Here is a 56,411-nt window from a genome sequence, read left to right as displayed (position 1 = left end):
AGCGCGACGCCGAATGCGGCGATCTGCGCCGACGTGGCGTTGTCGGACATGATCTCGTCCATCGCCCAGGCGGTGTCGGCGGCGGCGAGGTCGTGCCGGTCGGCAAGTGCGCCGAGCACCTGCGGCCAGGTGCGCTCGGTCCCGTCCGGTGTCGTGTTCATCGGTTCGCCTCGATGTCCGCCCTGATCACCCGTGCAGCTTAGCCAGCACGATCTGCGCCCGGCTGTGCCGGATTGGTGCCGTTCTCATCCGGCTGCGCCGGAGCCGGGCTGCAGCGCATCCCACCCAGTGACATCGCCGCCGTGGCGCTGCGCCAGACCCGCCATCCGCGAGCGCTCCTGGCTGCAATGCAGCGCGTCGAGCAGCTGCACGCGGTAGAGGTCGACCTGCACCGGATCCTGGTCTGCGGTGATGATCCTGGCCAGGTAGCCGTCCTGGCCGGCAATCGCGGTCACGGTGTCGACCGCGCCGGCGGGCACACGCAGGTGATGCCGCAGCACCGCCTGCTCGTCCGGGCGCCACGCCGGAGCGCCGTCCGCGCCCCGCTCAAGGGCGGTCGAACAAGCCTCCGCATCCTCGGTGCAATCGACCACCACAACCAGGTCGCCGCGGTCCGGATCGAGTGGAACTTCGGTCCGCTTGCGACGCAGCAGCCGACCGAGCCACCCGGGTGCGGAACCTTTCGCCGCTCCCCTTCGTTGACCCGTCATCACCTGAGCCTCGCACGCCGAAACCACGGGCCCGTGACCGGCCACAATTGCCGCGAGACACGACACCCGACAGCGACTTTCGCACCCGGCTTCGCCTTCGGTACTACGACGGGTCATACTTTCCGTGTGACGACGGCAGTAGGGACTCCAGGATCGGCAATCACCCAGCGCGTGCACTCGCTGAACCGACCCAACATGGTCAGTGTCGGGACCATCGTCTGGCTGTCGAGCGAGCTGATGTTCTTCGCGGGTTTGTTCGCGATGTACTTCACCGCTCGCGCCCAGGCGGACGGCAATTGGCCGCCGGAGCCGACCGAGCTGAACATGAAGCTCGCGGTGCCCGTGACGGCCGTGCTGATCGCCTCCTCGTTCACCTGCCAGATGGGTGTGTTCGCCGCCGAGAAGGGTGATGTCTTCGGCCTGCGCCGCTGGTACGTGATCACCCTCATCATGGGCGCGATGTTCGTGGCCGGTCAGGGCTACGAGTACAAGAACCTCGTGCACGAGGGCACCTCGATCTCGAGCAGTGTGTACGGCTCGGTGTTCTACATCACCACCGGGTTCCACGGCCTGCACGTCATCGGCGGTCTGATCGCCTTCATCTTCCTGCTCGTGCGCACCAAGCTCAGCAAGTTCACTCCGGCACAGGCCACCGCGGCGATCGTCGTCTCGTACTACTGGCACTTCGTCGACATCGTGTGGATCGCCCTGTTCGGAACGATCTACTTCGTCCGCTAGCCCCACGGTTGGTCCCAGATCAGAGTCGGTCCTAACAAAGAGGGATACAGATGAGTTCATCTCCCCCATCCGCATCCGCGAGCCGGTCGCGTCGCCAGCGGAAAATCCGCCGCCGCATCGCCGGCGCGCTTGCGCTCATGGTGGGCTTGGTCGGTGCCGGACTGCTGGCGTCGGCGCTGACGCCGACCCCGCAGGTTGCGACCGCGAGCAATGACGATGCGGCGCTGATCCGCCAAGGCCAGCAGCTCTACGACACGTCGTGCATCACGTGCCACGGCGCGAATCTGCAGGGCGTGCAGGATCGCGGCCCGAGCCTGATCGGCGTCGGCGAAGCGGCGGTGTACTTCCAGGTGTCCACCGGGCGTATGCCCGCGGTGCGCAACGAGGCCCAGGCCGAGCGCAAGGACCCCAAATTCAACGGGGAGCAGATCGACGCGCTCGGCGCCTACGTGCAGGCCAACGGTGGCGGCCCGGTGGTCGTGCGGGAAGAGAACGGCGAGATCGCACAGGAATCGCTGCGCGGCGAAGACGTCGGCCGCGGCAGCGAACTGTTCCGGCTCAACTGCGCCTCGTGCCACAACTTCACCGGCAAGGGCGGCGCGCTCTCGTCCGGCAAGTACGCACCGGCGCTGACCGAGTCGAACGAGCAGCAGATCCTCGCCGCGATGTTGACCGGCCCGCAGAACATGCCCAAGTTCTCCGATCGGCAGCTGTCACCCGAGGAGAAGAGCGACATCATCGCCTACGTGAAGTCCGCGACCGAAACCAAGTCGCAAGGCGGCTGGGGGCTCGGCGGCTTCGGCCCGGCCACCGAGGGCCTGGTCATTTGGGCAATCGGCATCGTCGCCGTCGTCGGCGCGGCCATGTGGATCGGAGCGAGGTCATGAGCGGCGGGGACACCCCGAAGAAGGACTACACCGAGGCCGAACTCGACGCGATGAGTCGTGCCGAGCTCGTCAAGCTCGGTACCGAACTCGACGGCGTCGATATCGCGTTCCGCCGCCACCGCTGGTCGGTGCCCGGCACACGCGCGGAGAAGCGCGCCGAGCGCACGGTGGCGTTCTGGCTCGCACTGGGCGGCGTATCGGCACTCGCTTTCATCGCGATCTACCTGTTCTGGCCGTGGGAGTACAAGGGCGAAGGCGACGACGGCAACTTCGCCTACACGATCGCGACGCCCCTCTACGGTCTGACCCTCGGCCTTGCGATCCTGTCGTTCGGCATCGGTCTGGTGCATTTGACCAAGAAGTTCATCCCCGAGGAGCTGTCCATCCAGGACCGCCACGACGGGCAGTCCTCCGAGGTTGATCGCCGCACCATGGTCGCGTTGCTCGGCGACGCGGGAGAGACTTCCACGCTCGGCCGCCGCAAGCTGATCACCCGCACCGCCGGAGTGGGCGTCGGCCTGCTCGGTGTCGGCGCGCTGCTGCCGTTCGTCGGCGGCATGATCAAGAACCCGTGGGCCAAGGGCGACAAGTCGCCGCTGTGGGTGTCGGGCTGGACCCCGAACTACCCCGGCGAGACGATTTACATCCGCCGCGACACCGGCCGGCCCGAGGACATCGTGCTGGTGCGTCCGGAGGATCTCGACGCCGGCGCGATGGAGACCGTCTTCCCGTTCCGCGAGTCGGAGCGCGGTGACGAGGAAGCCCTGTTCGAGGCACTGCGTGGCGTGCGCAACGCCGTCATGCTGATCCGCCTGCGCACCGAGGACACCGCCAAGGTCATCAAGCGCAAGGGTCAGGAGAGCTTCAACTACGGCGACTACTTCGCCTACTCGAAGATCTGCACCCACCTCGGCTGCCCGACTTCGCTCTACGAGCAGCAGACCAACCGGATTCTGTGCCCGTGCCACCAGTCGCAGTTCGACGCGCTCGAGTACTGCAAGCCGCTGTTCGGTCCCGCTGCTCGCGCATTGCCACAGTTGCCGATTACAGTGAACGAAGAGGGTTTCCTGGTCGCCAATGGTGACTTCATCGAACCCCTCGGCCCGGCATTTTGGGAGCGCCGCTCATGAGCATGATCCAGAACGTCGCCGCCGGCCAAGCGCAGGCGATGGACTCGCGCTACCACCTGGCCGCGGGTATGAAACGCCAGATCAACAAGGTCTTCCCGACGCATTGGTCCTTCATGCTCGGCGAGATCGCGTTGTACTCGTTCATCATCCTGCTGCTTTCGGGTGTGTATCTGACGCTGTTCTTCGACCCCTCCATGCAGGAGGTCGTCTACGACGGCGCGTACCAGCCGCTGCGCGGTGTGCACATGTCGCAGGCGTACGCCACGACGCTGAACATCTCGTTCGAGGTACGCGGCGGTCTGTTCGTCCGTCAGATCCACCACTGGGCGGCCCTGCTGTTCGCCTGCTCGATCATCGTGCACCTGCTGCGCATCTTCTTCACCGGCGCGTTCCGACGGCCGCGCGAGGCGAACTGGGTGATCGGCTGCCTGCTGCTCATCCTGGCGATGTTCGAAGGCTTCTTCGGTTACTCGCTCCCGGACGACCTGCTCTCCGGCACCGGTTTGCGGGCCGCGTTCGGCGGTATCACGATGAGCATCCCGATTATCGGCACCTGGATGCACTGGCTGATCTTCGGCGGTGACTTCCCGGGCGACATCATCATTCCGCGCCTCTACGTCGCCCATATCCTGCTGTTCCCGGGCATCATCCTGGCGCTCATCGCGGCCCACCTCGCGCTGGTGTGGTACCAGAAGCACACCCAGTTCCCCGGCCCCGGCCGCACCGAGCAGAACGTCGTGGGCATCCGGATCATGCCGGTGTTCGCGGCCAAGGGCGGCGCGTTCTTCGCGATGGTCACCGGTCTGATCGCCCTGATGGGTGGTCTGCTGCAGATCAACCCGGTGTGGAACCTGGGCCCGTACAACCCCTCGCAGGTGTCGGCGGGTTCGCAGCCGGACTTCTACATGATGTGGACCGACGGCATGGCGCGTCTCATGCCGGCCTGGGAGCTCTACCTGGGCCGCTACACCGTGCCTGCGGTGTTCTGGGTCGCGATGATCATGGGCTTGGTGTTCGCGGTGCTGATCGCCTACCCGTGGATCGAAAAGCGGCTGACCAAGGACGACGCGCACCACAACCTGCTGCAGCGTCCGCGCGACGCACCGGTCCGGACCGCGATCGGCGCCATGGCCGTCGCGTTCTACCTGGTGCTCACGCTCTCGTGCGTCAACGACATCATCGCGCTGAAGTTCGATATCTCGCTGAACGCGACGACGTGGATGGGCCGCATCGGTCTGCTGATCGCTCCGCCGATCGCGTACTACGTGACCTACCGCTTCTGCCTGGGTCTGCAGCGGGCGGATCGGGCGGTGCTCGATCACGGCATCGAGACCGGTGTCATCAAGCGTCTGCCGCACGGCGAGTACATCGAGGTGCACCAGCCGCTCGGACCGGTCGACGGTCACGGTCACCCGCTCCCGCTCGAGTACCAGGGCGCTGCGATCCCGAAGAAGATGAACGCGCTGGGTTCGGCCGGCCAACCCGGCTCCGGCAGCTTCTTCACACCGGACCCGGTCAGCGAGAGCGAAGCCCTCGCGGCGGCCGACCACGAGGCCGAGCACACACAGCTCGCGGTGCTGCGCGCCTACCAGGACCGGGTGCACGGATTCGATACGTCCGGCAACGGCCAGTCGGGTAACGGGCAGTCGGGTAACGGCGAGTCCGGACACGCGCCCGACGAGCACTGACGGTTCGCTCGAAAGGCTCCGAGTCGCTTGCGACTCGGAGCCTTTCGCATATGCAGGTCAGGTGCTACGTCCCGCGTTGATCTCCGCCTCGGTCAACTCGACCGCGATCTCATCGCCGAGCGTGAACCCGTCCGCGAGCGGCAGATGGTCACCGCTCCAGAACTTTCCCGGGTCGTACCAGTTGGGTCGGCGCTGCTTGCGCATCAGGCCCATCGCCTCGTAGGTCGCACCGACTACCTCGGCGCAGTAGGCGACCTCGAGGTCCGGGTTCGGTTCCCGCCGCTTGGGTCTCGGCACGCGGCCCGCGAACCACCGCCCGGTCACGCGCGCCGTGGACGGGAACGGCGTGCCGTCGAGCCGGGCGATCGTGCGCAGCAGCGCGTCCTCCTGCTCGGCCGATACCTTCGGGCTCAGCTGCCGAACCCAGCCGCGCTGCTCGTACCTGCCGTACCAGACCTGCACGGACTGGCGCAGGTCGTGCAGCTGCACACCACGCTGGAATTTGCCGGTCCACATGTCCTGCAGCGACTTTCCCAACTCGGCGTGCCACATCAGCGGCGGCAGGTCGTCGAGGACCACCGCCATCCCGACGTGGTTGACCGGGCTGTTGGTCAGGGCCCGGATCGCGCGATCCGGGCCGGACTTACCGCGAAAGATCCAGATGTCGCCGGTGCGGGCGTTGTCCACAGCGGCATCGAGGCGGACCGATGAGCTCGACATGCCCTCAGCCTAAGGGTGATGTGTCACTCTGAAGGGCATGCGATTCACGCGTTCTCATGCATGGAAGCTGGCCGGCATCGCCGGGCTGGTCGGTGTTGCGGCGACCGGTGTGCTGGTGGCCCGGTCCGAGCGGCAGCGCCGTGCGTACACCCCCGACGAGGTGCGCGAACGGCTGCACGCCCGCTACGCCCGGGTCGACCGCGGCTGAGCCGCGATACTCAGGTCAACGCGGCCCGTGTCGCCGCCGCCAGCTCGGCGACCTGCTCGTCGGTCATCACGAACGCGGGTGAAAACTGCAGTGCCCCATTGCCGACGGCACGACCGGAGACACCGTGCTCGCGCAGCCGTCGCACCGCCGGTGCGGCGTCCGCCGCGTCGGCCAGTTGCACGGCGGCGACAGCACCGAGACCGCTGCGCACCTCCGTGACCGCCGGCAAATCCGCCAGCGGCGCCAACTCTGCGTGCAACGTCGATTCGAGCCGCTTCGCCTCGGTCAGCAGGCCCTCGCGCTCGATGATGTCGAGGTTCGCCATCGCCGCGGCCGCCGCACCGGCGTGCCCGCCGTAGGTGTAGCCGTGTCGCCACCAGGTACCGCCGGCATAGAACGGTGCAGCGATCGCCGGTGCGATGAACACCGCCCCCATCGGGACATACCCCGAGGTGAGCCCCTTCGCGGTGGTCATCAGGTCCGGTTCGAGCCCGAGCCGCGTTGCGGCGAACCAACTTCCACCGATGCGACCGAACCCGGTCACCACTTCGTCGACGACGAACAGGATCTCGTGATCGCGACAGATCTGGCGCACCTCCCCGAGATAGCCCTCGGGCGGCGAGTACACCCCGCCGGCGCCGATGACCGGCTCGCAGAAGAACGCCGCGATCGTGTCCGCGCCGACCTCCTCGATCAGCGTGAGCAGACTCTTCGCGTCGTCCCACGCGACTGTTCGTGCGTCGGCCATCAGTTCGCCGTACCCCTCGCGATTGGGCGGCAGGCCTGAGATCGCCGTCCCCGCGACATGCATGCCGTGGTAGGCCTTCTGCCGCCCCACGATGATCCGCTTGTTCGGGCGGCCGAGTTCGTGCCAGTACCGGCGCGCGAGTTTCGCCGCGGTGTCCACCGAGTCGGACCCGCCCGAGGTGAAGAACACCTTGCTGCCCGGCACCGGCGCGATCGCGGCCAGCCGCTCGGCCAGCTCGACGGTGACGGTCGAGGCGAAGTCGCCGAAGTTCGAGTAGTGCGCCAACTCGGCGAGTTGCGACCCGACTGCGTCGGCAATCTCCCGGCGGCCGTGCCCGACGTTGGTGAACCACAGCCCGGCGGTTGCGTCGAGGTAGCGGTTTCCTGCGGCATCCCAGATGTAGGCGCCCTCCCCGCGCGCGATCACGAACGCTCCGTCGCGCTCGACGGCGCCCATGTCTGCGAACCCATGCCACAACGAACCCATGTGTGCTCCTGTTCGGCGATCTCGGCCCCCAACGCCAATCGTAGGTGCGCGAACCCGCACGCTAGGCTTGGAAATCGAGATGTCCAGTTCCCCCGCGGCGCCGACCGGCCCGAACCGCCGCGCCCTCAAATCAGCGCTTGCGGAGTTGTCCCTGCGCGATGAACACCGGCTGCGCCGCCGTCTCGAACGCGCCCGCGACGACGGCGCACTGACTGCGATCGCGGCCGACATCGATCGTGCCCGCGATCGACTGACGGCGCGCGCGGCAAGTGTGCCCGCGATCGTCTACCCCGAGACGTTGCCCGTCTCCGCCCGGCGAGACGACATCGCCGCCGCGATCGCGGCGAACCAGGTGGTGATCGTCGCGGGCGAGACCGGGTCGGGCAAAACCACCCAGATCCCGAAGATCTGTCTCGAACTCGGCCGCGGCATCCGCGGTATGATCGGGCACACCCAGCCGCGCCGCCTCGCCGCGCGCACCGTCGCCGAACGAATCGCCGAGGAGCTGGGCACCGAACTCGGCGACGTCGTCGGCTACACGGTCCGGTTCACCGATCAGGCCTCGCCGAACACACTGGTCAAGCTGATGACCGACGGCATCCTGCTCGCCGAGATTCAGCGCGACCGGCTGTTGCGCAGCTACGACACGATCATCATCGACGAGGCGCACGAGCGCAGCCTCAACATCGACTTCCTCCTCGGGTACTTGCGCGAGCTGCTCCCCCGCCGCCCCGATCTGAAGGTGATCATCACCTCGGCGACCATCGACCCGGAATTGTTCGCGCGACACTTTTCACGCGGGGATCGCGCGGCACCGATCGTTGAGGTCTCCGGTCGTTCCTATCCGGTCGAGGTGCGCTACCAACCGCTCACGGTGGAAGTTGGCGACCAGCTGATCGACCGGGACCCGGTGGACGCGGTCGGCGAGGCGGTGCTCGAACTGTGCACCGAGGGCGATGGCGACATCCTGGTGTTCCTCTCCGGTGAGCGCGAGATCCGCGATACCGCGGACGCGTTGCGCGACCTGAAGCTGCCGCGCACCGAGATCGTCCCGCTGTATGCGCGGCTCTCTGCCGCCGAGCAGCACAAGGTTTTCGAGTCGCACACCGGGCGACGAGTGGTGTTGTCCACCAACGTCGCCGAGACTTCGCTGACGGTGCCGGGTATTCGGTACGTGGTCGATCCCGGCACGGCCCGCATCTCGCGCTATTCGGTGCGCACGAAGGTGCAGCGGCTGCCGATCGAACCCATCTCGCAGGCCTCCGCGCGCCAGCGCGCCGGTCGGTGCGGCCGCGTCGCCGACGGCATCTGCATCCGGCTGTACTCCGAGGAGGATTTCGAGGCGCGGCCCGTCTTCACCGAACCCGAGATTCTCCGCACGAATCTCGCCGCGGTGATCCTGCAGATGACCGCCCTCGGTCTCGGCGATATCGAGAGCTTCCCGTTCGTGGAACCGCCCGACCGGCGCAGTATCCGCGACGGTATCGCGCTGCTCGAGGAACTCGGCGCCATTACGACCGTCGGTGGGCAGACCACGCCGACGCTGACGCCGACCGGCCGCGAACTCGCCCAACTACCGGTCGATCCGCGGATGGCGCGGATGCTGGTCGAGGGGCATCGCGGCGGGTGTCTGCAGGAGACCCTGGTGATCGTCGCGGCACTGTCCATCCAGGATGTGCGCGAGCGGCCGGTCGACCAGCAGCAGGCCGCCGATGCCTCGCACGCCCGCTTCAACGTCCCCGGCTCGGATTTCCTGGCTTTCGCAAAGCTATGGGAGTACCTGGGCGAGCAGCGGAAGTCATTGTCGTCCAACCAGTTCCGCAAAATGTGCCGAGCCGAGTTCCTGCACTGGTTACGGATCAGGGAATGGCAGGATCTGCACGGGCAGCTGCGCACCATCACCCGCGGCATGGGCTGGACGCTCAATTCCGCGCCCGCGGAGGAGAACTCGGTGCATCGGGCACTGCTGGCGGGCATGCTGTCGCATATCGGTCAGCTCGACGAGCGTGGCAGTACCGGCCCGAAACAGGGCGACGCCAAGAAGAGCGATCCGAAGAGGAGCGAGCGGCCGCGCGGTGGCCGCGAATACCTCGGTGCGCGTGGGGCGAAGTTCGCGATCTTCCCCGGCTCGTCGCTGGCCCGCAAACCACCGAGTTGGGTGATGGCCGCCGAACTGGTGGAGACCTCGCGGCTGTGGGGCCGCATGGTGGGCCGGATCGAACCGGAGTGGGCCGAGACGCTCGCGCCGCATTTGGTCAAGCGCACCTACTCCGAGCCGCATTGGTCGGCGAAGCGCGGGGCGGCGATGGCCTACGAGCGGGTCACCTTGTACGGGGTACCACTGGTGGCGCGGCGCCTGGTGCCCTACGCCGGGATCGACCCCGACCAGTCCCGTGAGCTGTTCATTCGGCATGCGCTGGTGCACGGCGAGTGGCAGACCAATCACCGCTTCTTCCAGCGCAATCGGGAGCTGATCGACGACGTCGCCGAGTTGGAGAGCCGGGCCCGGCGCCGTGACATCCTCGTCGACGACGAGACCCTGTTCGAGTTCTACGACGAGCGGGTCGGCCCGGAAGTGGTGTCGGCCCGGCATTTCGACACCTGGTGGAAACAGGCACGCCGCAAGCAGCCCGATCTGCTCGACTTCACCCCGGACACGCTGGTCAATCGGGACGCCGTGGCCGTGCTCGGCGGCGAGTATCCGGACGCGTGGCGGCAAGGCGAATTGCAGTTCGCGCTCCGCTACAACTTCGAGCCCGGTGCCGACGACGACGGTGTCACGGTGCGCATCCCGGTCGCGCAACTCGCGCATGTCCGCGATGTCGGATTCGACTGGCTGGTCCCCGGATTGCGCGAGGAACTGGCTGCGGCGCTGGTGAAGTCGCTGCCGAAGCAACTGCGCCGCAACGTGGTTCCCGCACCGGATTTCGCGCGCGCCGCGCTGGCCACGCTGACCCCGCGGGCCGAACCGTTACACACCGGGCTGGCCCGTGAGCTGTCCCGGCTCGGCGCAACCCCAATCTCGGCCGGCGACTTCGACCCGTCGGCGCTACCCGATCATCTGCGCATGACATTCGCCGCGGTCGGGCCGGACGGCGAGGCGCTCGGCACCAGCAGGGCGCTCGCGGAACTGAAGGCGCGGTTCGCAACCCAGACCAACGCGGCCGTCGCGGCGGCGACCGCCGCGGCCGAACGTGCGCCGGCCACGGTGTGGACCAGCGAAACCCTCGGCACGCTCGAGCCGACGGTGACCCAGCGAATCGGCGGGCAGTCGGTCACCGGTTACCCGGCGCTCGTGCCCGAAACCGGTGGTGTGGCGGTGCGGGTACTCAGCACGGCACGCGAGCAGTCCGCGGCGATGCGTACCGGTGTGCGCGAACTGATCCTGCGGGCGGTGAGCACGCCGGCGAAATCCGCGCTCGCCGGACTCGGCGCGGCGGACCGGCTCGTGCTGAGCCAGAGCCCCTACGTCTCGCTCGACGCCCTTGTTGCAGACTGCCGGGTGTGCGCGGTGGACGAATTCGTCTCCGCCGCGGGCGATGTGCGCACGCCCGAGGATTTCGATGCGCTGCTGGCGACGGTGCGGCCCCGACTCGCCGCTCGCGTCGCCGAGATCGTGCGATTGGTCTTGCCGGTGTTGCGGGGGGCGACGCAGGTCCGCGCTGAAATCGGGAGCGCGCCGGACGATATTGCCGAGGACGTTCGCGATCAGCTCGCCAACCTCGTCTTCGACGGGTTCGTGGCCGATCTGGGCGCCGCGCGGCTGCGCGAGCTACCGCGCTACCTGGAAGGCGCGTTGGTGCGGTTGCAAGCGTTGCCGTCGAGCGCGGCACGTGACCGCGCAGGCATGACCGTTCTCGACCGGGTCTACGCCCATTACGAACGCTTGCTCGCGTCGCTGCCGTCCGAACGCGCGGCCGCGCCGGATGTCCTTGCGATCTCCTGGCTGATCGAGGAACTGCGGATCAGCCTGTTCGCGCAGCGGGTCGGCACCCCGATCCCGGTGTCGGAGAAGCGCATCGAGAGGGCAATTACCGCAGCGAGCCGCTAGTGCGACACCGCGGCGAGCCGCTAGTTCTACACCGCGGCCTGCCGCTGGACCGGCCTACTCCGCGGCCGCGGCTTCGGCGCGGCGGGCGCGCATATCCTCGATTTCGCGCTCGAAGTCTTCCGCGGAGCTGAACGAGCGGTAGACCGAGGCGAAACGTAGGTACGCCACCTCGTCGAGGTCGCGCAGGGGCTGCAGGATCGCCAGGCCCACTTCGTGACTCGGCACCTCCGCCGACCCCGAGGAGCGGACCGAGTCTTCCACCTGCTGGGCGAGCAGGTTCAAGGCATCGTTGTCGACCTCACGGCCCTGACAGGCGCGACGGACACCTCGGATGACCTTCTCGCGGCTGAACGGCTCGGTGACACCACTGCGTTTGACGACCGCAAGGACCGCCGTCTCGACGGTAGTGAATCGGCGACCGCATTCCGGACAGGACCGGCGCCGCCGGATGGCCGTACCCTCGTCCGCCTCGCGCGAATCGACAACGCGAGAGTCGGGATGCCGGCAGAACGGGCAGTGCATGTGTGATCCTTCGTCGGTGCCGAGCGGTCTGCGGCCGACTCGCACATCCGACGCCCACCCGATCGGACGAGCACCGCGTGTGGGTAGCGCGAGATCGACACGGCCGCTTGGCGAGGTATCGCCAACCGAATCCGAGGATACCTGCCGTGCAATGGCGCACAGCACCAGTGGAATGAACGCCGGACCGGCGGTGGGAATCAACGCCGGACCGGCGGTGGGAATCAACGCCGGATATGCGGGCCACCGTGCCGCGCCCCGCGCGGGAGTCATCGCTCGAAGGCGGGAACGACCAGCAACTGACCCGACCGGACACCGGCACCGGACATGCCGTTGAGCGTGATGATCCGGTCGACGGTCGCCCCGACCCCGGCGTCGGGTGCGATCCGCCGCGCGATGTCGGACAGCGACTCACCGTCGCGCACCGCGACCACTGCCGTGTCGGCGGGTGCGGTCGCGGCCGGGGTGGCACGCAGGTGCGCGAGACCGAGAATCGCGGCCACCACGAGTGCGGTCATCAACCCGGCGACGACCATCCCGGCAAAGCCGACATCCCGCGGTTGGCCGAGGCGTCGGGGGTCCGGGCCCAGCGGGTGGCGGCCGCGCTGCGAGGTCGCCTGCCGGGAGGCGTAGGACCGCTCCCGGTACGGGAGCGGGGCGCCGGGCGGCCGGCGGCGACGCGATCCGGCGACGTGGGCCGGGCGAGGGACGGTGGCGATTCTTGCCTCGGCGGGGGCCTGGCCGGGGCGGCTTGCGGCTGCCGAACCGGGCCGCTGGGCGGCCGTGTACCTCATCGTCGTGGTGCTCATGGACTTCTCCCTCTCTGCTGCGGGCTGTCGCACGGCGTTCGATCACGCGTTCGATGCACTGATGTTCGAAGTTCTATCACGGCCCTCCGACAAATTCGCGACATGCTCGAACAAATGTTTGAAAGAACGTGCTCGCGGCGCTAAGTTCGATGCCGAAGCATTTGATCGGTCGAGGTCTGGAGGGGTGTGCGATGGAGGGTGTTCGGTCATGAAGGCAGCCAGGTCATGAAAGACGCGAGCAGCAACGGTCCGGATATCGCCGCGGGACTCACCGAACGCCAGCGCAGCGTGCTCGAGGTCATCCGCGCCTCGGTCGTCGAACGCGGCTATCCGCCGAGCATCCGTGAGATCGGTGATGCGGTCGGTCTGACCTCGACGTCCTCGGTCGCACACCAGTTGCGCACCCTCGAGCGCAAGGGCTACCTACGTCGCGATCCGAACCGGCCGCGCGCCGTGGACGTCCGCGGTCTCGATGAAATCTCCGCGGCCACCTCTGCCGCGGCGGAGCCGTCGATGCGCCCCGATGAGCAGCTTCCCGCGGCTGCCTACGTCCCGGTGCTCGGCCGGATTGCCGCAGGTGGCCCAATTCTCGCCGAACAGGCCGTGGAAGATGTCTTTCCGCTGCCCCGCGAACTCGTCGGCGAAGGGTCGTTGTTCCTGCTCAAGGTGGTCGGCGAGTCAATGGTCGATGCCGCGATCTGCGACGGCGACTGGGTCGTCGTGCGCCAGCAGAACGTCGCCGACAATGGCGACATCGTGGCGGCGATGATCGATAACGAGGCGACCGTGAAGACCTTCAAGCGCACCGGTTCGAAGATCTGGCTGCTCCCGCACAATCCGTTGTTCGAACCGATCCCGGGCAACGACGCGGCGATTCTCGGCAAGGTCGTGACCGTAATCCGCAAGATCTGACGGGCGCACTGCCGCGACAGACGAAAATCCCGGGATGGCGCACCGCCATCCCGGGATTTCTTCGCTTGCATCAGGCCGGGTTCAGACCTCCCGGCCGTCAGGACAAATTCAGCCCTCGACCGATGATCTCCTTCATGATCTCGGTGGTGCCACCGAAGATCGTGGTGATGCGGGCGTCCATGTACGCCTTCGCGATCGGGTATTCCTTCATGTAGCCGTAACCGCCGTGCAGCTGCAGGCACCGGTTGATCAGGTCGAGCTGCTCCTCGGTGGACCACCACTTGGCCATGGCGGCTTCCTGCACGGACAGCTTGTCCTCGTTGAGCAACTCGATGCACTTGTCCACGAACACCCGCACCGCGGTCGTCTTGGTGGCGAGCTCGGCCAGCACGAACCGGGTGTTCTGCAGGGCGCCGATGGGCTTGCCGAAGGCCTGCCGATCGCGGACGTACTGCTTGGTCATGTCGAGACAACGCTCCATACCGGCGGCCGCACCGACCGCGATGGACAGGCGCTCCTGCGGCAGGTTCTGCATCAGGTGGATGAAGCCCATGCCCTCCTGGCCGAGCAGGTTCTCGGCGGGGATGCGCACGTTGTCGAAGTTCAGCTCTGCGGTGTCCTGGGCAGGCATGCCGATCTTGTCCAGGTTGCGGCCGCGCTCGAAGCCCTTCATGCCGCGCTCGACAACCAGCAGGCTGAAGCCCTGCGCGCCCTTCTCGGGGTCGGTCTGCGCGACCACGATCACCAGGTCGGAGTTGATGCCGTTCGTGATAAAGGTCTTGTTGCCGTTGAGCACCCAGTCGCTGCCGTCGCGGACGGCGCGGGTCTTGATGCCCTGCAGGTCGCTACCGGTGCCGGGCTCGGTCATGGCGATCGCGGTGATGAGCTCGCCCGAACAGAAGCCGGGCAGCCAGCGCTGCTTCTGCTCCTCGGTCGCGAGCTCGTTCAGGTAGGGCGAGATGACATCGTTCTGCAGGACGAATCCGAGCCCGCTGTAACCGCCGGCGGTGGATTCTTCGGTAACGACCGCGTTGTAGCGGAAGTCCTTCACTCCGCCGCCGCCGTACTCCTCCGCGACATCGGTTCCGAGGAATCCCTGCTTACCTGCCTCGAGCCAGACGTCACGGTCGACGATGTGCTGCTCTTCCCACTTGGCGTGGTTCGGCGCGACGTGCTGGTCGAGAAACTTGCGGTAGGACTCCCGAAACAGATCATGCTCGGGCTCGAAAATGGTGCGCTCCACTGGCACTCCTCAATGGTGATCGCTGACACGTGGCGTGTCTCCCACGTTACTCCAAACGCGAATCCCCGTTTACTTCGGTATCGAGCCGCCGTCGGTCCTCAGCGCAGCCGAGCGAGGCGGCGCATGACCGGATAGCCGATCAAAATGCCCAACGAGCCCCACGCGATGCCGCCGAGTTCGACGTTGCCGATGCTGAGTGTGAGGTCGCCGATCCCGGCCACCAGCGCCGCGGCCGCCACCGTGAGATTTACCGGGTCGGTGAAATCGACCCGGGCGTCCATCCAGATCCGGACGCCCAGCAGCCCGATCAGGCCGTACAGCACCAGCGTGGCACCGCCGATCACCCCGTCCGGGATGGTGAAAACCAAGGCGCCGAACTTCGGCGAGAACGACAGCACGATCGCCGTGGCGGCAGCCACCCAGTAGGCCGCCGTCGAATACACCCTGGTCGCGGCCATGACGCCGATGTTTTCCGCGTAGGTCGTCGTTCCCGAGCCGCCACCCGCACCGGCGAGCACGGTGGCGATGCCGTCCGCGAGGATCGCGTTGCCCGCCACGTCGTCCAGCGATCGCCCGGTCATTTCCGCGACGGCCTTCACATGCCCGACGTTCTCGGCAATCAGCACGATCACCACAGGCAGCGCGAGCACGATCACCGAGAGGTCGAACGAGGGCCCGTTCAGGTCCGGCAGGCCCACCCACGCGGCGTCGCGCATCGCGTCCACCCGATCCTGGGCGAGCGCGCCGATCGCCCAGGCGAACAGCCAGCCGGTGACCGCGCCGACCAGAATCGCAAGCCGGCCGAGCAGCCCCGGCCCCAGGACGGTGACGAGCAGGATCACCAGCAGCGTCACCGTCGCGACGAGCGGCTGCGCCTCGTAGGAGGAGACCGCCGCCGGGGCAAGGTTGAGTCCGATCAGCGCGACCACCGCGCCGGTCACGACGGGCGGCATGACCGCGTCCAGCACCCGCGAGCCGGCGATGCGGACGATCACGCCCACCACGACGAGCACGACGCCCACCGAGAAGACCGCGCCGAGTTGGGCGGCCTGGCCGTCGGCGGTCGATGCGGTCAGCGGCGCGATGAACGCGAACGACGAGCCCAGATAGCTCGGCACCCGGCCCGCGGTGAGCAGCAGGAAGATGACGGTGCCGATGCCGGAGAACAGCAGCGTCGTGGTGACCGGGAACCCGGTGATCGTGGGCACCAGCAGCGTGGCACCGAACATCGCAATGACGTGCTGCATGCCGATGCCGACCGTGCGCGGCCAGCTCAGCCGCTCGTCCGGGGCGACCACCGCGCCGTCGGCGATCGTTCGGCCGTCGCCGGCCAGGGTCCAGCGCGGAATTCGGGAGCGAAGCCCGGCACGGCCGCGAGTACTCATACCCCGTTGACTCATGTCTCGGAACGCTAGCCGCGCCCGGCGCCCACCGCCCGCAGTCGCGGTGATCACGAATGAATGGCCCCCGACACGCCGGAGAACGCGGCCATTTGCTCGTGATCACCGCAGCTCAGCGGCCATAACTTCGTGATCGACAAGAATTGGCGACCACCCGTTCGGGCCTCAGCCGAGGACCTTGCGCGCGGCGGCCCGCGCACTCGCCGCGTCGGCGGTCTCCAGGACGGCGGCGGCCGCGGCGCGGCAGTCGCCGAGCGTCACCGAGCCGAGCTTGGCGCCGACTGCCGCGACCGCCGATGCCGCTGCGGACAGCGAGGTGATCCCGAAACCGACGAGGACACAGGCCAGCAGCGGATCCGCGGCGGCCTCACCACACACGCCGACCGGCTTCCCCGCCGCCACGCCCGCCTCGGCCGTGCGGGCCACCAGAGTCAGCACTGCCGGTTGCCAGGGGTCGGTGAGCGACGCGAGATCGGCGGACATCCGATCGGCGGCCATCGTGTACTGCGCGAGGTCGTTGGTCCCGATGGACAGGAACTCGACGTGCGCGAGCACCTTGTCGGCGAGTAGCGCCGCAGCGGGAACCTCGATCATCACACCCGGGACGAGGTCGCGGCTGCGCACCTTCGCGGCGAACGCCGCGGCCTCGGCGGGGGTGGAGATCATCGGGGCCATCACCCAGGGCCGCCGCTCCGTGTCGGTGGCGGCCGCGGCGATGGCGTCGAGCTGCCGGTCGAGCAGGCTCGGGTTGCCTGCCGCGATCCGGATACCGCGTACGCCGAGCGCCGGATTCGCCTCGTCGGGGTGATCGGCGAATTTGAGCGGCTTGTCCGAGCCCGCGTCGAGCGTGCGCACGACCACCTTCGCGCCGGGGTACGCGTCGAGCACTTCGCGATAGATGCGGGTCTGCTCCTCGACCGAGGGTTCGGTCTCCCGGTTGAGGAAGCAGAGTTCGGTGCGGAACAACCCGATTCCCTCGGCGGGCGTCTGTGCCGCCGTGCGGGCACCTGCGCCGTCCTGGACGTTGGCCAGCACATCGACGGCATGCCCGTCCGACGTCGCACCGGGACCACGCCAGGAAGCCGTGCGCTCGGCATGTTTCCGATATTCGGCCACGGCGGCAGCGGCAAGATCCCGATCGGGCGCGACCCGGACCTCACCGGCCGTGCCGTCGAGCAGCACGAACACGCCGTCATCGATGTTCTCGAGCCCACTCACCGCCACGATCGCCGGAATGCCGAGCTGCCGCGCGATGATCGCGGTGTGGCTGGTCGGCCCGCCGAGCGTGGTGGCCAGGCCGACGATCAGCGCGGGATCGAGACCCGCGGTGTCGGCGGGTGCGAGATCCTCGGCGAGCAGCACGGACGGTACGTCCGGCGTCGGCACACCTGGTTCCGGCACGCCGAGCAAGTCCGCGACGACCCGATCCCGGACGTCGTGCAGATCGGTGACACGTTCGGCCATCAACCCGCCGAGCTTGGTGAACATGGCAGCGAATTGTTCGGTGGCCGCGACGGCGGCCGAGACCGCCCCGCTCCCGCTTCCGATCAGCTTCTCCACCGCAGAGCGCCAGCCACGATCCTCGGCCATTGCCGCGTTCGCGGCGAGGACCTCGGCCGCCGCGCCGGAGGCGCTGCCTGCCCGGTCACGCAGCCGATGCGCGACGGCGTCGGCTGCCCGGCGGAACGCGTCGCGCTCGGCGTCCCTGGCGTCCTCGGCGATCTCGGTGGTGTCGATGGCCGGCCGTAACCGGGCACCTGGCCGGATCACGGGTGCCGCGACCACCCCCGGAACCACTGGGGTGCCTTGCAGCACCAATTTCGCCATCGGAACCCGTACTGAACTCGACATCTGCCCTCCTCCGGGCGATTGCGCGATGAGTGATGTGCATCGCTCACGTCTGTAGCTGTGATGAATATTACCCAAAAAGCTTGACAAAGCAACACACACGGGCATAAAACAACATGAACCAACAAACTATGAGGGACGGCAGATGTACGCAGAGGAGCGCCAGCAAGCGATCGCCGCGCTGATTGCGCAACGCGGTCGGATGGCAGTCGCACAGCTTTCCGATCTGTACGGGGTGACCACGGAGACGGTCCGCCGTGATCTCGCGGTACTGGAGAAGGCCGGGTTGATCCGCAGGGTGCACGGCGGTGCTATTCCCGCCGGAACGCTGACCATCGAGCTCGGCACGGCGGAACGCGAACACAGCCGCGCCGAGGAGAAGGACCGAATCGGCAAAGCGGCCCTCGAGTACCTGCCGGACACCGGCGGAAGCGTGCTGATCGACGCGGGCACCACAACCGACCGCGCCGCGTCCTATCTGCCGACCGACCGCGATCTGCTCGTGGTGACGAACTCGATCCCGATCGCCTCCCGCGTCAGCGCGCTCGGCGGCGTTCGATTGCACATGCTCGGCGGGCGCGTACGTGGTGTCACCCTCGCGACCGTCGGCGACGAAGCCCTGCGGGTGCTCGAGACGTTGCGGGTCGACGTCGCGCTGGTGGGCACCAACGGCATCACCGCACGGCACGGGCTGTCCACCCCGGACAACGACGAGGCCGCGGTCAAGCGCGCGATCGTGTCCGCCGCGCGCCGGGTGGTGGTGGTCGCCGATTCCACCAAGGTCGGCCGCGAAGACCTCGTGAGCTTCGCGCCGCTGGACTTGGTCGACACGATCATCACCGACACGGACCTGAACCCGGCCGATCGGGACGAATTGCTCGGCGCCGGCGTCGAGGTGGTGGCGGCATGATCGTCACCCTCACGGCGAATCCGAGCATCGACCGGACCGTCACGCTGACCGACGCACTGCGTCGCGGCGCCGTGCATCGCGCGGAGGCGAGCATCGCGCATCCCGGCGGCAAGGGCGTCAATGTGGCGCGGGTGGTCGCCGCCGCCACGGTCCCGGCGATCGCCGTCCTGCCGGGGAATCCGGGTGATCCGTTGCTGGCCGCGCTGATCGAGGCCGGTATCGAGCATCTGGCCGTCCCCTACCCCGGCGCGGCGCGGACCAACCTCACGATCACCGAACCGGACGGCACCACGACCAAGATCAACGAGCCGGGCGCGCCGCTACCCATCGAATGCCGAGCCGCCCTCACCCGAGCGCTGAGCGAATCCGCCGGGACCGCGTCCTGGATCGCGCTGTCCGGATCGCTGCCGCCGGGCACGCCCGACGACTGGTACGCCGAACTCGTTGCGACGCTGCGCGGCCGGGGCGCCCGGATCGCGGTCGACACCTCCGACGCACCACTGCTCGCGTTGGCCGCCGCGTTCGGTTCGGTCGCCCCCGACCTGATCAAGCCGAACGCCGAGGAACTCGGCCAGCTCACCGGACTCGACGGCGCGGCACTGGAAGACGCGGCCCGCGCGGGCGACCCGGAACCGACCGCGCGCGCCGCCCGGGCGCTGATCGAGCAGGGCGGACCCGCTGCGGTGCTGGCCACTCTCGGTCCGGCGGGCGCCGTGCTCGCCACCGCGGAAGGCGCCTGGTATGCCGCGTCGCCACCGATCACCCCGCGCAGCACCGTGGGCGCGGGCGATTCCGCACTGGCCGGTTACCTGCTCGCCGACCTCGACGGCGCCGATCCGGCCCGCCGGCTGGCCTACGCGGTCGCCTACGGCAGCGCCGCCACGGCGCTCCCCGGCACCGCCCTGCCCAGCCCGCATCACACCGATCCCAATGCCGTGCAGGTCACGGCACTGTCCCCCACCCCGCTGTGAACCCCACCCACCACCACAAGCTCCGGTCGCCGGAAACCTCCGCCGACCGAAACCGGTAAGGAACAAAGGAAACCGCAATGTCGAACGCGACGACCAGACCCGGCGCGACGCCGGCAATTATCAGTCCGGCGACGATCGCTCTCGACGTCGACCTGGGCCACGACAAAGAGGCCGTGATCGCTGCACTCGCGCAGCGACTGGCCGACGACGGCCGTGCCGACGACGTCGAGGCGCTGCGCGAGGCCGCGATGGCCCGCGAGGCGCAGTCGGCGACCGGACTGCCGGGCGGGATCGCAATCCCGCACTGCCGCAACGGTTCGGTGGTCGCGGCGTCGCTCGGCTTCGCACGCCTGGCGCCGAAGGTCGACTTCGGCGCTCCGGACGGACCGGCCGATCTGGTGTTCCTCATCGCCGCACCGGAAGGTGCCGGGGCCGAGCACATGAAGCTGCTCTCCAGCCTCGCGCGTGCACTGGTCCGGCCAGATTTCGTTGCGGCACTGCGGTCGGCGCCGCAGCCGCAGGACGTGGTCGCGCTCGTCGACGGTGTGCTCAACCCGGCCCCGGCCGCACCGAAGCCTGCTGCTGCAGCCCCCGCGTCCGCGGCGGCAGCCACGACCGCCGCGGCAGTTCCGCCAGGCGCCTCGGAGCCGCCCGCGGAGGCCGCGAAGCGGATCGTCGCGGTGACCGCCTGTCCGACCGGTATCGCACATACCTATATGGCCGCCGACGCGCTCACCGCTGCCGGTGAGCGTGCGGGCGTCACCCTGGAAGTCGAGACGCAAGGCTCGAGCGGTGGCAGCAAGCTGTCCCCCGCCACCATCGCCGCTGCGGACGCCGTCATCTTCGCCACCGACGTTGGCGTCAAGGATCGCGATCGGTTCGCCGGCAAGCCCGTCGTGGCTTCCGGCGTGAAGCGGGCGATCAACGAGCCGGACACAATGGTCGCCGACGCGCTGCGCGCCAGCCTCGACCCCAACGCCGCGCGGGTGGGCGGCACCGCGGGTGCGGCCGCTGCAAGCTCCGCCCCGAGCGGCGTCGGCCTCGGTGGCCAGATCCGGCAGGCCTTGATGACCGGTGTCAGCTACATGATTCCGTTCGTCGCGGCGGGTGGCCTGCTCATCGCGCTCGGCTTCCTGCTCGGCGGTTACGAGATCTCCAACACGACACTCGACGCGACGGAGACGTTGAACGATGCCGCGTACATCGCGCTGCACAACAGTCTCTGGGACCTCCCGTCGGGCGGACTGCTGCAATACCTCGGCGCGGTCAGCTTCGCCGTGGGCGCGGCCGCGATGAGCCTCGCCGTCCCGGTGCTCGCCGGATTCATCTCCTTCGCGATCGCCGACCGCCCCGGCATCGCACCCGGCTTCGTCGCGGGTCTCGTCTCACTCGCCGTCGGGGCCAGCTTCATCGGCGCCCTCATCGGCGGACTGGTGGCCGGTGTGGCCTGCCTGTGGATTGCCCGACTCCCATTGCCGCAGTGGGCGCGGGGACTACAGCCGGTCGTCATCATCCCGCTGTTCGGCAGCATGATCGTCGGTGGGCTGCTCTACATCGTCCTCGGCAAGCCGCTGGCCTGGCTCACCGAACAGATGAACAGCGGCCTGGAAAGCATGTCCGGCGGCTCGGCGATCGTGCTCGGCGTCATCCTCGGCCTGATGATGTGCTTCGATCTGGGCGGCCCGGTCAACAAGACCGCCTACCTGTTCGCGACCGCCGGTATCGCCGACATCGCGACGGCCGGCGATGCCCAGTTCCAGATCATGGCCGCGGTCATGTGCGCCGGCATGGTGCCCCCGCTTGCTCTGGCACTGGCCTCGACCGTGCTGCGGCCCAAGCTGTTCGCCGAGCCCGAACGCGAGAACGGCAAGGCCGCCTGGCTACTGGGTGCGTCGTTCATCTCCGAGGGTGCCATCCCGTTCGCCGCGGTCGACCCGTTCCGCGTCATCCCCTCGATGATGGCCGGCGGCGCACTCTCGGGCGCGCTGATCATGGCCTTCGGCGTGGAACTGCGCGCCCCGCACGGCGGCGTCTTCGTCTTCTTCGCGATGAGCAGCTGGCCGCTGTTCCTGGTCGCGCTCGCAGCAGGCACGGCGCTCAGCGCGGCGCTCGTGGTGACGGCCAAGCAGTTCCGCCGCTCGCCAGAGGAGATCGCCGCGGAGGCGGAATTCCAGGCGGTTCACGCCTGACCGCACGTGCTAACCGGCACACCCAACCACATGAATCATCCACGAACACAAGGAGTAGCAATGCCAAGCACCAACGTCATCGTCGGATCGTCCATCGGGCTGCACGCCCGCCCCGCCGCCATCATCGCCGAAGCCGTAGCCGAAGGCGGTGTGCCGGTGACCATTTCGGTCGGTGGTGACGAGCCCGTCGACGCCGGCTCGGCGCTGCTCATCATGACCTTGGGCGCCACCAACGGCACCGAGGTGACGGTGACCGCCGACGATCAGGCCACGTTGGACAAGATCGCCAAGCTGGTCGCCGAGGACCTCGACGCCTGACGCATGGTGGTCAGCGTCGTCGCCACACGACGACGGCGCCCGCCACCACCGCAAGCCCGGCGATGACCGCTCCCCCCGCCCACCACGCGGCGTTGGACCCGGCGGCATCGGCCGGGCTTTCGGCTGTCCCGGTGTCGGTGTCGACCACCGGCGCAACCAGCTCGGTGGCCCCGCGCAGCACCATGATCGGCGGGAGCGGCCGTAGTTCCCCGCCGGACTCCGATCCGATCAGCAGATCGCCCGATTCGGTGAACTCGACCGTCTCGCCCTGTGGCTGGATCGGCGCCGGGATCACCACCGGCGCCTGCGTGGTGATCGCCGCGGCGACATCACCGTCGGACACCGGGAACAGATACACCCGCCCATAGCTGCGCACCGCTGCCACCGAGCCGTCCGCGCTCAGGGCCGCGCCGGTGACGAGTTCACCCGGTACCGGTGCCCCGCCCGCTGTGGCCGGGCCCGAATGCAGCGCACCCACCCGCCGCAACGCCGCGGGCCCCGGGCTCGGCAGCTCCGCCGCGGGCGTGTCGGAATCCGGCACGTACACGCCGGATGTTCCGGCGAACTCCTTGGTGATGATCACCGGCCGCCCGTCCGGTTCGATGATGAGCGCTTCGGCGTCATGGGGCCCGTCGGGGTAGGTCAAGCGGTGCAGTGCACCCGTCCCGGCCGTGGGATCGACGCCGATCAGCGCGACGGTGTCGCGTTGGCGCCGGTTGTCCCCGGTATCGGAGAGCCAAATCGTGCCGTCACGCGCGTCCATGTCCTCGATGTCGTAGGGATCGACGGGCACCGGAATCCAGCGCTGTACAGCGCAATTCGCATCGAGTTCGGCCATGTTCTCGTCGGTGCCACTATCCCCGATGGCGTACAGCGCCCCGTCGGCGAAGGCCATGCCCGACAGCTCGGCGAGGCCGGGGTCGGTTGGCTGGCAATACACCTCGAAGTTCTGCGGAGCCGGCACCGGCGCCGATGGCTGCGCCTGCGCAGCCGTTGCTGCGACCAGCAGTGCGGCGGCGGCCGCCGGCACCGTCGCCCAGACCCGGTGCACGCCTCAGCCGTGCGCGTACTCGAGCAGCGCGGAAGCCAGCGACTTGGGCACCCGGGCCTGCACCATGGTGCCGTCCGCCTCATGCGAGGACTGCAGGATCGTGCCGTCGGAGTGGATGCGCGCGACGAGATCGCCGCGGCTGTACGGCACCAGCACGTTGACCTCGACGTCGAGCCCACCGAGCAGCTCCGCGATCCGATCGCGCAGCTCGGGAATGCCGCGGCCGGTCCGTGCGGACACGAACGACGCATTGCGCAGCGTGCCGCGCAACTGGGTGAGGGTCACCGGGTCGGCGGCGTCGATCTTGTTCACCACGATCAATTCTGGCGGGGCAGGCGCGTTGGTTTCACGCAGCACGTCGGTGATCACCTCGCGTACCGCCTTGATCTGCTCGGTCGGGAACGGGTCCGACCCGTCTACGATGTGCAACAAGAGATCGGCGTCGGTGACCTCCTCCAGCGTCGATCGGAACGCCTCGATGAGCTGGGTCGGCAGATGCCGCACGAATCCAACCGTGTCGGTCAGCACGAAACCTCGCCCATCGGGAAGTTCCGCCCGCCGGGTCGTCGGATCCAGCGTCGCGAACAGCGCATCCTGCACCAGCACACCGGATCCGGTGAGCGCGTTGAGCAGGCTCGACTTGCCCGCGTTCGTGTATCCGACGATAGCCACCGACGGCACCGAATTGCGCAGGCGCCGAGTGCGTTTGGTGTCGCGCGCGGTCTTCATGTCCTTGATCTCGCGGCGCAACTTGGCCATTCGCTCGCGGATGCGGCGCCGGTCGGTCTCGATCTTCGTCTCACCGGGACCACGAAGGCCCACACCGCCGTTGGAGCCGGCTCGACCACCGGCCTGCCGGGACATCGATTCGCCCCAGCCACGCAGCCGCGGCAGCATGTACTCCATCTGCGCAAGCGACACCTGCGCCTTGCCCTCCCGGGAGGTCGCGTGCTGCGCGAAGATGTCCAGGATCAGGGCGGTGCGGTCGATCACCTTGACCTTGACCACCTTTTCCAGCGCGGTCAACTGGGCAGGGGTGAGTTCACCGTCGCAGATCACCGTGTCCGCGCCGGTCGCGAGCACGACCACGCGCAACTCCTCGGCCTTGCCCGAACCGATGTAGGTGGAGGCATCCGGCCGGTCGCGCCGTTGAATCAATCCCTCGAGCACCTCGGAGCCGGCCGTCTCGGCCAGCGCGGCGAGTTCGGCGAGACTGGCCTCGACCTGGGCGGCACTGCCTTCGGTCCAGACCCCGACGAGCACGACGCGTTCGAGTCGCAGCTGCCGGTACTCGACCTCGGTGACGTCGGCGAGTTCGGTGGACAGCCCCGCGACGCGACGCAACGCGCTGCGGTCCTCGAGCTGGAGTTCGCCTGTGGTCGGGTCGGCGCCGGGGCGATCGAGCGACCAGCGGCGCGGTCTGCCGTTGAGCGGCTCGCGCGCCTCGTCCGGGTCTTGTTCATCTGCACCGAACACATCGGCATCATGTGGTTTCGTCATACCCCTCCATGATCCCACGGACCGGCAGGTACTCGCATCGGGTTATCCCGTGCGCGACCTCGGGGATGGTTGGACGTCACCGCAGGTCGCGCCACCAGGCCTCGTCGATCTGTCCGGTGGCCACCAGGACCGACGGGCCGCGAAGAGTCGCACGGTCCGCCTCGAAGCCGATGACGACCTCGCCACCGGGGATTCGCACCGTGACCTCGTTGCCCGCCGGCGCGCCGCCGCCGTAGCGAACCGCGGCGGCCGCAGCGGCCACGGTCCCGGTGCCGCAGGACCTGGTCTCGCCCACCCCGCGCTCGTAGACGCGCATGTCGACCGCTCCGTCGTGCAGCGGCGTCAGCAACTCGATATTGACGCCGTTCGGGAAGATAGCGGGGTCGTAGCCGGGCGCGCCGACGAGGTCCAGGTCCGCGAGTCCGGAGCGGGTGAGCTGCGGCTCCACGCAGGCCAGATGCGGATTGCCCACGTCGATACCGAGGCCGGTGAACACCCGGCCGTTGACCGTTGCCGTCGACGTGCCGAGTTCGCGCACGATGCCCATGTCGACGCTCACGTCGGCATGGAATCCGTCGACGGAGTGCACGGTCACGGGTCGTGCGCCGGCGCGGGAGCCGACCACGAATTCGGTGCGCGACTCGCGCCCGGTCGAGGCGAGATAGTGCGCGAACACCCGCACACCGTTGCCGCACATCTCCGCGACCGAGCCGTCTGCGTTGCGGTAGTCCATGAACCAGTCGTCGGTGTCGGTGCCGTCGGGAAGATCGCTGAGCACGCCGGCATCACGCAGAGCGCCCGCGCGCGCGACGCGGAGCACGCCGTCGGCACCGAGGCCGCGCTGCCGGTCGCACAGCGCGGTGACCGCACCAGGTGTCAGGTCGAGGCGCACGTCCTCGTCGGGCAGCACGACGAAGTCGTTCTGAGTGCCGTGCCCCTTGGCGAAGTCCATGTCTCCGAGTTTAGAGAGCGCCGACGCGGGGCCTCCGCATAGTGGAACTCCACGCCCGCAACCGGTAATACGAATCCACGTCGATCTCACGAATGTCGACCTTCGGTGCAGGGCCAACTTTGAACTGACCGGTGGGTAAGTTAGGTTTTGTCGCTATGCCTGCGCTCACATCGAAACTTCGCCGTGATATCCGCTACCGCCGCAGCCGCGGCACTCTCGCCGGGGCCGCACTGGCGGTGACCGCCGCGTTCCTCGCGGCCGCGCCCGCGACCGCCGCTCCCCCGCCCGCGCCACCCAACACCGTTGGCGTCGGACCTGCGACGAACAACTTCCCCGGAGCGTTCGCGCAGTCGCTGCTCACCCCCGATGCGGCCCCGGTCGGCGCGAACGACTGGAACTGCAAGCCCTCGGCGGACCATCCGCGTCCGGTCGTACTGGTGCACGGCACCTGGGAAAACGCGTACAACAACTTTTCCGGTGTCGCTCCCGTGCTGGCCCGGGCCGGCTACTGCGTGTTCGCACTGAACTACGGGCGCGTCGGCCTGCTCGAGTCCGGCGGCCTGGGGACCGTGCTGCCCAACACGAACGGCGTCGGACCGATCGAAGAGTCGGCCAAGCAACTGGCCGGCTTCGTCGATGCGGTGCTGCGCGAGACGGGCGCCGGCCAGGTCGACATCGTCGGTCACTCGCAGGGTGGCCTGATGGCCCGGCAGTACCTGAAGTTCGAGGGCGGGGCGAACGCTGGCGATCCGAGCAAGAACAAGGTCGCCCACCTCGTCACCCTCGGCGCGACCAATCACGGCACGACGCTCGATGGGATCGGCTCTCTCGACCGCGCCATCCGTAGCCTCGGCCTCGATCTCGACCCGGCGCTGAACTACCTCGTGGGATACGCGCCGATGCAGCAGGTCTTCGACTCCGCGGTGCTGAACCGGCTAAACGCGGGCGGCGACACCATGCCGGGCGTCGACTACACCGTGATCGGCACGATGTTCGACGAGGTCACCACGCCGTTCGACTGGACCTTCCTGAAGTCCGGGCCGGGCGCGACCGTGCGCAACGTCACGCTGCAGGACGGCTGCCCGACAGATATCTCCGATCACCTGAGCATTGCGTACTCCCCGCGGGCGATCGACTGGATCCAGCACGGGCTCGATCCGCAGGGTTTCCCCGAATCGAAGGTGCGCTGCGTCGGCAACGCGCCGATCGGCGGCAGCTCCGACGGTGGTCCGGGCGGCACCGGCTCCGCCGGCTGATGATTCGCTCCGCCGGCTGATGATTCGCTCCGCCGGCTAGTCCATCGCGCGGGCCTCGACGAGCGCGAGCACGTGCTCGACGAGGTCCGCGCGAGCGGCATCCACCCAGTGCACCCTGCGGTCGCGGCGAAACCAGGACCGTTGCCTGCGCACATAGCGCCGCGTGCCAATGAAGGTCCGCTCCCGCGCCTCGGCGAGGTCGTATTCGCCGTCGAGATGGGCCAGCGTCTGGGCGTAGCCGATGGCGCGGCGGGCGGTGAGCCCGTCGCGCAGCCCGTGCCCGAGCAACGCGGTCACCTCGTCGACGAGTCCCGCGTCGAACATCCGGTCGGTCCGCAGCCGAATGCGCTCGTCGAGCAGTCCGGTCTCCCGGTCGGCACCGACGATGACCGTGTCCCAGCGCGGAGTACCGATCTGCGGCGCCGACGCCGCGAACGGGGCGCCGGTGAGCTCGACCACCTCGAGCGCGCGCACCATCCGACGCCCATCGGTGGGCAGGATCGTCGCCGCGGCCTGCGGGTCCACCGCGCGCAACGCCTCGTGCACGGCGCTCACCCCGCCATCGGCAAGCAGCGACTCCCACTTCGCGCGGACCACCGGGTCGGTATCCGGAATCGCCCACTCGTCGAGCAGCGCCTGGATGTACATCATCGAGCCGCCCACGATCACCGGGACCGCGCCGCGCGCCCGGATCGCCTCGACATCGGCGACCGCCGCGGCCTGGTAACGCGCGACCGTCGCCGTCTCGGTCACGTCGAGCACATCGAGCTGGTGGTGCGCAATGTCGCGGCGCTCCCTCGGCGGCAGCTTCGCGGTACCGATGTCCATGCCGCGGTACTGCTGCATCGCGTCGATATTGACGATCTCGCCGCCCAGGCGTTCCGCGAGATCGAGCCCGAGGTCGGACTTGCCGGTGGCGGTCGGACCGACGACCGCGATCGGACGCGTCACGGCCGCCACACGGCCACGTGGTAGCCGACCCCGAACGGCGCGTCCCGGTAGCGGCTCTCGACCCGGCGTGGTGCGACGTCGAAAGCACCGGCGAGCACCTGGAACGCGGCGCGGCCACCGATACCGAGTTCCGCGCATACCACCGGATCCAGTTCGGCCAGGGTGGCGCAATCCCCCGCCGCGATCGCGTCATCGAGTTCGCGCTGCGCCGGTTCGGCGCGCGGGTCGAACGCCCCGGGCGCCTTGGCGGTGAGCGTCGTCGCGCCGTCGGCGACCACCAGGAGGCCATGCGCCGCGCTGTCCGCGTCCATCTCCCTGCGCAACTGCCGGCCCAGTTCGGCGCAGTACACCGGGGAGGTGTCCGCCGCGACGATCCGGGCGGTGGCGACGGCGTGCTGTCCAGCCCGCTCGCGCAGCCAGCCGGCGATCAGCGCCGCGAGCGGAAGTCGAGCGTCCACCTGCCCGTCGGCGCCGTCCGACAGGGCGACGCGCACGTCGGCGCCGAACCCCCGGAACGTGCCGACCGCGCTCGCGGACAGTTCGCACTCGGTTTCCCCGACACCGACCACGGTCCAGCGCGCACCGAGTGTCGCGACCGCGTCCAGCGCTGCCGTGCGCAGTGGCTCGCTCGGACTCGCGTCGGCACCATTGAGTTCGGGGACGACAATCGGGGGTGACGGCACCAGAGCCGCGGCAGTGAACACAAGGTCAACGCTAGTAGCGCTCGACCGACGCACCCACTCCCCGCCCGTCGGAAGCCCCACGGCGCGTCCTTCTGCCCGTTTCGATGGAATGACGGGCGCAGACCAGGTTCAATAGGACCGAGCAGGACCGCAAAAGTCGGAGTCCAGGGCAGCGGTGATCGTTCCCGAGGAGCGAGCGACGTTGTTCACGTCCACGAGCGGACACGCTCCGACCAACGCAGACAGGCAGCCGTGTCGCGCGGCAGAGACGAGGAGCCATGACCGAGAGCAACGGAACCGAGCAGACGGGCACAGCGCCGCAGGCGCCCAATGAGACCGCGCCGCAGGCGCCCAATGAGACAGCGTCGGAGGCGCCGAAACCGTCGGCGCCGAAGCCCGCAGCCCCCGGCCCGGCACCGGCCGCGAACGGCCCTCGTCCAGGCGACAGCGGATCCCCGCGTCCGGCGCCCCCGCGGCCGAGCCCGCCGAGTCCCGCCACCCCCAGTCCCGTCACCCCCGGTCCCGCCACCCCGAGCCCGGGCAACGCACGGCCGGGCACCGCTCGGCTGCCGGCGCCGAAACCGCACCCGGTGCCGCACGCACACGTCCACGATCCCGCGCTCGCCCATCTCCCGGTGGTGAGCGACCCCAGCCAGTTCGGCCGGGTCGATGACGAGGGCATCGCCTGGGTGCGCACCGCCGAGGGCGAACGGCAGGTCGGTTCGTGGCAGGCCGGTGACGCCGCCGAGGGCCTCGCGCATTTCGGCCGTCGGTTCGACGATCTGGCCACCGAGGTCGCGCTGCTCGAGGCCCGGCTGGCCACCCACGTCGGCGATGCCCGCAAGACCAAGGCCGCTGCCGTGGCACTCTCCGAATCGCTGCCGACCGCGGCCGTGATCGGCGATATCGACAGCCTCGCGGTCCGACTGCAGGCGATCATCGAGCACTCCGACGAGGAAGCCGCACACGCCAAGGAGGAGAAGGACAGGCACCGGCACGAGCAGACCGAACGCAAGGAACGACTCGCCGCCGAGGCCGAACAGATCGCCACGGAATCCACCCAGTGGAAGGCCGCGGGCGACCGGCTGCGCGAGATCCTCGAGGAATGGAAGACGATCAAAGGCGTCGACCGCAAGGTGGACGACGCACTGTGGAAGCGCTATTCGAAGGCCCGCGAGGGGTTCAACCGCCGCCGCGGCGCGCACTTCGCCGATCTCGACCGTGAGCGTGCCGCGGCCAAGGTGCGCAAGGAGGAACTCTGCGTCCGCGCGGAGGAGCTGTCCGGGTCAACGGACTGGGTGGTCACCGCCGCCACATTCCGCGAGCTGCTCGGCGAGTGGAAGGCCGCGGGTCGCGCGCCACGCGAGGCCGATGACGCGCTGTGGCGCCGGTTCAAGGGTGCTCAGGACATCTTCTTCGCCGCTCGCAACGCCGCGTCCTCGGAACGCGATGCCGAGTTCGAGCAGAACGCCGATGCCAAGGAAGAACTGCTCAAGGCCGGCGAACGCATCGATCCGTCCCATGACGTCGATGCCGCCCGTGCCGCGCTGCGCGACCTGCAGGAGAAGTGGGAAGCGGTCGGCAAGGTGCCGCGCGAGCGCATGCACGACCTGGAAGGCCGCCTGCGCGCCATCGAGAAGCGCGTCCGCGAGGCCGCCGACTCGCAGTGGCGTCGCTCCGATCCGGAGGCGGTGGCCCGTGCGGCCCAGTTCCGCGAGCGGGTGGCCGCGTTCGAGGAGCAAGCCGCGAAGGCGGAGGCCGCCGGCAACACCCGAGACGCCGAGCAGGCCCGCGAGCAGGCCAAGCAGTGGCGTGAGTGGGCCGAGGCAGCAGAGGGCGCGGTCAGCAATCTCTAAGCCGATCGCACCACCGAGCGAAGTGCCGCGCACCGCACACGGCTGCGGACCTGGGAGGTGTGATCGATGGCGAAAGCCGACGGTGAACTGATCGTCAACGGGACCGGCGACTACGTACGATTCTTCGCCGACGGCCGGGTGAAGGTCTACTCACGCGACCATCGTTGGGACGTGTTGGAGTCGGGCCGTCACAACGCCCTCGGCGAGTTCGTACGCCTCGGCGTCGGCAGCGAACTGCCCTCGGCCGGAACGAAGCAAAAGGGCGAGACACCCAACTTCGTCGTGTCCATCGACCCGGCGCTCGGCATGGCGGCTGCGGCGACCATCGCCGCTGACAACGGGACGTTCGTGGTGTTCAATCACGACGGATCGCTCACGGTGGGCAGCGATGGGCGCGACATCGAAGAAACGCTCAACGGCGTCCGGGAGGGCGTGGAAGGTGGTTCGGCAGCTCGGGGCGCATCGGTGCTGATCAGTTTCGTCGGAACGTACCGGCCCGCAACGATCCGTACGGCCGACTACCTGGTCAAGGTGCCCGAGGACAAGCCTCGCCGACCGAACCGGCTCTACCCCGGCGAGCAGGAGATTCTCGAAGGCAAGCTGTGGCCCAATAGATCGGGCTGACGCGAGCCGATGCAGTCACGCCGCGGGATTCAGCCGCGCTGACGCCACTCCTGCTGGCGCTGTTCTTCCTCGGCCGCGGCGAGGCGGCGCTGTTCCTCGGCGGCCAGTTGCACCGCGGTGCGGCTCCACACCACCCGCAGCCAGTGGAAGGTCAGCAGCAGCACCGCGATCCAGCCGATCACCAGGCCGACGCCGGGACCGGCGCCGTGCAGGTTCGGCGCCAGCGTCTGGCGGGTCCAGATGGCGAGCATGCCGAGCACGCACGCGATGGCGCAACCGGCGAGCGCGATCCAGGCGAACACCCACCGCCGGGTGAGCAGGGCGAGCACGGAGAAACCGACCCCGAACACCAGCGCGAACCAGGCGAACAGGCGGGACGGCAGCTGGATCGATTCCGCGAGTGCGACGTCGTTACCGCTCAGCACGTCGTAGCCGTGCGCGCCGCCGGTATGCGGCAGGGCGAGCGAACCGAGCAGGGCGAACACCAGGATCGCGACGACCACGGCGCGGGCACCCGGATCGATCTCGCCGGCCATTTTCTTTTCCACCGCATCGACGTCGCGGCGGATCTCCTCGTCGAACGGCTGAGACTGGTCTTCGGGCTGCTCGCTCATTCGCAGCACCCAGTCGTGGCGGCGGCGGGCACGGTCACGGGCGCGCCGATGCTGGGCAGTCCCAGGCCGACACCGATCGGTGCGGTTTTGGGCATGATTCCCCGTTTGTGCGCGTCACCCGCGCGGGTACGGCGGTGGCTGTGGACGTGTCCGTCGGCGATCAGGTGGTGCGGCGCCGCGGCGGTGATGTCGACCGTGACCAGATCACCGGGCCGGATACCGGCCTCAGGACCGGGGCGGAAGTGCACGAGCCGCCCGTCGCGTGCACGCCCGCTCATCCGCGCGGTCGCGGCGTTCTTGCGCCCGGCGCCCGCGGCGACGAGAAGTTCGACCTCGGTGCCGATCAGCTTGCGGTTCTCATCGAGCGAGACTTCCTCCTGCAGCGCGATCAGCCGGTCGTAGCGCTCCTGCACGACTCCCTTCGGGATCTGCTCATCGAATTCGGCCGCCGGGGTGCCGGGCCGCTTGGAGTACTGGAACGTGAACGCACTGGAGAAACGAGCTTTGCGCACGACGTCCAGCGTTTCTTGGAAGTCTTCTTCGGTCTCGCCGGGGAAGCCCACGATGATGTCGGTGGTGATCGCGGCGTGCGGCATGGCTTCACGCACCTTGTCGATGATGCCGAGGAAGCGCGCCTTGCGGTACGAACGCCGCATCGCCTTGAGCACCCGATCCGAGCCGGACTGCAGCGGCATGTGCAACTGCGGGCACACGTTCGGGGTGGTCGCCATCGCCTCGATGACATCGTCGGTGAACTCGGCCGGGTGTGGCGAGGTGAACCGGACCCGCTCCAGCCCCTCGATACTGCCGCACGCGGTGAGCAGTTCGGCGAACGCCGACTTGTTGCGTGGCGCGGCGTCGCCGAAGTTGACGCCGTAGGAGTTGACGTTCTGGCCGAGCAACGTCACCTCGAGGACGCCCTCGTCGACGAGTGCCTGCACCTCGGCCAACACGTCCCCCGGTCGCCGGTCGACCTCCTTGCCGCGCAGTGACGGCACGATGCAGAACGTGCAGGTGTTGTTGCAGCCGACCGAGATCGACACCCAGCCGGAGTAGGCCGAGTCCCGCTTGGCGGGCAGCGTGGAGGGAAACGCCTCGAGCGACTCGAGGATCTCCACCTGGGCCTGCTCGTTGTGTCGCGCTCGATCGAGCAGCGCGGGCAGCGAACCGATGTTGTGCGTGCCGAACACGACGTCAACCCAGGGCGCCTTCTTGACAACCGTGGAGCGGTCTTTCTGCGCCAGGCAGCCGCCGACGGCGATCTGCATGCCGGGCGTGGCGGCCTTCACGGGAGCGAGGTGGCTGAGGTTTCCGTAGAGCTTGTTGTCGGCATTCTCGCGGACCGCGCACGTATTGAAGACGACCAGATCGGGGGTCGCGCCAGGCGCCGCCGGCGTGTAGCCGGCGTCCTCGAGCAGTCCGGACAGGCGCTCGGAATCGTGCACGTTCATCTGGCAGCCGTAGGTGCGAACCTCGTAGCTGCGGGTCACCCGGTCGATCGTTTCCACCTGTCCAGGGTACGGCGGTCGGGTGTGCATACCGGAATCGGCGGGTAACCACGTGCCGGAACCGACTCCCGAGGGAAGGAAAGCACATGGCGCAGTACCGAGTCCTCGACCCGAAGGAAGCCGTGATCGACACGAAGGAGTTCGACAACGCCTCGGACGCCTATGACTGGTTCAACAACGTCGAAGTACCGTCGGACAGGCTCGGCTACCGCATGGAGGTACGCCACGACGACGGCGAGTGGCACATGTTCGATCAGACCGACGGCACCCGGTCGAAGAACTGACCCCGATCAGCCGACAACCGGCAGGTTCAGCACCGAGCCTTCGGCGTGCACGGTGACCGGTGTGGCGACGGGCCCGCCGCGGAAACTCTCGTTGCCGCCGGCGATGACGAACCGCACCGCATGCCCCGGTTCGAACCGGTGCACGAATGCGGGCATCGTGACCGGCACGGCTTGTTCGGTGATACGAACCGGCATGGTGAGCCCATTGATGAGGGTGGCAGCGCCGTTCGGCGCCACGTCGTAGATCTGCGCGAACACCAACGGCGCCCCGGCCGCATCGACGCGCAGCGTGGCGGTCGGCGCGCCGACCACGTCCAACGGCGAGGACATCGGCGCCGACGTCCAGGTCGCCTGGGTACCCGGTATCGGCACGTTCGGCAGGTTGGCGTTCGGCAGCAGATCGATCGACTCGATACCGGCCGGCCCTGCGCTCGGCGCGGTTACCACCGTCCGCGCGGCCGGGCGGACGGTGGCCGGATCGTCGACCAGGGCACGGCCCGCGGAGAGGTAGAGCGTGTGCGGCGCGCCGACGTCGATGCGGTCTGCCGATGCGAACGCGGGCGCAGCGTTGCCGGTATAGGGCACCCAGGGCCGGAAGTAGGCGAACTCGGGTCCGGTGCCGACCGCCGACCCGCGCAGGTAGTGGTCGAACCAGTCGAGGATGCGTCCGGTCTCGTACTGCGTGTTCGAATCCGGCGCGGTCTGGCTGAACTCGCCGGGCGCCGGCTCGAGGTGGCTGTGCCCCCACGAGTGCCAGATCATCTTCACCGGGATGTCGCGAGCCTTCAGCGCTTCGTAGGTGGCCCTCGCCTCGTTGAGGTCGAACAGGGCGTCCTGCTGTCCCTGTCCGAGCAGCACCGGAATCCGGATCTCGTCGTAGAACGTTGCGACAGACGAATGCCGCAGGTATTGCTCGATATCCGGGCTGACTTCGCCCGTGGTGTTCGCCAGGGCGATGGCCGTACACATGTCGCGCTGGAAGTTGGGACAGCCGAGGGCACGACTCGGATCGGCCCGATAGCCGTTGACACCGGGGGCGAGGACCCCGTTCGCGAAGAGCAGCGAGGCAAAGTAGATCTTCGCGGCACCGGGCAATGCCGTCGTCACCCCGGTTGTGGTGCCGGTGCCGTTCGGAATGAGCGAGTACGACAGGTCATTCCACGTGATGAGCGGGACGATCGTGTCGATCCGCGGATCGACCGCCGCGGCGGCGAACTGAATACCGCCACCGTAGGAACCACCGACCATGCCTACCCGTGGGTCGTGCACCGACGGCTGACCGCGATGGTCGACGCTGTCGCGGAGCACCGTATCCAGCGAAGGGCGGGGGTTCGTCAGTGCCGAGTCGGTGAACGCTACGCCCTCCGCACCGCCGAGAAAACTCACCAGTTGTGCTGCCGCCCGTCCGTCGTCGTCCCGGTTGTCGAGCGAGATCTTGCACGTGGATCCACCGAAGCCAAGGCCCGAGTAGGTGAGCGCGACGTACCCCTCGCGAGCGAAGAACTCGGCCAACGGAATCTGGTCCCGGTAGGAACCGCTGAATCCGTTGGTGGTCAGGATCGCCGGTGCCGGGTTCGCGGCCGATGCGCCTGCGGGAACGAACAACTCGCCGACGATGTTGCATGGCTGCGCGTCCGGGCCGACCCGGACGGCGAAGTGAAGCAATTCGCTGGTGTACCCGCCGGGATCCGCGATGGCCACTGCGCCCGAGCCGAACACCACTGCGAAGATTCCGCAGAGCGCCACGAGCCATCGTCGTGCCATCGCCCACCGCCTCGGGAGAACCAGGTACGCGAACCCTACGACTCGGATTCGCGCTCCGGGCGGCAAATGCCGCGAATCGGCCTAGAGTCATTGGCTATGACGCCCGTCGACGACGCCGACCACGCGGCCGAACGACCAGCAGGAGCGGAGCCTGCGCAGCGACCAGAGCATCTGGACGCGGAACCTGCGCAGCGACCCGAGCATCTGGGCGCGCAGCCAGCGCAGCGCCCCGAGCATCCGATGATTGCCATGCACGGCGTACAGAAACACTTCGGTGAACTGCACGTGCTGCGCGATATCGAACTCGAAATCCCGCGCGGTCAGGTGGCGATCGTGATCGGTCCGTCCGGGTCGGGTAAATCGACGCTGTGCCGCACCATCAACCGGCTCGAACCGATCGACGAGGGCACCATCGCCGTCGACGGACAGGTACTGCCCGCGGAGGGCAAGGCGCTCGCCGCGCTACGTGCCGACGTCGGGATGGTCTTCCAGTCGTTCAACCTGTTCTCGCACAAGACGATTCTGCAGAACGTCATGCTTGCGCCGAGCAAGGTCCGCAAGATCAAGAAGGAGGACGCCCGCAAGCGCGCGGTCGAACTGCTCGAACGGGTGGGCATCGCCGAGCAGGCCGAGAAGTATCCGGCACAGTTGTCCGGTGGCCAGCAGCAGCGCGTCGCCATCGCGCGCGCACTTGCCATGAGCCCGAAGGTGATGCTGTTCGACGAGCCGACCTCGGCGCTCGATCCGGAGATGGTCAACGAGGTACTCGACGTGATGGTGGGCCTGGCCCGCGACGGCATGACGATGCTCGTCGTCACCCACGAGATGGGCTTCGCGCGCAAGGCCGGTGACCGCGTGCTGTTCATGTCCGACGGACAGATCGTCGAGGACACCGACCCGGACACGTTCTTCACCAACCCCAGTTCGAACCGCGCCAAAGACTTCCTCGGCAAGATCCTGAGTCACTGACCCTGCACCACCGATCACCGCTTCACCGTGTTGTCCCGACAGTTTGGAGGAATTCCGATGAGGTTGACCCGCGTGGCACGTTTCGGTGTCGCCGTTGCCGCTCTCGCGTTCGTCGCCACCGCCTGTGGCGGTGACGAGGAGAAAAGCGCCTCCGAAAGCGCGCAGGGCGGATCGTTGACGGTCGGCATCAAGTTCGACCAACCCGGGCTCGGGCAACGCAATCCGGACGGCACCTACAGCGGCTTCGACGTCGAGGTCGCCAAGTACGTCGCCGGCAAACTCGGCGTCCAGCCGGACGGCATCACGTGGAAGGAATCGCCGTCGGCGCAACGCGAGACGCTGATCCAGAATGGCGAGGTCGATTACGTCGTCGCGACCTACTCGATCACCGACGCCCGCAAGGAGAAGGTCGATTTCGCGGGGCCCTACCTGACGACCGGCCAGTCGCTGCTGGTGCGCGAGGACAACACCGAAATCACCGGCCCGGAGTCGCTGTCCGGGGGCAAGAAGTTGTGTTCGGTGACGGGTTCCACGCCTGCGCAGCGCGTGAAAGACCAGTATGCGCAGGACGTGCAGCTGCAGGAGTTCGACACCTACTCCGCGTGCGTCGAGGCATTGCGTAACGGCGCGATCGACGCCGTCACCACCGATGCCGTCATCCTGGCCGGCTATGCGGCGCAGTACCCGGGGCAGCTCAAGGTTGTCGGCGACACCTTCTCCACCGAGAACTACGGAATCGGACTTGCCAAGGGCGACACCGATACCCGCAACAAGATCAACGATGCGATCGAGGAGATGATCGCGGACGGCTCGTGGCAGGCGGCCTTCGAATCGACCATCGGCCCGTCGGGCTATCCGCTTCCGACTCCGCCGCAGGTCAACCGGTACTGACCCGCCCACGCGGGTGGGGCGGCGATCGCCCCACCCGCTCGCGTTGGACTCCCGGTGAGCGAGGAGGGATTGGGTGGATCTGCTATCCAAGTACGACGACCAACTGATCGACGCGTTCTGGATCACGATCAAATTGACTGCGGCGTCGGCGGTTTGCGCGCTGATCATCGGCACGATCCTCGCCGGTATGCGGGTGTCGCCGGTGCCCGTGATGCGTTGGGTCGGCGCCGCCTACGTGACGATATTCCGCAATACGCCGCTGACGCTGATCATCATCTTCTGCCTGTTCGTGCTCTCCCAGACCCTGCACTTCAACCTCGCGCGTGAGGATTCGCCGACGTTTCTCGTGGACAACAACTTCCGGCTTGCGGTGCTCGGGTTGAGCGTCTACACCGCCGCGTTCGTCTGCGAGTCGCTGCGCTCCGGCATCAACACGGTGCCGGTCGGTCAAGCCGAGGCGGGACGATCGCTCGGGCTGACGTTCGTGCAGAACCTGCGGCTGATCGTGCTGCCGCAGGCGTTTCGGGCGGTCATCGCCCCGCTCGGCAGTGTGCTGATCGCGCTGACCAAGAACACCACGATCGCTTCGGTGATCGGTGTTGCCGAGGCGTCGCTGCTGATGAAGACAATGATCGAGAACGAGGCCGCGATATTCGCGGTCGGCGGCATCTTCGCGGCCGGGTTCGTTTGCCTGACCCTGCCGATGGGGTACCTGTTCGGCTGGCTGAGCCGGCGGTACGGGGTGGCCCGATGAGCGCGAAGGCAACTGTTCTCTACGACGCGCCCGGACCGCGAGCGCGGGTCCGCAACCACATACTTTCCGTGGTCGTCGCGCTGGTGCTCGTCGCGGTGGCGTGGTTCGTCTACCGCAAGCTCGACGAGAATGGGCAGCTGACCGCAGAGAAGTGGAAGCCGTTCATCGAGTCGTCCTCGTGGACCACCTATTTGCTGCCCGGCATCAAGGGAACCTTGATCGCGGCGGCGATCTCGATCGTGCTCGCGCTGATCCTCGGCTCGATCCTCGGCATCGGCCGGCTGTCCGACCATCGCGTGGTTCGCGCCGTGGCGGGCACGTTCGTCGAGGTGTTCCGGGCCATCCCGGTGCTGATCCTGATGATCTTCACCTATCAGCTCTACGCCGAGTACGACGTATTCAAGTCGAAGGACCTCGCGCTCGCCGCGGTGGTCACCGGTCTGACGCTCTACAACGGGTCGGTGATCGCCGAGATCGTCCGCGCCGGAATCCTGTCGCTGCCCAAGGGACAGTCCGAGGCCGCGCAGGCATTGGGCATGCGCAAGAACCTCATGATGCGTCAGGTCCTGCTGCCGCAGGCGGTCACGGCGATGCTGCCGGCGCTGGTGTCCCAGATGGTTGTCGCCCTGAAGGATTCGGCACTCGGCTACCTCATTGGATATGTCGAGGTGGTGCGCTCCGGACAGCAGCTCGGTTCGTACTACGGCAACTATCTGCCCGCGTTACTGGTCGTCGCGGCGATCATGATCGTGCTCAACTCGACGCTCAGCTATGTCGCGACCACGCTCGAAGCCCGCCTGCGCCGAACCCGGCGGGTGCGCGGCGAGGGCGGCGTAGTCAGTGCGGGTGTGGTCGGCGTCGGCGGTGCAGGGGCACCGGGGATGGACCTGGCGGGACCGAAGTAGTCCGACCAACGCGGACTTTCGAAGCTGGCGCAAAATGCACGCGGCCACGATCTACTCGAGCAGGTCACCGAGCGCGGCCCGCACGTCCAGCTCCGTGACGATCGGCAGGTCACGCAATCGGCCGCGGCGCGTCGTGTCCATCGCCGCTATCAGGGGCCGTAGGGAATGCCATAGATCGTTCTCTCGCGTCGCCTCGATTGCGCCGGTGAGGTTCTCGTCGTTCCAGACGTCGAGATTCGCCTGTACGGCGAGATTGTCGGGAGACATGACGGCAACCACCGGAACCAATTCTGCCCAGGCATTCTCCCGATGAGCGGATTCCACCATCGCGATCAGTACCGTCGGCCCCATCGCGGCGGTCGCATCGGCAACCCGGCGCAATGTGTCCACACTCAGGTGCGGCAGGAACGTCAGTGCCTCCGCGAACTGGTCGTGGTCGACCGCGGCCTGAATGATCGACTGGATTCGCTCCTCCGTCAGGCTCGCCATCGCGACCTCGAAGCCGTCCATTCCCTCCGCGTTGAACGCGGTCAGCAGCAGGTCCTCACCCGACTCGACGAGCGGGAGCGCGTCGATCAGCTGCTCGTCCGTGACCGCGGTGATGAATCGCGCCAGGGTCACATAATCCTTGCGCCGCAACAATTCCTGCATCGTCGGCATCATCGTCTCGGTGGGCAGCTGCCGAATCAGCGACACCGCCGCGCCCGGATCGATATACGGGGCGGTATCGGCAAGGAAGTCGACCGGGACGTGGCCGATCAGCTTGGCGGCACGGTCGGCACCGATCTCGGTCGAGACCATGCCGCACAGCATCGGGCCGAAGTACCGGGTCGCGACGGCGACAGCAATCGAATTGGGTACGAGGCCGCTGGCCGCGCCGAGCCGGCGGAACATCGGCCGGTGCGGTGCATCGAGCTGTGCGGCCACGGCGCTGCGGAAGGTCCGGATGGCCTCCGGCGGCGCATCCTGAAGGAACACGAGGTCGCCCGCATCGACGTGGAATTCGCGAGCGAGCTTGATCACCTCGGCACGTGTAGCCAGGCTTGTCATTCGTCCCCCCGGGGCGTCAACCGAACAGGATCTTCTTGATCGCCGGCCGCAAAAGCCGTGGTACGACCCGCAACCCGTCTTCGGTTGCCGCTGTCAGATCGGCATCCCGCTTGCGCTGCGCAGCCAGGAACGCTTCGCGGAGCCGGTCGATGTCGTCGACATCGAGATCGCCGAGTCCTGCGATGGTTGCGCGGTCGATACCGGTCTCCCGGCACATTCGCTCGATCGCCGTTTCGGTCAATCCCCACCCCCACAGCCGAGCCCCACCCCCGAGCTGCGAGCCGCCCGGCCCGCGAGGAGCAATCTACCTCGCAGCAGGTTCGAAGTCGTAGTCCCCCCGGCTCGCTCGGCACCGCACAACTTCGGTCGCGGCAATCGGAATCCCGTTATCCGGTTTCCTGTAACTCGGTGCGGGTGAGGCAGGTATCGGCGAGCCCATCGAGCGACAGGGGTAGCACGCGGGCGAGCGCAGCGACGGTCGTGAACGCGGGAGTGGCCATGCGCCCGGTCTCGATCTTGCGAAGCGTCTCCGGAGAGATCCCCGCCGCCTCGGCAACGTCGGCGAGGGTTCGATCGCCTCGGGCCTGGCGTAGCTGTTGTCCGAGGCGCTTGCCGGCGGCCAACTGTTCCGGGGTGAGCGGGAGTCGCACCATACGGGCAGCATACGCGCCGGAACGGTATGAAAATACCGGAACAGCGATGACAGCTGGTATTTTAATACCGGACTGGTCATCTCGTTGGGAAGGAACCGCTTCGTGTTGGAACTGAAGACACCTCGCGAGATTGCGGCGATGAACGTGACCGGCACCTTCATTGCCGAGGTGCTGGACGATCTGGAAGACCGCGCCCGCCCGGGTGTGAATCTGCTCGATCTGGAAAACCGCGCCCGCGAGATGATCACCGAGCGAGGGGCCACATCCTGTTACTGGGACTATGCGCCGTCATTCGGGCGCGGCCCGTTCCGGAACGTGATCTGCCTGTCGGTCAACGATGCGGTACTGCACGGCTTGCCGCACGACTACGTCCTGAGCGACGGGGATCTGCTGAGTATGGACATCGCGGTGTCCATCGACGGCTGGGTAGCCGATTCTGCCCGCAGCATCATTGTCGGTGCGCCACGCCCGGAAGACGAGCGTCTCATCGCGGCAACCGAAAAGGCCCTGGCAGCAGGCATTGCCGTCGCATTACCCGGCAACAGACTCGGCGACATATCGGCGGCGATCGGCGCGGTCGCCGCCGAATACGGGTACCCGGTCAATACCCAGTTCGGTGGTCATGGACTCGGCCGCACCATGCATGAAGACCCGCACGTATCGAACACCGGTCGCGCGGGCCGCGGACTGACACTGCGTCCCGGTTTGACCCTCGCGCTCGAACCGTGGTTCGCCGCAGGCACCGACAAGATCGTCTACGACGCCGACGGGTGGACCATCCGCTCGGCGGACGGCTCGCGTACCGCGCACAGTGAGCACACCATCGCGATCACCGAAGGCGCGCCGCTCGTGCTCACGTCGAAGTAACCCTGTCCCAACACAATCCTGTCACCACAATCCGGGTGCCGCTCAATCGTATTGGGCGTCTTCCAGATCCTGGACGCCTTCGAAATCACAGTCCGCGAGCTCGGCGCGGACCACGTCGAATGCCATTCCCTGCGGGTAGCCGCGGCGCGCGAGCATGCCGACGAGGCGCCGGACGAGGCGGTCCCGTTCGGCACGGTCGAGCTCTGCCGGCGCCACCTTCGTAGTACGCAGTTTCTTGCGGACCAGTTCGGCGGCCTGGTCACGCTCGTCGTCGCGGGTGATTGTCGCCAGCGCCCGTTCGGCATCCTCGGCGGCGACACCCTTGTTGCGGAGTTCGACGGCGAGCGCTGCCTTCCCCTTGCCCGCGTTGTAGTGCCGAGCCTGCACCCACTCCTCGGCGAACTCGGCATCATCGATGAGCCGGTGCTCGGTCAACCAGGCCAGCACCCGCTCGGTCACGTCGATGCCGAAGCCGCGCTTGGCGAGTCGCTGCTCGAGTTCGGCGCGGCTGCGGGCGCGGGCGGCAAGCAGGCGCAGGCAGGCTTCCCGCGCCTGCGCCTCCGTGCCGCCGCCTGGCTCCGTGACGACCGAGTCGCCGTCGTGACGAGTCACGACCGAGTCGCCGTCGTGACGAGTCACGACCGAGTTGCCGTCGCCGTGACCAGTCACGACCATCCCGGCCTAGAACTCGACCGGAACCGCGTCGGTATCGTCCACCGTCACGTCCGCCCCGATGCCGAGCTTCTCCTTGATCTTCTTCTCGATCTCGTCGCGGATATCGATGTTCTCGCGCAGGAACTTTCGCGCGTTCTCCTTGCCCTGCCCGAGCTGGTCGCCCTCATAGGTGAACCACGAGCCGGACTTGCGGATGAAGCCGTGCTCCACGCCCATGTCGATTATCGAGCCCTCTTTGCTGATCCCGATGCCGTAGAGGATGTCGAACTCTGCCTGCTTGAACGGCGGCGACACCTTGTTCTTGACCACCTTGACCCTGGTGCGGTTGCCCACCGCGTCGGTGCCGTCCTTGAGCGTCTCGATCCGGCGGACATCCAGGCGGATGGACGAGTAGAACTTCAAAGCCTTACCGCCCGTGGTTGTTTCGGGCGAGCCGAACATCACACCGATCTTCTCGCGCAGCTGGTTGATGAAGATCGCAGTGGTACCCGAGTTGCTCAGCGCACCGGTCATCTTCCGTAGCGCCTGGCTCATCAGCCGGGCCTGCAGACCGACGTGGCTGTCACCCATCTCGCCCTCGATCTCGGCGCGGGGTACCAACGCGGCAACCGAGTCGATCACCAGGATGTCCAGTGCGCCCGAGCGGATGAGCATGTCCGCGATCTCGAGCGCCTGCTCACCGGTGTCCGGCTGGGAGACCAGCAATGCGTCGGTATCCACACCGAGCTTTTGGGCGTAGTCCGGATCGAGCGCGTGCTCGGCGTCGATGAACGCCGCGATGCCACCGGCGGCCTGCGCGTTGGCGACCGCGTGCAGCGCAACCGTCGTCTTACCCGAGGACTCCGGGCCGTAGATCTCGACGACACGCCCGCGCGGCAGGCCGCCGATACCGAGCGCGACGTCGAGCGCGATCGATCCGGTCGGGATCACCGCAATGGGTTGGCGGGCTTCCTCGCCCAGGCGCATCACGGAGCCCTTGCCGAAACTCTTGTCGATCTGCGCCAGCGCCAGTTCCAGCGCTTTGTCGCGATCGTTCTCGCGTGCTGCCATCGTCGGTCCCCTTACTCGATGCTCATCCAGCGGTCGGTGGCTACGTTAGGAGCCGGCACCGACAGTTCTCGGTCCCGCCACATGCCCTGTGGATGAAATCCGGCCTGTGGATGGCGCCCGCACCGCTCCGATGGACATCAGCATAGGCGAACAGGTGTTCGAGTCAATCTTCTCGGGGTCGACACGCCGGACGAGTCTCCCGTATTCGCGAGATCACCAGCGCGAGCGCGGCACATCGAAGTCGGCACACAGGGCCCGCCAGACCTCCCGCGGCTCCACACCCTCCTCGATCGCCCGCGCGCCGGTACGACCGAGCGCGGGGAGCACATGATCGGCGAGCAGGGCGTCACCGCGAGCCGTCCCGAACTCGGTGTGCAGCAATTCGGTGAACTCCGTCAGACGCATTCCGCCAACGGTAGCGCCGCGACCGACAAGGATCGAACGGAGCCGGCGCAGCGAGCAAAACGCCGGAGCGGAGCCGGCGAGCGAGCAAAAGGACGCCAGTGCCGACCTTCGCCTGATCGACACCAGGCGGTTCGAATCCGGGGTGGTGCTCTGCGCTACGGCGCCGGGTAGGTCGCCACCGCGTCCCTGCAGATCCGCACCGGGTCGGCCACCTCGGCGATGCCGACCGCCGCCGATTGCGCCGCCGCCCGAAATCCCGGTTCGTCACGCACCCGCTGCACCGCCGCGCGCACCGCCTCCTCGGACAGCGGACGCACCAACAGCGCACTCCCCTGCCGCTGTGCGCGATTCGCCAGTTCCCACTGATCGCCGCCGCCGGGCACGGTGACCACCGGCCGACCCGCGAGCAGCGCCTTGGCCAGCATCCCGTGCCCACCGCCACACACCACGATCGACGCATCGCGCAGCAGCATGTCCTGACGGCCGAGTCCGGCGCGCGCCCACCCGGGCAGGTCGGTGGGCGGTTCGTCGAGCATCGACACCACGACGCGCACCCCCGCCCCGTCGAGTGCACGCAGCACGGTCGGCACCATCCCGTCCGCGCCGGTGAACGCCGTCGAAGGAGCCACCATCACCAGTGGCTCGTCGCCCGGCGGGGGCGCGAGCACTTGGTCGGTCGGCTCCCAGAGCAATGGCCCGACCACGTGGGTGTTGTCCGGCCAATCGGGCCGGGGCACCTCCAACGCGGGGAGGGTGGCGATCAACCGTGCGACCGGACCGGGATCCACCGTGGGTAGGCCGATTCCGGCCCGCGCCTGCGCGCGCTGGTTCTCACCCGCGCGGATCGAGCGGGCGGTCAGCGTCCGCATCACCGTGTCGCGCAGACGCCCGCGCAGCCCGACTCCGGGCGCGAGGCCACTGCCGATCGGCGGCAGACCCTTGGACGGCAGGTACAGCGGATGCGGCGACAGCTCCACCCACGGCAGTCCGCACAGCTCGGCGGCCAGACCACCACCGGCGGTGAGCACATCGGAGACGACGAGGTCGGGCGCGAGGGTGCGCAGTTCCGGGGCGAGCAGGGTGGCAATGTAGGCGGCCCGTTCGTGGATCCGCCGCCCCGCGTCCATATCGTCGTCGACCTCGCGTGGTGCGAGGCCAGGCAGCAGCCTGACGTCGATGCCCTCGGTGGCGATCGAGTCGAGCCACGGTGCGCCGGTGAACAGTGTCGGCTCGTCACCGACGTCGAGCAGCTTGCGGCACAGCGCAATCGCCGGGATGGCATGACCGGCGTCCGGACCGGCGACAACTGCGACCTGCATCGCAACAGGGTGCCACACGCCTATTGCCGAGGTTCGCCGCGCGTAGTCGTTGAGGGCAACCGCGCGGGTGATCCCCGGTTGGCGAATATCGCCGCTGACTAGGCTTATCCGATCGATTGAGAGGTGCCGGCATGCTCCCCGTTCGCGTCACCGGCTGGGACAACGAAGCAATCTGGGCGGCCACCCGCGAGACACGCCGCACCCTCGCCGATGTGCTCGCCACGCTGCCCGCTTCCGAATGGGACGCACCCTCCCTGTGCCCCGGCTGGCGAGTACGCGAGGTCGTGGCTCATCTCGTCCTCGGTCCCAGCCTCGGCCGCTGGAAAGCGATCTGGGAGGTGCTGCGCCGGGGCGGGAATTTCAACCGGATGGTCCTCGAGACCGCTCGCGAAAGATCTGCGGCCGAGCCGCAACAGTTGGTCGCCGACTTCGAAGCGGTCATCGACTCGCGCAGGCATCCGCCCGGCACATTTGCCTTCGACCCGCTGGTCGACGCTCTGGTGCACACCCAGGACATCGCGATTCCGCTCGGACGCACCGTGGCGATGCCGGCCGGGCCCGCCGCTGCGGCCGCGACGTTCGTGTGGGGGCGCGGTTTCCCGTTCGGCGCGAAGCGCCGGTTCCGTGGTCTGCGAATCGAGGCGACCGACACGGACTGGGTGCGCGGCGGCGGGCTGCCGGTGCGTGGGCCGATCGCGTCGGTCCTGCTGGCCTGCACCGGGCGGGCCGCGGGGCTGCGCGAGCTCGACGGCGCGGGCGTCGAAACGTTGCGGAGTCGGCTGAACGTCTAACCGGCGAACGTGAACAGTTCGAAGCCCACGGCCCGTTCGGCATCGAATCCGTCGATGCGCCCGATCACCATGTCGATCACGTCCTGCGCCTGCTGGTCGACGGGTGTTGTATCGAGCGCCTCGAGGTACCGACGATGCTGCACGAGTGACGCGACGGCGCGGTCGACCGTGCCGGTGACGTCGACGGCGTGGCTTGCCCCCGGCGCCATCACCGCGACCCAGCGCGGAGTCCAGGGCGGCTCGCTCAGGTCGGGGAAGGTCCACTCGTTGCCGGCATCGGCCGCGGCGTCGAGCACCGCACTGCCCAGCGCACGATGATCCGCGCTGTTGAGCGCGCCGGGCCGCCAGGTCCGGCCGAAGTGCAAAGTGACGACGAGTTCGGGGCGGTGCCTACGGATGACCGCAGCGAGGTCCCGGCGCAGCGGTGGTCCGTCGACGAGAGTGCCGTCGCGGTGACCGAGAAACTCCACCTCGGTCACCCCGACCACCGCCGCCGCGGCAATCTCCTCCTGCTCGCGCAACGGACCGCACTCGGCGGGCGACAAGCCTGCGATACCGGCCTCACCACTGGTGGCGAGGACGTAGCGCACGTCTTTGCCCTGATCGGTCCAGCGCGCCACCGCCGCCGCGACACCGTATTCGATGTCGTCCGGATGCGCGGCGACCACAATTGCGCGCTGCCAATCCTCGGGTACCGGTTCCATCCCGCGCTACGGCATCCGGGTCATGTCCTTGGCGTCCGACCCGCTCATCGCCTTGTACAGCAGGTACAGACCGAAGACGACGGCGCTGATGACCAGGATCGGGAACAACCCCTTGATCAGGGCGCCGACCACGATGAACGCCAGCCATACCAGCGCGACGATTCCGACGATTTTCCAGAACACTTTCAGCCTCCCTAACAGCGGTGAAACGCCGGATCGGGCGCCTCGTAGGTTCCAGCGTGGCAGGGATCGGGCGACAAATCACGAGGTCAGACCACAAATCAGGGAAAGATCAGGGATCACCCCGATACCCTCACCACGCGATCCAGGGGCTCATACCGACCCAGTTCGCCACCGCCCGTTGCCGGGCGGGGGCGCCGACCTGGACGTCAGGAGGTGGCGGTCTCGCCGGGGTTGCTCTGCGGCTGCGAGTTCGGCGCTGGCGCGGGAGTCGGGGTCGCCGTGTTGCCACCGGCGGGCAGCGCTTCGCCCTGCATCGAGGCCCGGATCTGCTCGAGCCGGCTGTGCCCCGCCATCTGGATGCTCGCCTGCTGGACTTCCATCATCCGGCCCTGCACCGAATTCTGTGCGAGCTCGGCGGACCCCAGCGCGTCGGCGTAGCGGCGCTCGATCTTGTCACGCACGGCGTCGAGGGTGGGCGTGCTGCCCGGTGCCGACAGCGTACTGTCCATCGAGCGCAACGACGCCGAAACCTGCTCCTGCATCTTGGCCTGCTCGAGCTGGCTGAGCAGCTTGGCCCGCTCGGCGACCTTCTGCTGCAGCATCATCGCGTTCTGTTCGACTGCCTTCTTCGCCTGCGCGGCCGCCTGTAGCGCCTGGTCGTGCAGCACCTTGAGATCCTCCACGGACTGCTCCGCGGTCACGAGTTGCGCCGCAAACGCCTCGGCGGCATTGGTGTACTGGATCGCCTTCTGGTTGTCTCCCGCGGTTGCCGCCTGATCGGCGAGCGTCACTGCCTGGCGCGCGTTGGCGTTGAGTTTCTCCACCTCGTCGAGTTGCCGGTTGAGCTTCATTTCGAGCTGACGCTGGTTTCCGATGACCGAGGCCGCCTGTTGGGACAGCGCCTGGTGCTGACGCTGGGCATCCTCGATCGCCTGCTGAATCTGGACCTTCGGGTCCGCATGCTCTTCGATCTTGGAATCGAAGAGGGCCATCATGTACTTCCAGGCCTTGACGAACGGATTTGCCATCGGTTGAGCTCCGCCTCCATCTGCTGCGCCGCGCTACGCGCGAACCGGCACGCGACCGTCACGCGCCATGTAGTCCGCGGTACCTACTCGCCCCGGACCGACACTCGACTCCGACCGCCGTACCGACGTTCGGCGCCTACTCGTGAATCTATCGGTTTGTTCTCTCGTCCACGACCGCGAACGCGACTCTCGATGCCATCGCCGTGTTTCAGGGCTGTCGTGAATGCTCAGGCGGCGACCAACGCGGGCGCGGGGATGACGATCAGCGTGTCGTCGGTGACGAATGTGGCCTCCGTGCGGGCCGCGGACACGGTTGCCGCTCCTGCCGCCACTGGTTCGGGCGTCGTCTCGACGCTCGCGGACTCGAGTTCGCGGTCGGCAGTGACCGCCAGCGATTCGCTGACCTCGTACAACACGTCGGACAAGGGAACCGCGAGCGCGTCGCAGATGGCGGCGAGCAGCTCGCTCGATGCCTCCTTGCGCCCCCGCTCCACCTCGGACAGGTAGCCGAGGCTCACCCGCGCGGAACTGGAGACTTCCCGCAGCGTGCGGCTCTGCGATACCCGGGTACGCCGCAGACTGTCGCCGATAGCTTCGCGCATCAACAGCGCCATCTTGTTCCTCCTGTCACGTACGACGTGCCGCCCCAACGAACGATCGACGACCTACCGAACATAGGGTCAACGACCGCAGCCGCATCGTTGGTTCCCGACCTTAGCGCGCCGCTCCGACGGCCACGCGGCGAGTCGGCCGAAACGCGCCGCGGGCGAGCAGGCAAAACCGGCACCGCACGCAGTCAGGCGCCCACGCGGCGGGTCAACTCGGTCACCGCCGCGCGCACCGCGCCGAGTCGAATTGCCCAGCGGTCGCCGTCGAGAGTGAGCCGCACGACTTCGGTACCGTCCGGGCCGGCCACCGCCAGGAACACCGTCCCGACCGGCCAACCGTCCTGCGGGTCAGGTCCGGCCACACCGGTCAGGCCGATCCCCCAGTCTGCGCCGCAGGTGACCTTGGCGCCGACGGCGAGCTGCTCGGCGGTCGTCGCAGCGACGGGACCATCGGTGGCAAGTACCGCGGCGTCCACACCGGCGAGGCTGTGCTTGAGGTCGGTCGCATACACCACCACGCCCCCGCGCAGAACCGCGCTCGCCCCCGGAACCCCGGCAATGGTCGCGGACAACAGTCCCGCGGTCAGCGACTCGGCAGTCGCAACGGTCTGTTCGACGGCGGTCAGCGCATGCACCAATTCGCGAGCCGGGACCGCGGCAACGAGCGGGTCGCTCACTCGACTGCCCCGAGCGGGTCGCTCACTCGGCTGCCCCGAGCGGGTCGCTCACTCGGCAGCACTGCGGGTCGCTCACGCGGCCGATCCGGTGCGACGCCGGCCGACCGCGCGCAGTCGAATCGACTGAACCACGTAGTCCAGCCCGGTGATCACAGTCAGCACCACGGCAAATCCCATCACCCACACCGCCACGATGTGCGCGGCATCGGGCAGCGGCAGCAGGTAGAGCGCGATCGCGAGAGATTGCACGAGGGTCTTGAGCTTGCCCCCGCGACTGGCCGGGATCACTCCGTGCCGCAGCACGGCGAAGCGCAGCAGCGTGACACCGATCTCGCGCGCGGCGATGACGCCGGTGACCCACCAGGCCAGATCGCCCAGCATGGACAGACCGATCAGGGCGGCACCGATGAGCAGCTTGTCCGCGATCGGATCCGCCAGCTTGCCGAAGTCGGTGACGAGCCCGTATTTGCGCGCCAACTGACCGTCGATCCGGTCGGTCACCGCCGCGATGCCGAACAGCAGCGTCGCCACGATTCGCCAACCGGTGTCATCGCCACCGCCGGCGAACAGCGCCGCCAGGAACACCGGCACGATCAGTATCCGCACCACGGTCAGCACGTTCGCCACATTGAGCAGCGGCACCCGCGCGTGTGCGGCGGGGGCTTCGACCGGGTCGGGTGCGACCGCCGACGAGGCGACGGAAAGGCTGGGGGCCGGCTCGGTTTCGCCGGCCTCGACGAACTCGTTCACCGGCGTGAGGTCATCGTGCTGGGCGCTCACGCCGCGGCCCTCCTGCGGGGTCGGCCCAGGCGATACCGCGCAACCCGCCACGACAGGGCACCACGACGCACTCCCGCGCGCTGAAACGACAAGCAACCGACACACCCTCAGAGTATCGGCATCTGCGGTGACTACTCTGCACGCATGACTTCTGCGCCGCCCGAATCGTCGGAGGATCTGCCGAAGATCCGCCGTGCGCGAACCTCGGACGTCGCGCAGATCAAACGCCTCATCGACGTCTACGCCGGCCGGATTCTGCTCGAGAAGAACCTCGTCACGCTCTACGAGTCGGTGCAGGAGTTCTGGGTGGCCGAGCGGCGCGGCGAAGTGATCGGCTGCGGCGCCCTGCACGTGCTGTGGGCCGATCTCGGCGAGATACGCACCGTGGCAGTCGATCCGGTGGTCAAGGGCCTCGGCGTCGGCAAGTTGATCGTGCACCGGCTGATCGAGATGGCCCGCGAGCTCGAACTGAGCCGGCTGTTCGTACTGACCTTCGAAGTCGAGTTCTTCGGCGCACACGGGTTCGTCGAGATCGACGGAACCCCGGTCACCGCCGAGGTGTACGCCGAGATGTGCCGGTCCTACGACGAGGGCGTCGCCGAGTTCCTCGATCTCAGCTACGTGAAACCGAACACGCTCGGCAACACCCGCATGCTGCTCACGCTCGACCTACCCCGACAGGAATGAGGCCATCGATGACGCTGCACACCGTCCATTACACCTACGCGGAGCCGACCGCCGCCGGGCGCGACGAGCACCGCCCCGCCCACCGCGCGTGGCTCGCTGCCCTGCTCGAGCAGGGCATCGTCGTCTCGGCCGGCGCCTACGCGGACGGCACCGGCGCCCTCATCCTGATCGAGGGCACCGATGCCGAGGCCGTGCGCAACCTACTCGACGCCGATCCGTTCCTCGTCGAGCAGCTCGTCGCGGACGTGCGGATCAACGAATGGCGACCGGCGATGGGCGCCTTCGCAGACTGACTAATCGTCGGCCGTGTGCTTCTCCGCATCCTGACTGCGCGTCTTCAGCAGGCTGGCCACCGACGTCACGACAAGCGTCGCGATGATCACCCCGAGCGACATCGCCGTGGACACTTCGGGGACGTTCACGTGCTCGCCGCCGTTGATGAACGGCAGGGTGTTCTCGTGCAGCGCGTGCAGGATCAGCTTCAGTCCGATGAAGGCCAGGATGAAGGCCAGACCGTAGGACAGGTAGACCAGACGTTCGAGCAGCCCGCCGATCAGGAAGTACAGCTGCCGCAGACCCATCAGCGCGAAGGCGTTTGCCGTGAACACGATGTACGGCTCCTTGGTGAGGCCGTAGATCGCGGGGATCGAGTCGAGCGCGAACAGCAGGTCGGTGAATCCGATCGCGACCAAGCAGAGCAGCAGCGGCGTCACGACCCGCTTGCCGTCGATCTTGGTGGTCAGCTTGTCGCCGTCGTATTCCTCGGTTGTCGGCAGGAAACGTTTGACCGTCGCAATGATCTTGGAGTCGCGATTCTTCTCGCTTTCCTCTTCGTGACCGTGGTCTTTCATCAGCTTGTACGCCGTGTAGACCAGGAAGAAGCCGAACAGGTAGAAGACCCAGGCGAAAGTGTTGATCGCTGCCGCGCCGACGGCGATGAAGATGCCGCGCATGACCAACGCCATCACGATGCCGATCAACAGCACCTTCTGCTGGTACTGCCTCGGCACGGCGAAGGAGGACATGATGATGATGAACACGAACAGGTTGTCCATCGACAACGCCAGTTCGGTGATGTAGCCGGCGAAATACTCGCCGCCGTAGGTCGTGTCCCACTTCAGCATCACGAAGACGCCGAACAGCACCGCGAGGCCGACGAACACGGAGTACCAGAACGCGGACTCGCGGAACGTCGGCTCGTGGGGTTTTCGGACGTGGGCGAAGAAGTCGAATACGAACAGACCGATGATCACCACGATGGTGACGATCCATTCGAGCGTGGTTACGTGCATATAGGTGTGCCTCCGGTAGACATTCGTCGATACCGGAGGTCTCCCCCGTTCGACATTCTCACATCGAACCGACCGCACCGGACCGGCAACGATGCCGGACGTGTTGACGACGCGGCCGCCAGAGTGGGGTACTCCCCTCCAACAGCGATGTCCATTCAACCACAGGGTCGGGCCCCGACCGTTGCCGCGAACCGATCCGGCACGTGGACATCGCTACAGTGACGGCATGCGCCTCGGCCTCGACTACGCAGGTGGACGGCCCGGCGGCGCAGCGATCAAGGCGGCCGGATTCGACTTCGTGGTGCGCTACCTCACGCCCGGCGGTAGCAGCCTGCCCGGCAAGCAGCTCACCCCCGCCGAGGCGGCCGACCTGCGCGCACACGACATCTCGATCGTCTCGAACTGGGAGACGTGGGCCAACCGAATGCTGGACGGCTACGACGCCGGCGTCACCGACGCCCGCGCCGGACTTGCCCACGTATTGGCGTGCGGTGGGCGTGCGGACCGGCCGATCTACTTCTCGGCGGACTTCGACGCCACCCCGGCCGATCAGGTTCCGATCGATGCGTACCTGCGCGGTGCCGCCACCGTGCTCGGTGCGGAGAACGTGGGCATCTACGGCGGGCACTGGCCGGTCAACCGCGCGCTGGACAACGGCACCGCCGCGTGGGTGTGGCAGACCGATGCCTGGTCCGGGGTGAACGTGGAGACCCGGCGCAACATCCATCAGACGCTCCGGCAGGTGATCGTCGGCGGCGTTGTCTGCGACGTGAACGAAGCGATCACCGTCGACTTCGGTCAATGGGATTGGCAACCCGAGGAGGACGATGTGACCCCCGAACAGGACGCGATCCTGCGCGACGTGCAAACCCAACTGCGCGGGCCCGGGCTGAACGGCTGGCCGCAGCTGGGCACCGACGCCGACGGACACAACCGGACCGTCGTGGATGGCCTCGCTGCCGCGCTGCAGCGGATCGAGGAGCTCGAAGCTCAGGTCGAGAAGCTGTCCAAGAAGCCGTGGTGGTGCCCGTTCTGACCGTCCCGATCCACCGCCCTGCAATCGACTGAACGGAACCGTTCAGTCGATCTGATCGACTGAACGGTTCCGTTCATTCGGTCCAAAGGGGGTGCGCGGCGCGGTCGGACCGGTTGGGGTCAGTCGAACTCATCGGGCTCGGGCGGCGTGTCCCCGCCGCCGCGAATGGACCAGAGCAGGCCGTCGAGCTCGTCGGGCTTGACGAGCACCTCGCGGGCCTTCGAACCTTCGCTGGGCCCGACCACGCCGCGAGTTTCCATCAGGTCCATCAGCCGGCCGGCCTTGGCGAACCCGACGCGCAGTTTGCGCTGCAGCATCGACGTCGAACCGAACTGGCTGCTCACCACCAGCTCCACGGCCTGCACGAATAGGTCGAGGTCGTCGCCGATATCGGCATCGACGTCCTTCTTCTCGCCCACCTTCGCCGCCGTGACACCCTCGGTGTATTCGGGCTCGGCCTGGTTCTTGGTGAAGTCGACGACGGCATGGATCTCTTCGTCGGTGATGTAGGCGCCCTGCAGGCGGGTCGGCTTGCCCGCTCCCATCGGCAGGAACAGCGCGTCGCCCATGCCAATCAGCTTCTCCGCGCCGGGTTGATCGAGGATGACTCGGCTGTCGGTGAGCGAGGAGGTGGCGAACGCCAGCCGGGACGGCACGTTCGTCTTGATCAGGCCGGTCACCACGTCCACCGACGGTCGCTGGGTGGCGAGCACGAGATGGATGCCCGCGGCGCGGGCTTTCTGGGTGATCCGCACGATCGCGTCCTCGACGTCGCGCGGCGCGGTCATCATCAAATCCGCGAGCTCGTCGACGATCGCCAGGATGTAGGGATAGGGCCGGTACACCCGCTCGCTGCCCAGCGGTGTGGTGATGTCGCCGGAGCGCACCTTCTTGTTGAAGTCGTCGATATGGCGGACCTTGCTGGCCTGCATGTCCTGGTAGCGCTGTTCCATTTCCTCGACCAGCCACGCCAGCGCCGCCGCAGCCTTCTTCGGCTGCGTGATGATCGGCGTGATCAGGTGCGGGATGCCCTCGTACGGGGTGAGCTCGACCATCTTCGGGTCGATGAGGATCATCCGCACCTCATCGGGCGTCGCGCGCTGCAACAGCGACACCAGCATCGAGTTGACGAAGCTCGACTTGCCCGAGCCGGTCGAGCCGGCCACCAGCAGGTGCGGCATCTTCGCGAGGTTCGCGGACTGAAAATTGCCCTCGATGTCCTTGCCGAGCCCGATCACCAGCGGATGATGGTCCTTGCGGGTCGACGGCGCCTTGAGCACGTCGGCGAGGCGGACGATCTCGCGATCGGAGTTCGGCACCTCGATACCGACGGCGGACTTGCCCGGGATCGGCGCGAGCAGGCGGACGTTGTCGGTGGCAACGGCGTAGGCGATGTTGCGGGCGAGTGCGGTGATTTTCTCGACCTTGACGCCGGGGCCGAGTTCGACCTCGTAGCGGGTCACTGTCGGCCCGCGCGTGCAGCCGGTGACAGCCGCGTCGATCTTGAACTGTTCGAGCACTCCATTGATCGCTTCGATCATGGTGTCGTTGGCGGAACTGCGCTTCTTCGGCGGGTCGCCGTCGATCAGCAGCGCGGCCGGCGGCAGCGTGTAGTCCCCCTCGACCACCCGGTCGGGCACGAACTCCTTCGGCAATGGCAACTGCGGATCCGACGCCGACTCCGGCTCGGGCACGCGCTTGGGCGCCTTCGGGCGGCGCTTCGGCGTGGCCTTGGCGTCCGCCAACGGTGGTTCGCCGGCCAGCACCTCCGTACGGGCGTTGTCGCCGCCGAACTCGTCGGTCGGGTAGTTCTCCGCCGGTGTGCCGTGGCGCCCAGCGGCGATCTCGTCCTCGTCGTATTCGTCGTCCTCCGATGCACCGAACAGTTCGCGCAACCGCTCGGGGATCTCACGGACGGTCGTGCCGGTGAGCAGCAGCAGCCCAAACAGCATCGCGAGCATCATCAACGGCACCGTCAGCCAGACTGTCAGTCCGTCGGTGAGTGGTCCACCCGCGGCATACCCGACGAATCCCGCGCCGTCTGCGCGGCCGTCGGCGTCGGCGGGCGAGCCCGCGGCCAGATGCCAGAGCCCGAGCAGCGGCAGCCCGACCAGCAGCGAGCCGAGGACCAGGCGCGGGCGGGTGTGCGGGTCGGGTTCGGTGCGCATCAGCACGATCGCCACGCCGAGCGCGACGATCGGCACCAGGATCGCGGCCATGCCGACGATGGCTTTCAGTCCTGTGGCGACCCAGCCACCGACGGGGCCGCCGGCCGATACCCACACCGCCGCGGCGGTGACGCCGGCGATCGCGACGAGACCAAGCGCGATGCCGTCGCGGCGATGGCCGTGTTCGATGTCGTGTGCCCGGCTCACCGTGCGGGTGGTCGCTCCGACCCCGCGCGCCAGCATCGACCAGCCCGATCCGAGACTGCGCCCGATGGCGCCGAATGGGCTTGCCTTGCGCCGCCCCCGCGTCGCCCGCTTCTTGGGCGTGTTTACCGTGCGTGACCTGCGTGAAGGAGCTTTGGATCGGGGCGATGCCGTGGTCGCCCGCGCACGCGAACGCGACGCCGTGGAGCTGCCGGACTTGCCTGCCATGCACTCAGATTAGTCGCTGCTGCCCCACACTGCCCATAGGCCACACTGGTCACATGATCATCAGCGGGCTACCGCCCTCGGATCACAGACCCCGCTCGAGTGCGAGCACCGCATCCACGTCGGCCGGATCACCGGTGGTCTCGACCCGGACGGCGTCCCGGCCGAAGGCGTGCAACAGCAGTTCCGACGCCGCGCCGGTCAGCACGACCTCGCGGTCACCCGCCTTGTGCGCTACCACCCGATCACCGGTCAGCGACTCCAACACCAGCGTGACCGAGGCCTTGCGGTAGGCCATCTTCGCCATCCGCCGCAGCGCCGACCAGAGCTTCGCCTCATCGGCAGGATCGAGCGCGCGCGGTTCCCAGTCGGGCGCGCCGCGGCGCACGTCCTCGTGATGGACGAACATCTCGGTCGTGTTCACCGCCGAATCCAGCGGCCGCAGCGGCGACCAGATGGGTGGACCGGAGCGCACCAGCTCGAGCAGCTCGGTCCACGGCTGCTCGGCCGCCTTGCGACGCACCTTGTCGGTGTAGCCGGCGAATGCGGGAATGAGAATGCCGGGTCCGGTATCCGGGCGACGCTCCCGAGTAATCAGGTGGGCCGCGAGATCGCGCGCGGTCCACCCATCACACAACGTCGGCGCATCGGGGCCGACTTCGGTCATCGTCGCGACAAGGGCGATGCGCTCACTGCGCGCCAGACTCATGCAGCCACACGCTACTGTGCGCCCGCAATTCCGGCGCATGCAGACAGTCCGGATACCAGGTTGCGATACTCGCCCAGTGCCGCTCGCCACGACGTTTCGTCGACAAGCCACTCTCGCGACCGCGTGGCTGCGCAACCCGCCGCGCTGGGCGGCGATCGTCGTGGGGCTCGCGTGCGTAGCCGTGGGGCTCTGGTTGGTGAGCCTCCCGTTCACCTCGCTCACCGTGGCCGGGCTCCGGGATCGAACGATCCGC

General features: G+C 67.9%; 57 protein-coding genes (1 of these 57 running past the window's edge). 24 read left to right on the top strand and 33 right to left on the bottom strand.

Going from position 1 to position 56,411, the window contains the following annotated elements; all coding sequences use genetic code 11:
- Both trpD and OG921_RS22500 read right to left on the bottom strand, forming a co-directional pair.
- A protein-coding gene (trpD, locus tag OG921_RS22505; protein ID WP_266114769.1) for an anthranilate phosphoribosyltransferase crosses the window boundary here: on the bottom strand, window positions 1–161 show its 5' portion. It extends 901 nt beyond the left edge of the window; 161 of the gene's 1,062 nt are visible here — the first part of the coding sequence; the start codon lies at window positions 159–161; the stop codon falls past the left edge of the window.
- Window positions 162–245: 84 nt separating this feature from the next.
- Window positions 246–710, bottom strand: coding sequence for a hypothetical protein (locus OG921_RS22500; RefSeq protein WP_266114768.1), 465 nt, complete (start codon window positions 708–710; stop codon window positions 246–248).
- Window positions 711–836: 126 nt separating this feature from the next.
- Here OG921_RS22500 and OG921_RS22495 point away from each other — a divergent pair, with 126 nt between their 5' ends.
- Genes OG921_RS22495 through OG921_RS22480 form a run of 4 tightly spaced genes read left to right on the top strand, consistent with a single transcriptional unit; the run spans window position 837 to window position 5,153 of the window.
- Window positions 837–1,448, top strand: a complete 612-nt coding sequence (locus OG921_RS22495; protein WP_266114767.1) for a heme-copper oxidase subunit III — start codon at window positions 837–839, stop codon at window positions 1,446–1,448.
- 50 nt (window positions 1,449–1,498) lie between these two features.
- A complete protein-coding gene (locus tag OG921_RS22490; RefSeq protein WP_266114766.1) occupies window positions 1,499–2,335 on the top strand; it encodes a c-type cytochrome in 837 nt (278 codons plus the stop codon).
- Window positions 2,332–3,465, top strand: a complete 1,134-nt coding sequence (locus OG921_RS22485; protein ID WP_266114765.1) for a ubiquinol-cytochrome c reductase iron-sulfur subunit — start codon at window positions 2,332–2,334, stop codon at window positions 3,463–3,465. The genes OG921_RS22490 and OG921_RS22485 overlap by 4 nt, the downstream gene beginning before the upstream one ends.
- Window positions 3,462–5,153, top strand: coding sequence for a cytochrome bc complex cytochrome b subunit (locus tag OG921_RS22480; RefSeq protein ID WP_323182854.1), 1,692 nt, complete (start codon window positions 3,462–3,464; stop codon window positions 5,151–5,153). The genes OG921_RS22485 and OG921_RS22480 overlap by 4 nt, the downstream gene beginning before the upstream one ends.
- Window positions 5,154–5,210: 57 nt before the next feature.
- On the opposite strand, the gene OG921_RS22475 is transcribed toward OG921_RS22480, so the two are convergent.
- A complete protein-coding gene (locus OG921_RS22475; RefSeq protein ID WP_266114764.1) occupies window positions 5,211–5,873 on the bottom strand; it encodes a hypothetical protein in 663 nt (220 codons plus the stop codon).
- 37 nt (window positions 5,874–5,910) lie between these two features.
- Between OG921_RS22475 and OG921_RS22470 the strand changes: the two genes are divergently transcribed.
- Window positions 5,911–6,081 carry a hypothetical protein gene (locus OG921_RS22470; protein WP_266114899.1) on the top strand — a complete coding sequence of 57 codons (171 nt, stop codon included), beginning with the start codon at window positions 5,911–5,913 and terminating at the stop codon, window positions 6,079–6,081.
- Window positions 6,082–6,091: 10 nt separating this feature from the next.
- Here OG921_RS22470 and OG921_RS22465 read toward each other — a convergent pair whose 3' ends face one another.
- A complete protein-coding gene (locus OG921_RS22465; protein WP_266114763.1) occupies window positions 6,092–7,315 on the bottom strand; it encodes an aspartate aminotransferase family protein in 1,224 nt (407 codons plus the stop codon).
- A 79-nt stretch (window positions 7,316–7,394) separates the two neighbouring features.
- Between OG921_RS22465 and hrpA the strand changes: the two genes are divergently transcribed.
- Window positions 7,395–11,366, top strand: coding sequence for an ATP-dependent RNA helicase HrpA (gene hrpA / locus OG921_RS22460; RefSeq protein WP_266114762.1), 3,972 nt, complete (start codon window positions 7,395–7,397; stop codon window positions 11,364–11,366).
- Window positions 11,367–11,420: 54 nt separating this feature from the next.
- On the opposite strand, the gene nrdR is transcribed toward hrpA, so the two are convergent.
- Together nrdR and OG921_RS22450 are read right to left on the bottom strand one after the other, a co-directional pair.
- Entirely contained in the window at window positions 11,421–11,888 is a 468-nt protein-coding gene (gene nrdR, locus OG921_RS22455; protein WP_266114883.1) for a transcriptional regulator NrdR, read from the bottom strand.
- A gap of 266 nt (window positions 11,889–12,154) precedes the next feature.
- Window positions 12,155–12,694 (bottom strand): LysM peptidoglycan-binding domain-containing protein, encoded by a 540-nt coding sequence (locus OG921_RS22450; protein WP_266114761.1) that lies wholly within the window; start codon window positions 12,692–12,694, stop codon window positions 12,155–12,157.
- A gap of 225 nt (window positions 12,695–12,919) precedes the next feature.
- Here OG921_RS22450 and lexA point away from each other — a divergent pair, with 225 nt between their 5' ends.
- Window positions 12,920–13,606 carry a transcriptional repressor LexA gene (lexA, locus tag OG921_RS22445; protein ID WP_266114760.1) on the top strand — a complete coding sequence of 229 codons (687 nt, stop codon included), beginning with the start codon at window positions 12,920–12,922 and terminating at the stop codon, window positions 13,604–13,606.
- A gap of 97 nt (window positions 13,607–13,703) precedes the next feature.
- Here the strand turns inward: lexA and OG921_RS22440 are convergent, their stop codons facing one another.
- The 3 genes from OG921_RS22440 to ptsP form a co-directional block, all read right to left on the bottom strand.
- The gene (locus tag OG921_RS22440) at window positions 13,704–14,849 is read right to left on the bottom strand and encodes an acyl-CoA dehydrogenase family protein (protein WP_266114759.1); all 1,146 of its coding nucleotides are present in this window, start codon (window positions 14,847–14,849) and stop codon (window positions 13,704–13,706) included.
- Window positions 14,850–14,947: 98 nt separating this feature from the next.
- Window positions 14,948–16,249: a uracil-xanthine permease family protein gene (locus OG921_RS22435; RefSeq protein ID WP_266114758.1), complete on the bottom strand. Its 1,302-nt coding sequence runs from the start codon at window positions 16,247–16,249 to the stop codon at window positions 14,948–14,950.
- Between the two features lie 165 nt (window positions 16,250–16,414).
- On the bottom strand, window positions 16,415–18,100 hold the full coding sequence (gene ptsP, locus OG921_RS22430) for a phosphoenolpyruvate--protein phosphotransferase (RefSeq protein ID WP_266114757.1): 1,686 nt from the start codon (window positions 18,098–18,100) through the stop codon (window positions 16,415–16,417).
- 142 nt (window positions 18,101–18,242) lie between these two features.
- Between ptsP and OG921_RS22425 the strand changes: the two genes are divergently transcribed.
- The 4 genes from OG921_RS22425 to OG921_RS22410 all read left to right on the top strand — a co-directional run bounded on the left by OG921_RS22425 (window position 18,243) and on the right by OG921_RS22410 (window position 22,485).
- Window positions 18,243–19,007: a DeoR/GlpR family DNA-binding transcription regulator gene (locus OG921_RS22425; RefSeq protein ID WP_266114756.1), complete on the top strand. Its 765-nt coding sequence runs from the start codon at window positions 18,243–18,245 to the stop codon at window positions 19,005–19,007.
- Window positions 19,004–19,978 (top strand): 1-phosphofructokinase family hexose kinase, encoded by a 975-nt coding sequence (locus tag OG921_RS22420; RefSeq protein WP_266114755.1) that lies wholly within the window; start codon window positions 19,004–19,006, stop codon window positions 19,976–19,978. Before OG921_RS22425 ends, OG921_RS22420 begins: the two co-directional genes overlap by 4 nt.
- 77 nt (window positions 19,979–20,055) lie before the next feature.
- Window positions 20,056–22,167: a fructose-specific PTS transporter subunit EIIC gene (locus tag OG921_RS22415; RefSeq protein WP_266114754.1), complete on the top strand. Its 2,112-nt coding sequence runs from the start codon at window positions 20,056–20,058 to the stop codon at window positions 22,165–22,167.
- A 60-nt stretch (window positions 22,168–22,227) separates the two neighbouring features.
- Window positions 22,228–22,485, top strand: coding sequence for an HPr family phosphocarrier protein (locus tag OG921_RS22410; RefSeq protein WP_266114753.1), 258 nt, complete (start codon window positions 22,228–22,230; stop codon window positions 22,483–22,485).
- A gap of 10 nt (window positions 22,486–22,495) precedes the next feature.
- Here the strand turns inward: OG921_RS22410 and OG921_RS22405 are convergent, their stop codons facing one another.
- From OG921_RS22405 to dapF, 3 genes are all read right to left on the bottom strand, one after another.
- The gene (locus tag OG921_RS22405; RefSeq protein WP_266114752.1) at window positions 22,496–23,536 is read right to left on the bottom strand and encodes a hypothetical protein; all 1,041 of its coding nucleotides are present in this window, start codon (window positions 23,534–23,536) and stop codon (window positions 22,496–22,498) included.
- 3 nt (window positions 23,537–23,539) lie between these two features.
- On the bottom strand, window positions 23,540–25,036 hold the full coding sequence (gene hflX, locus OG921_RS22400) for a GTPase HflX (RefSeq protein ID WP_266114751.1): 1,497 nt from the start codon (window positions 25,034–25,036) through the stop codon (window positions 23,540–23,542).
- A 76-nt stretch (window positions 25,037–25,112) separates the two neighbouring features.
- Window positions 25,113–25,988, bottom strand: coding sequence for a diaminopimelate epimerase (dapF, locus tag OG921_RS22395; RefSeq protein ID WP_266114750.1), 876 nt, complete (start codon window positions 25,986–25,988; stop codon window positions 25,113–25,115).
- Window positions 25,989–26,143: 155 nt separating this feature from the next.
- Here dapF and OG921_RS22390 point away from each other — a divergent pair, with 155 nt between their 5' ends.
- Window positions 26,144–27,244, top strand: a complete 1,101-nt coding sequence (locus OG921_RS22390) for a triacylglycerol lipase (RefSeq protein ID WP_266114749.1) — start codon at window positions 26,144–26,146, stop codon at window positions 27,242–27,244.
- Between the two features lie 36 nt (window positions 27,245–27,280).
- Here OG921_RS22390 and miaA read toward each other — a convergent pair whose 3' ends face one another.
- Complete coding sequence (miaA, locus tag OG921_RS22385; RefSeq protein WP_266114748.1) at window positions 27,281–28,204, bottom strand: tRNA (adenosine(37)-N6)-dimethylallyltransferase MiaA; 924 nt, start codon at window positions 28,202–28,204, stop codon at window positions 27,281–27,283.
- The gene (locus OG921_RS22380; protein ID WP_266114747.1) at window positions 28,192–28,899 is read right to left on the bottom strand and encodes a hypothetical protein; all 708 of its coding nucleotides are present in this window, start codon (window positions 28,897–28,899) and stop codon (window positions 28,192–28,194) included. The genes miaA and OG921_RS22380 overlap by 13 nt, the downstream gene beginning before the upstream one ends.
- 257 nt (window positions 28,900–29,156) lie before the next feature.
- On the opposite strand from OG921_RS22380, the gene OG921_RS22375 reads away from it, so the two are divergent.
- Entirely contained in the window at window positions 29,157–30,734 is a 1,578-nt protein-coding gene (locus OG921_RS22375; protein ID WP_266114746.1) for a DUF349 domain-containing protein, read from the top strand.
- A gap of 66 nt (window positions 30,735–30,800) precedes the next feature.
- Complete coding sequence (locus tag OG921_RS22370) at window positions 30,801–31,358, top strand: hypothetical protein (RefSeq protein ID WP_266114745.1); 558 nt, start codon at window positions 30,801–30,803, stop codon at window positions 31,356–31,358.
- Between the two features lie 29 nt (window positions 31,359–31,387).
- Here the strand turns inward: OG921_RS22370 and OG921_RS22365 are convergent, their stop codons facing one another.
- Window positions 31,388–31,972, bottom strand: coding sequence for a hypothetical protein (locus OG921_RS22365; protein WP_266114744.1), 585 nt, complete (start codon window positions 31,970–31,972; stop codon window positions 31,388–31,390).
- The gene (gene miaB, locus OG921_RS22360; protein WP_266114743.1) at window positions 31,969–33,480 is read right to left on the bottom strand and encodes a tRNA (N6-isopentenyl adenosine(37)-C2)-methylthiotransferase MiaB; all 1,512 of its coding nucleotides are present in this window, start codon (window positions 33,478–33,480) and stop codon (window positions 31,969–31,971) included. The genes OG921_RS22365 and miaB overlap by 4 nt, the downstream gene beginning before the upstream one ends.
- Before the next feature lie 86 nt (window positions 33,481–33,566).
- Here miaB and OG921_RS22355 point away from each other — a divergent pair, with 86 nt between their 5' ends.
- Window positions 33,567–33,764: a hypothetical protein gene (locus OG921_RS22355; protein ID WP_266114742.1), complete on the top strand. Its 198-nt coding sequence runs from the start codon at window positions 33,567–33,569 to the stop codon at window positions 33,762–33,764.
- Window positions 33,765–33,770: 6 nt separating this feature from the next.
- On the opposite strand, the gene OG921_RS22350 is transcribed toward OG921_RS22355, so the two are convergent.
- Window positions 33,771–35,528, bottom strand: a complete 1,758-nt coding sequence (locus tag OG921_RS22350) for a CocE/NonD family hydrolase (protein WP_266114741.1) — start codon at window positions 35,526–35,528, stop codon at window positions 33,771–33,773.
- A 240-nt stretch (window positions 35,529–35,768) separates the two neighbouring features.
- On the opposite strand from OG921_RS22350, the gene OG921_RS22345 reads away from it, so the two are divergent.
- From OG921_RS22345 to OG921_RS22330, 4 genes are all read left to right on the top strand, one after another.
- A complete protein-coding gene (locus OG921_RS22345) occupies window positions 35,769–36,497 on the top strand; it encodes an amino acid ABC transporter ATP-binding protein (RefSeq protein ID WP_266114882.1) in 729 nt (242 codons plus the stop codon).
- A gap of 57 nt (window positions 36,498–36,554) precedes the next feature.
- On the top strand, window positions 36,555–37,388 hold the full coding sequence (locus tag OG921_RS22340; protein WP_266114740.1) for a glutamate ABC transporter substrate-binding protein: 834 nt from the start codon (window positions 36,555–36,557) through the stop codon (window positions 37,386–37,388).
- A gap of 73 nt (window positions 37,389–37,461) precedes the next feature.
- Window positions 37,462–38,142: an amino acid ABC transporter permease gene (locus OG921_RS22335; protein ID WP_266114739.1), complete on the top strand. Its 681-nt coding sequence runs from the start codon at window positions 37,462–37,464 to the stop codon at window positions 38,140–38,142.
- Window positions 38,139–39,047 carry an amino acid ABC transporter permease gene (locus OG921_RS22330; protein ID WP_266114738.1) on the top strand — a complete coding sequence of 303 codons (909 nt, stop codon included), beginning with the start codon at window positions 38,139–38,141 and terminating at the stop codon, window positions 39,045–39,047. Before OG921_RS22335 ends, OG921_RS22330 begins: the two co-directional genes overlap by 4 nt.
- 51 nt (window positions 39,048–39,098) lie before the next feature.
- Here OG921_RS22330 and OG921_RS22325 read toward each other — a convergent pair whose 3' ends face one another.
- The 3 genes from OG921_RS22325 to OG921_RS22315 form a co-directional block, all read right to left on the bottom strand.
- Window positions 39,099–40,097 carry a hypothetical protein gene (locus OG921_RS22325; RefSeq protein ID WP_266114737.1) on the bottom strand — a complete coding sequence of 333 codons (999 nt, stop codon included), beginning with the start codon at window positions 40,095–40,097 and terminating at the stop codon, window positions 39,099–39,101.
- 16 nt (window positions 40,098–40,113) lie between these two features.
- Entirely contained in the window at window positions 40,114–40,338 is a 225-nt protein-coding gene (locus tag OG921_RS22320; protein WP_266114736.1) for a hypothetical protein, read from the bottom strand.
- 145 nt (window positions 40,339–40,483) lie between these two features.
- Entirely contained in the window at window positions 40,484–40,750 is a 267-nt protein-coding gene (locus tag OG921_RS22315; RefSeq protein WP_266114735.1) for a helix-turn-helix domain-containing protein, read from the bottom strand.
- Between the two features lie 102 nt (window positions 40,751–40,852).
- On the opposite strand from OG921_RS22315, the gene map reads away from it, so the two are divergent.
- Window positions 40,853–41,617, top strand: coding sequence for a type I methionyl aminopeptidase (gene map, locus OG921_RS22310; protein WP_266114734.1), 765 nt, complete (start codon window positions 40,853–40,855; stop codon window positions 41,615–41,617).
- A 42-nt stretch (window positions 41,618–41,659) separates the two neighbouring features.
- Here map and OG921_RS22305 read toward each other — a convergent pair whose 3' ends face one another.
- The 4 genes from OG921_RS22305 to OG921_RS22290 form a co-directional block, all read right to left on the bottom strand.
- Window positions 41,660–42,229 (bottom strand): regulatory protein RecX, encoded by a 570-nt coding sequence (locus tag OG921_RS22305; protein WP_266114881.1) that lies wholly within the window; start codon window positions 42,227–42,229, stop codon window positions 41,660–41,662.
- Between the two features lie 69 nt (window positions 42,230–42,298).
- Window positions 42,299–43,342, bottom strand: a complete 1,044-nt coding sequence (gene recA, locus OG921_RS22300) for a recombinase RecA (RefSeq protein WP_266114733.1) — start codon at window positions 43,340–43,342, stop codon at window positions 42,299–42,301.
- A gap of 213 nt (window positions 43,343–43,555) precedes the next feature.
- Window positions 43,556–43,747 (bottom strand): DUF3046 domain-containing protein, encoded by a 192-nt coding sequence (locus OG921_RS22295; RefSeq protein WP_266114732.1) that lies wholly within the window; start codon window positions 43,745–43,747, stop codon window positions 43,556–43,558.
- Between the two features lie 155 nt (window positions 43,748–43,902).
- Entirely contained in the window at window positions 43,903–45,066 is a 1,164-nt protein-coding gene (locus tag OG921_RS22290; RefSeq protein WP_266114731.1) for a glycosyltransferase, read from the bottom strand.
- A gap of 131 nt (window positions 45,067–45,197) precedes the next feature.
- Here OG921_RS22290 and OG921_RS22285 point away from each other — a divergent pair, with 131 nt between their 5' ends.
- Window positions 45,198–45,857: a maleylpyruvate isomerase family mycothiol-dependent enzyme gene (locus OG921_RS22285; RefSeq protein ID WP_266114730.1), complete on the top strand. Its 660-nt coding sequence runs from the start codon at window positions 45,198–45,200 to the stop codon at window positions 45,855–45,857.
- On the opposite strand, the gene OG921_RS22280 is transcribed toward OG921_RS22285, so the two are convergent.
- The 6 genes from OG921_RS22280 to pgsA form a co-directional block, all read right to left on the bottom strand.
- Window positions 45,854–46,561, bottom strand: coding sequence for a PIG-L deacetylase family protein (locus OG921_RS22280; RefSeq protein WP_266114729.1), 708 nt, complete (start codon window positions 46,559–46,561; stop codon window positions 45,854–45,856). The two genes, OG921_RS22285 and OG921_RS22280, sit on opposite strands and share 4 nt — an antisense overlap.
- 6 nt (window positions 46,562–46,567) lie before the next feature.
- A complete protein-coding gene (locus OG921_RS22275; RefSeq protein ID WP_266114728.1) occupies window positions 46,568–46,744 on the bottom strand; it encodes a hypothetical protein in 177 nt (58 codons plus the stop codon).
- A gap of 206 nt (window positions 46,745–46,950) precedes the next feature.
- Window positions 46,951–47,772 (bottom strand): phage shock protein PspA, encoded by an 822-nt coding sequence (gene pspA / locus OG921_RS22270; RefSeq protein WP_266114727.1) that lies wholly within the window; start codon window positions 47,770–47,772, stop codon window positions 46,951–46,953.
- A gap of 227 nt (window positions 47,773–47,999) precedes the next feature.
- Window positions 48,000–48,386, bottom strand: a complete 387-nt coding sequence (locus OG921_RS22265) for a helix-turn-helix domain-containing protein (protein ID WP_266114726.1) — start codon at window positions 48,384–48,386, stop codon at window positions 48,000–48,002.
- Between the two features lie 182 nt (window positions 48,387–48,568).
- Window positions 48,569–49,057: a CinA family protein gene (locus tag OG921_RS22260; RefSeq protein ID WP_266114725.1), complete on the bottom strand. Its 489-nt coding sequence runs from the start codon at window positions 49,055–49,057 to the stop codon at window positions 48,569–48,571.
- Between the two features lie 72 nt (window positions 49,058–49,129).
- Complete coding sequence (gene pgsA, locus OG921_RS22255) at window positions 49,130–49,837, bottom strand: CDP-diacylglycerol--glycerol-3-phosphate 3-phosphatidyltransferase (RefSeq protein WP_266114724.1); 708 nt, start codon at window positions 49,835–49,837, stop codon at window positions 49,130–49,132.
- A gap of 144 nt (window positions 49,838–49,981) precedes the next feature.
- On the opposite strand from pgsA, the gene OG921_RS22250 reads away from it, so the two are divergent.
- The gene (locus OG921_RS22250) at window positions 49,982–50,524 is read left to right on the top strand and encodes an amino-acid N-acetyltransferase (protein ID WP_266114723.1); all 543 of its coding nucleotides are present in this window, start codon (window positions 49,982–49,984) and stop codon (window positions 50,522–50,524) included.
- Between the two features lie 8 nt (window positions 50,525–50,532).
- A complete protein-coding gene (locus OG921_RS22245) occupies window positions 50,533–50,817 on the top strand; it encodes a YciI family protein (RefSeq protein WP_266114722.1) in 285 nt (94 codons plus the stop codon).
- Here OG921_RS22245 and OG921_RS22240 read toward each other — a convergent pair whose 3' ends face one another.
- Complete coding sequence (locus tag OG921_RS22240; protein ID WP_266114721.1) at window positions 50,818–51,816, bottom strand: TerC family protein; 999 nt, start codon at window positions 51,814–51,816, stop codon at window positions 50,818–50,820.
- A 226-nt stretch (window positions 51,817–52,042) separates the two neighbouring features.
- Here OG921_RS22240 and OG921_RS22235 point away from each other — a divergent pair, with 226 nt between their 5' ends.
- The gene (locus OG921_RS22235; protein ID WP_266114720.1) at window positions 52,043–52,852 is read left to right on the top strand and encodes a DUF1906 domain-containing protein; all 810 of its coding nucleotides are present in this window, start codon (window positions 52,043–52,045) and stop codon (window positions 52,850–52,852) included.
- A 119-nt stretch (window positions 52,853–52,971) separates the two neighbouring features.
- Here OG921_RS22235 and OG921_RS22230 read toward each other — a convergent pair whose 3' ends face one another.
- Both OG921_RS22230 and OG921_RS22225 read right to left on the bottom strand, forming a co-directional pair.
- A complete protein-coding gene (locus OG921_RS22230; protein ID WP_266114719.1) occupies window positions 52,972–55,452 on the bottom strand; it encodes a DNA translocase FtsK 4TM domain-containing protein in 2,481 nt (826 codons plus the stop codon).
- Between the two features lie 82 nt (window positions 55,453–55,534).
- Window positions 55,535–56,158 (bottom strand): TIGR03085 family metal-binding protein, encoded by a 624-nt coding sequence (locus tag OG921_RS22225; RefSeq protein WP_266114718.1) that lies wholly within the window; start codon window positions 56,156–56,158, stop codon window positions 55,535–55,537.
- Window positions 56,159–56,411: the final 253 nt, after the last annotated feature.

It is taken from the genome of Aldersonia sp. NBC_00410, assembly GCF_026342035.1.
Taxonomy (GTDB): Bacteria; Actinomycetota; Actinomycetes; order Mycobacteriales; family Mycobacteriaceae; genus Aldersonia.
This window is presented reverse-complemented; position numbering and strand designations above follow the sequence as displayed.

Coding starts and splice junctions, on each gene's coding strand:
- recA (WP_266114733.1), bottom strand. CDS start 43,342: ATGGCAGCACGCGAGAACGATCGCGACAAAGCGCTGGAACTGGCGCTG.
- lexA (WP_266114760.1), top strand. CDS start 12,920: ATGAAAGACGCGAGCAGCAACGGTCCGGATATCGCCGCGGGACTCACC.
- OG921_RS22425 (WP_266114756.1), top strand. CDS start 18,243: ATGTACGCAGAGGAGCGCCAGCAAGCGATCGCCGCGCTGATTGCGCAA.
- OG921_RS22240 (WP_266114721.1), bottom strand. CDS start 51,816: ATGCACGTAACCACGCTCGAATGGATCGTCACCATCGTGGTGATCATC.
- OG921_RS22355 (WP_266114742.1), top strand. CDS start 33,567: ATGGCGCAGTACCGAGTCCTCGACCCGAAGGAAGCCGTGATCGACACG.
- dapF (WP_266114750.1), bottom strand. CDS start 25,988: ATGGACTTCGCCAAGGGGCACGGCACTCAGAACGACTTCGTCGTGCTG.
- OG921_RS22250 (WP_266114723.1), top strand. CDS start 49,982: ATGACTTCTGCGCCGCCCGAATCGTCGGAGGATCTGCCGAAGATCCGC.
- OG921_RS22390 (WP_266114749.1), top strand. CDS start 26,144: ATGCCTGCGCTCACATCGAAACTTCGCCGTGATATCCGCTACCGCCGC.
- OG921_RS22295 (WP_266114732.1), bottom strand. CDS start 43,747: ATGCGTCTGACGGAGTTCACCGAATTGCTGCACACCGAGTTCGGGACG.
- OG921_RS22470 (WP_266114899.1), top strand. CDS start 5,911: ATGCGATTCACGCGTTCTCATGCATGGAAGCTGGCCGGCATCGCCGGG.
- OG921_RS22415 (WP_266114754.1), top strand. CDS start 20,056: ATGTCGAACGCGACGACCAGACCCGGCGCGACGCCGGCAATTATCAGT.
- OG921_RS22225 (WP_266114718.1), bottom strand. CDS start 56,158: ATGAGTCTGGCGCGCAGTGAGCGCATCGCCCTTGTCGCGACGATGACC.
- OG921_RS22265 (WP_266114726.1), bottom strand. CDS start 48,386: ATGGCGCTGTTGATGCGCGAAGCTATCGGCGACAGTCTGCGGCGTACC.
- OG921_RS22410 (WP_266114753.1), top strand. CDS start 22,228: ATGCCAAGCACCAACGTCATCGTCGGATCGTCCATCGGGCTGCACGCC.
- OG921_RS22325 (WP_266114737.1), bottom strand. CDS start 40,097: ATGACAAGCCTGGCTACACGTGCCGAGGTGATCAAGCTCGCTCGCGAA.
- OG921_RS22230 (WP_266114719.1), bottom strand. CDS start 55,452: ATGGCAGGCAAGTCCGGCAGCTCCACGGCGTCGCGTTCGCGTGCGCGG.
- OG921_RS22465 (WP_266114763.1), bottom strand. CDS start 7,315: ATGGGTTCGTTGTGGCATGGGTTCGCAGACATGGGCGCCGTCGAGCGC.
- OG921_RS22330 (WP_266114738.1), top strand. CDS start 38,139: ATGAGCGCGAAGGCAACTGTTCTCTACGACGCGCCCGGACCGCGAGCG.
- ptsP (WP_266114757.1), bottom strand. CDS start 18,100: ATGTCGAGTTCAGTACGGGTTCCGATGGCGAAATTGGTGCTGCAAGGC.
- OG921_RS22315 (WP_266114735.1), bottom strand. CDS start 40,750: ATGGTGCGACTCCCGCTCACCCCGGAACAGTTGGCCGCCGGCAAGCGC.
- OG921_RS22475 (WP_266114764.1), bottom strand. CDS start 5,873: ATGTCGAGCTCATCGGTCCGCCTCGATGCCGCTGTGGACAACGCCCGC.
- nrdR (WP_266114883.1), bottom strand. CDS start 11,888: ATGCACTGCCCGTTCTGCCGGCATCCCGACTCTCGCGTTGTCGATTCG.
- OG921_RS22485 (WP_266114765.1), top strand. CDS start 2,332: ATGAGCGGCGGGGACACCCCGAAGAAGGACTACACCGAGGCCGAACTC.
- OG921_RS22285 (WP_266114730.1), top strand. CDS start 45,198: ATGCTCCCCGTTCGCGTCACCGGCTGGGACAACGAAGCAATCTGGGCG.
- hflX (WP_266114751.1), bottom strand. CDS start 25,036: ATGACGAAACCACATGATGCCGATGTGTTCGGTGCAGATGAACAAGAC.
- OG921_RS22245 (WP_266114722.1), top strand. CDS start 50,533: ATGACGCTGCACACCGTCCATTACACCTACGCGGAGCCGACCGCCGCC.
- OG921_RS22500 (WP_266114768.1), bottom strand. CDS start 710: ATGACGGGTCAACGAAGGGGAGCGGCGAAAGGTTCCGCACCCGGGTGG.
- OG921_RS22350 (WP_266114741.1), bottom strand. CDS start 35,528: ATGGCACGACGATGGCTCGTGGCGCTCTGCGGAATCTTCGCAGTGGTG.
- OG921_RS22235 (WP_266114720.1), top strand. CDS start 52,043: ATGCGCCTCGGCCTCGACTACGCAGGTGGACGGCCCGGCGGCGCAGCG.
- OG921_RS22290 (WP_266114731.1), bottom strand. CDS start 45,066: ATGCAGGTCGCAGTTGTCGCCGGTCCGGACGCCGGTCATGCCATCCCG.
- OG921_RS22345 (WP_266114882.1), top strand. CDS start 35,769: ATGATTGCCATGCACGGCGTACAGAAACACTTCGGTGAACTGCACGTG.
- OG921_RS22340 (WP_266114740.1), top strand. CDS start 36,555: ATGAGGTTGACCCGCGTGGCACGTTTCGGTGTCGCCGTTGCCGCTCTC.
- pspA (WP_266114727.1), bottom strand. CDS start 47,772: ATGGCAAATCCGTTCGTCAAGGCCTGGAAGTACATGATGGCCCTCTTC.
- OG921_RS22370 (WP_266114745.1), top strand. CDS start 30,801: ATGGCGAAAGCCGACGGTGAACTGATCGTCAACGGGACCGGCGACTAC.
- OG921_RS22420 (WP_266114755.1), top strand. CDS start 19,004: ATGATCGTCACCCTCACGGCGAATCCGAGCATCGACCGGACCGTCACG.
- OG921_RS22375 (WP_266114746.1), top strand. CDS start 29,157: ATGACCGAGAGCAACGGAACCGAGCAGACGGGCACAGCGCCGCAGGCG.
- OG921_RS22450 (WP_266114761.1), bottom strand. CDS start 12,694: ATGAGCACCACGACGATGAGGTACACGGCCGCCCAGCGGCCCGGTTCG.
- OG921_RS22435 (WP_266114758.1), bottom strand. CDS start 16,249: ATGAGTCAACGGGGTATGAGTACTCGCGGCCGTGCCGGGCTTCGCTCC.
- OG921_RS22480 (WP_323182854.1), top strand. CDS start 3,462: ATGAGCATGATCCAGAACGTCGCCGCCGGCCAAGCGCAGGCGATGGAC.
- OG921_RS22280 (WP_266114729.1), bottom strand. CDS start 46,561: ATGGAACCGGTACCCGAGGATTGGCAGCGCGCAATTGTGGTCGCCGCG.
- hrpA (WP_266114762.1), top strand. CDS start 7,395: ATGTCCAGTTCCCCCGCGGCGCCGACCGGCCCGAACCGCCGCGCCCTC.
- OG921_RS22365 (WP_266114744.1), bottom strand. CDS start 31,972: ATGAGCGAGCAGCCCGAAGACCAGTCTCAGCCGTTCGACGAGGAGATC.
- OG921_RS22490 (WP_266114766.1), top strand. CDS start 1,499: ATGAGTTCATCTCCCCCATCCGCATCCGCGAGCCGGTCGCGTCGCCAG.